Raw genomic sequence first — 57671 nt, forward strand, 5'->3', positions numbered from 1 at the left:
ACATTCGTATCGCCCTGCCACAGCGAGATATGGGCATGGCAGCCGCTGCCCGTCAGGTGCATAAAGGGCTTGGGCATGAAGGTTGCCCGCAGGCCGTGTTTTTCGGCAATGGCGCGTGCCATAAACTTGAAAAAGACATGCCGATCTGCTGTCACCAGCGCATCGGCATATTTCCAGTTCATTTCAAACTGCCCGTTCGCGTCCTCATGGTCGTTCTGATACGGCTCCCAGCCCAGAGACTGCATGGCATCGCACAGTTCGGCAATCACGTCATAACGGCGCATCAGGGCTGATGCATCGTAGCAGGGTTTGACGCTGGAATCATGCTCGTCGCCAACCTGAGCCCCGTCAGGTGTCACCAGAAAAAACTCGGCCTCAACACCCGTCTTGACCGTAATACCCTGATCGGCCGCACGCTTGATCAAACGCTTGAGGGTATTGCGCGGGCCTTGTGTCACGTATTCGCCGTGCATCTTCAGGTCTGCGGGCAACCAGCCGACTTCTGGCTTCCATGGAAGCTGCACAAGCCCTGTGGGATCGGGAATAGCCAGCAGGTCGGGGTCTGCGGGGGACATGTCGAACGCAGCGGCAAAACCGGCAAAACCGGCACCATTTTTCTGCATATCGGTAATGGCAGAGGCTGGCACGAGCTTGGCGCGCTGTGCGCCGGAAAGATCAATAAACGAGATCAGGAAATAGCGAATGCCCTTTTCACGGGCTACAGTTTCCAAATCGTAACATTTTTGCTGGACGTTATCCATTGATGCGCTTCCATTCCTTAACACTGCTTCCCCCGGCTGCTGGCACGGGGGAAGTCCTGTCTTGATCAAACGCCTTTCAGAAACCGGCCTTGCCCGGGTACCAGTCGGTTCCCGCCAGTGGCAGCCGCGTCATGGCGGCGGCCTCTATGGTCAGGGCCACCAGATCCTCGGGTTCGAGATTATGCAGATGGCTCTTGCCACAAGCCCGTGCGATGGTCTGGGCTTCCATGGTCAGCACCGACAGGTAGTTGGCCAGACGGCGCCCCCCCAGAATGGGATCAAGCCGTGCGGACAGCGTGGGGTCCTGCGTGGTAATGCCCGCAGGATCGCGTCCGTCCTGCCAATCATCATACGCGCCGGGTACGGTGCCGAGCTTTGCATATTCCTCCGCCAGATCAGGGCTCTGGTCCCCCAGCGCCACCAGAGCCGCCGTGCCAATGGCCACAGCATCGGCCCCAAGCGCCAGCGCCTTGGCCACATCAGCCCCCGTGCGGATACCGCCTGAGACAATCAACTGCACCTTGCGATGCAGGCCAAGATCCTGCAATGCCTGCACCGCCGGGCGAATGGCTGCCAGAATGGGCAGGCCAACATGCTCGATAAACACTTCCTGCGTGGCCGCCGTGCCGCCCTGCATGCCATCCAGTACCACAACATCGGCACCCGACTTTACCGCAAGCGAGACATCGTAATACGGCCGACTGGCGCCAACCTTTACATAGATCGGCTTTTCCCAGTTGGTGATTTCGCGCAGTTCCTCGATTTTGATTTCAAGGTCATCCGGCCCCGTCCAGTCAGGGTGACGGCAGGCTGAACGCTGGTCGATCCCTTCTGGCAGGTCACGCATCTGCGCGACGCGCGGAGAGATTTTCTGCCCCAGCAGCATACCGCCACCACCGGGCTTGGCCCCCTGCCCAACCACGATTTCAATCGCATCGGCCTTGCGCAAGTCATCAGGATTCATCCCATAACGGGACGGCAGGTACTGATAAATCAGCGTTGAGGAATGGCCGCGCTCCTCCGGCGTCATACCACCATCGCCCGTGGTGGTGGACGTGCCCACGGCACTCGCACCACGGCCCAGCGCTTCCTTGGCCTGCGCAGACAGCGCACCAAAGGACATACCCGCAATCGTAACCGGGGTTTTCAGATGGATAGGCTTTTTGGCAAAACGTGTTCCCAGAACAACATCTGTTCCACACCGCTCACGATAGCCTTCCAAGGGATAGCGGGACATGGAGGCGCCAAGGAACAGAAGATCATCAAAATGCGGCAGCTTACGCTTGGTGCCACCGCCACGAATATCGTAAATGCCGGTCGCGGCCGCACGCTGGATCTGCGAAACGGTAAACGGATCAAACGTGGCGGAAAACCGGGGCGTTGTCTTGGTGTAATCGTGATGTTTTTCAGTCATGACAGCCTCAGTATGCCGATGCGTTATCGACGTTGAAGTGATAGAGCGTGCGGGCTGAACCATAGAGCCGGAAATCTTCAGCCTTGCAGTCCGTTACACCGGCTTTTTCAAGCAGGGAGGTGACAATGGCACGGTCTTCGGGCGTCATGTCTTTTTCTTCGCAATCCGCCCCAAGGCCACGCACCTTTCCACGAACGAAAATACGTGTTTCGTAAAGGGAGTCTCCCAAGGCTTCACCCGCATCGCCACACACAACCAGATTGCCGCTCTGCGCCATGAAGGCACTCATGTGACCAATGGAGCCACGCACGACAATATCCACACCTTTCATGGAAATACCGCAGCGCGCACCTGCATCGCCCTCAATCACCAGCAGGCCACCATGCGCCGTGGCCCCTGCACTGGAGCTGGCATTGCCTTTGACATGCACACGACCGCTCATCATGTTTTCAGCAACACCTTGCCCGGCATTACCGTTAATAACGACACTGGCCTGCTGGTTCATGCCTGCCGCGTAATACCCAGCATGGCCTTCAATCGTGACCTCAATCGGCTGTGTCAGCCCCACAGCCAGTGCATGCCGGCCATTGGGGTTGGCAACCTGCCAGCTTGCACCAGCATTTTCCGTCTGCAGGCGGCTATTCAGCTCACGCAGCGTGGTCGTATTTAAATCTATCGTCTGCATTGCTTCATCCCGCCTTAGGCTGCGTGTTCCCAGTGATAGACCCGCTGCGGCTCCGGCTCGAACACCTCGGCACTGGCAATACCGGGCAGGCCCGCAAAGGAGCGATATTCCGAGGCAAAGGCCACGTAATCATCCGTTTCAGCCATAACGGCGGGTTTGCAGGCGACAGGATCGCGCAGAACAGCAAAACCATCGCGCGTTCCAACAACAAAAGTATAGAAACCATCAAGATCGTTCAAAGATGCCTTGAGGGCCTGATCCAGTTTTTCGCCCTTGGACAGACGCCATGACAGATAACCCGCCGCCACTTCGGAATCGTTTTCCGTCTCGAAACGCAGGCCTTCGCGCACAAGCTGGCGGCGCAGAGAATTATGGTTGGACAGCGAACCGTTATGCACAAGGCACTGATCCGGCCCGGTGGAGAAGGGATGCGCACCAGCGACTGTCACCGCAGATTCCGTCGCCATTCTTGTGTGGCCAATCGCGTGTGTACCGCTCATTTTTTCCAAAGCAAAATGCGCAGCCACCTGCTCGGGCAGACCCACCCCTTTGTAAAGTTCTATGCTTTCGCCGCTGGAGGCAAACGCTACGCCATCATCAAACATATCGACATAGGCACGCACGGCAGGTTCATGCTCTGCAGCGTAAATCAGGATGACATGGTCATGTCGTTTATGAACTTCGCCACTCCCGCCAATGATTTCCAGAAAACCCGCTTCAAAGGAGCCGATATTGCCATCGGACAGGCCACGCACGGTCATCTTGCGCTGACCCTTGCCCGCGCCGTTATAGACGGCAAAACCCGCACTATCGGGGCCGCGCTCGGTCATGGTTTTCAGCATCTGGGACGTAAGACGCCCCAGTTCAGGCTCAAGCGCCCGGTTTTTGAGAAACAATCCTACGATGCCGCACATCGCAAACCCCCGAAGAGCATGGAACAACTGTCACCATACAATCAGAAGCCGAAACGATATGTCAACGGTAAAGAATAAAACTTTCCCTACAGGAAATATCTGATTTTATTCGCTTTGCCGGGGATACACGATGATTGAAAGATAACTGATTGGTTTTTCAATAAATTTTTCAGGGCCATGCGGAGCCTGACTATCGAACATCAGCGTATCACCCGGCCCCATTTCGTACACTTCCTCGCCATGCCGGTAGGCCACGCGCCCCTTGAGCATGTAAAGCATTTCGATTCCGTGATGTCTGAAACTGACATAAGGCTGGGCATCATCATGCAGGGTGATCAGATACGGTTCCAGCACAAGCGGCCCGTTAAGCAGGTGCCCCAGCAGCCTGTAATGGTGCCCCGCCTTGGTGCCACGCCGCTCAATCGCAACCCCCTGCCCGGCACGCACGAAAGAACAGTCGCGCTGTTCCTCCGCCGTTGCAAAAAGCTGGCTGAGAGGGATGTTCAGGGCGCGGCACACAGCCTGCAACGTGGAAAGTGACGGAGAAATCTGGCCATTTTCGATTTTTGACAGCATACCGAGCGAAATGCCCGCAGCAGTCGCCAGATCGCTGCCGGTCAGTTCCGCCCGGCGTCGGAGCTGGCGTATCTGTGCACCAAGCGATTCTTCCAAGGTCAGTTCCCGCGCGGGGCTGGCCAGAGAGCCGGTTGCCAGCACCACACCGTGTGCTTCATCCGTGTTTTTGGGTGCTGCCGCCTTGCGGCCCGCCGTCTGGCGGCGTGTCACGGGTGCCGCCACGCCTTACCCTACCCGGAACCGCATGGAAGGCGACTGGTGCAGGGTAAATCCAAGCTGTTCATAAAAAGGCACAGCAGTATCACGGGAATCCAGGAACACATCGCCCATGCCACGCGCCACGGCCTCTTCATGGGCATGGGCCATCAGGGCGCGTCCTATGCCGCGGCCACGGCAGGCGGCATCCACCACCAGATCATCCACATGCAAAAAAGCACCACGCGCGAGCGTATGCACAGGCCGCAGGCCCATAACACCCACCAGCTTACCGGCTTCAAAAGCACCGATCAGTTCATAACCGGCAGACATCTGCCGTAGAACGGCCTGTTCGAAAGCTGCCATATCAAGCGTGCGCAGTTGCGCGATAATGGGATAGGCCGCTGTTATTTCCTGTGTGCCAAGGCGGCGCACCACAAGAGACTCTGTCATCGCCTGCTCCCCGGTTCGAAACCTGCCCGCCCGACCTGACAGGGGCTATGCTCCCCCTTCAAGCCGGATCAGGCAGGCAATGGACAATTACTGTGCCGCAACAGGTGCCGGCGCTGTAGTGGCCGCAGGTGCCGCTACCGGAGCCGGTGCAGCAACCGCCGCAGGCTGGGTTTCATTGGTGATCACGTAGGAAATGGATTCCATACGCGTCATGTCCACCACATCTCCCACCTTCAGCGTAGCCAGAAAATCCTGCATGGCCTTGGTGTGCAGAACCGCCACATGCAGCGCCCCGTCATCGGTTACGAAAGAGACGGAATGCGTCTTGAGGTCGATGGCCTGAATGGTGGCGCGCTCACGGTTGAAGGCGGCAATCACGCCACGGGGGTGCCCATGGGCAAAGCCGCGCGCCGTTGTAAGGGTGGATTCAGGCAGCGGGCTACCGGGAGGCGCCATTTCAGCCCCCAACGTTTCCACAAAGGAAATCCGCAGGTGATCACCTTCATGCAGGTGCGGCAGATCGTTCACGCCCGCGCCATATTCAATGGTGATCAGGTGGCCATTATCTTCGCGCAGGAGCACTTCACGCGCTTCACGGTCCACTGTTTCCACAATGGCGCTGGTCTGCTGGTGCTTGAGCAGAACGGAGGCCTGAGCATGAGCGGCTGAGGGCAGAACAGCCGCGCCAAAAGCGCACAGGCCAGTTGCAAACAGTGCCAGAGCCTTGAAAGAAAAACGCGGAGCATGAATGTGCATGGTCTTCAATCCTTTCCATCATCAGCCACAAACGGCGCGCCCCTGTCATGGGGCCAAAGCCCCGTTGCACATAATGGGCCGCCAGGCCGAATACGATCCGTTATTGTGACCATAACACACGCCGCGACAAAGCGTTATCCGTTAGCACCGGTCGTTTATGCCTTTGGCGCACGGATACAAAAAAGCCCGTCCGGCGAACCGAACGGGCCTGAGCCACTCCACATTCAGCACGGGAACGGCCCGGCAGCACTCAGCCGCAGCACTTCTTCTTACGGAAGAAATAGAAAGCGCTCGCGATCAGGCCAACCAGAAGCAGCCCGCGCACGCAGGGGGATTTGGGGCATTTCACCGGACATTTTGCCATGGGGAGGTATCCTTACAAACTCATGTTCAACCTGTTGGGGAACAGGGTAAAGCGAGTTTAGCCGATACTCCCCTTCCCGTCATGCCACTTGTCCGCACCAGAGCGCTTGGCAGGGCTGGCATGTCCACCAGAGGCAGAGACTGCCGCGCCCTCATGGAGTGTAGAAAAATTACCCGCCTTGCCCGAATCGCCCGATTTCACAAACAGCGGATGCTCTTTTTTCAACTGGCTTTACCATGCCGGGAAAATAGTGCTGCCCAGCCGCTCCAGTAGCGGCTTTTGACCGCCCGATCCGCATCATCATCGCCCAGAAGCTGGATAAGGTGACGCAGATCCGTCAGCAGGATACCAACCACAAAGCGGATAATCGGGTCGCTCGTACCCGTAGCTGATGGCAGGGCGGCGATCACTTCTGCGGCAATCCGGTTATCTTCCCCCGTGCGGGCCACGGCTTCGCTCTCGCAACGCTGGATGATCCACTGAAACCCCCGCAACATCCCTGCCCGTAGCGATGCCGCCGACTGCGCAGGCAGAGCCACACCGCTATCAGGCAGGCTGAGCATGGCGCGCGCCACCACCAGAGCATCCATCTGCAACTGCCGTAAACCCTGAGGCAGACGGGCCAGCATGGGGTCACGCTCTTCAAGCGGCACCCAGTGTTCGCGCCGGGCTTCTTCCAGCGCTCCATGCACCAGGCGCAGCGAGGCCGCACATTCGTCATTCATGTCCTGAATGACCGACCATTCCACATTTCCCGCGCGGGCCTTTTGCAGCATGGCCAGAATCTGGCGCACCGTCATAGCCGCATTCCGAAAAGCATCGCGCCGGGCCTGCTCATGCAGCACCACATAGGTCACGAGTGTTGAAGCACTTACCCCGATGATAATGGCGATGACCCGCTCCACCGGGCGCATATAGGGGCTGTCATCCGTAGGAAACAGGATGGCAATCATGAGCGTGACAATACCCATGCGGGCTTCAGGCTTGAACGACACCAGCACGACCAGCGGCACAAAAGCGAGCGCAAACGCCCCCCAGAGCGGCCAGTGCAGGAACATCATAAGCGTAATGGGAACAACACTGACCGTAGCGCCAATCAGCGTACCCACAAGCTGGTCACGCCCTTTGGAAATGGTATCGGTAATGCTGTTCTGGGTAACGATCACCGAGGTAATCAGCGCCCAGCCGGGTTCTTGCAGGTTGATCAGCCATGCCGCCACACCCGAAACGCCAACCGCGCTGAGCAGGCGGATAGACTGGCAAAAAGCCGACTGCACCCGCCAGCGCCCCAGAGCAGCAAGCCCCGGAATGGCCATGGGCCAGTTCCGCAGCGTCCGCCACCAGTTTGCAATGGTAACGTTCAGGGTGTGGCCTCCGCTCCCAGAGGGAGGGGAATCCACCGCACACCGTCTGCATCATGCACCAGCAGCAGCGCCGTGCGCCGGTGCTCCTTGCGGGCGGCATCCAGTCGCTGCTTGAGGGCTGCGGGGGTTGTTACTTCCGCCTGCTGCACCTCGGTAATGACATCGCCTTCCTTCAGGCCACGTTCGGCAGCCACACCATCGTCATGCACGCTGCTGACCAGAACACCTTTCTGGCTGGCGGACAGGTTATATTTCTGCCGGGCCGCCGCATCGAGTGCCGCTACCGAAAAACCGAAATCCGCAAAGCTGAGCGTTGTCGGCCCCTTGGTTTCCTGCGCGGGCTTGGCTGGCGGCTCCTCCGGTGTTTCGGGCAGGGTGCCTACAACCACCGTGGCATCATGGGTTTTGCCATGCTGCCACACACCCAGCCGGGCCTGTGTTCCAACCGGCAGTTGGGCAGACAGCCGTGGCAGGGCGCGGCCATCCACCGGCTTGCCATCGAGTGTCAGAATAACATCGCCCGTCTTCAGCCCCGCTTTAGCGGCCGGGCCGTTCTTTTCCACTCCCGCTACCAGCGCACCCCCGGCGGATGGCAGACCCAGCCCCTCCGCTATGTCCTGCGTGACAGTCTGTATCCGAACGCCCAGCCAGCCGCGCGAGACCTTGCCGTTTTTACGAAGCTGCTCCAGCACGCCACGCGCCTCGTTGGCGGGAATGGAAAAACCGATCCCGACCGACCCGCCCGAGGGAGAGTAGATGGCCGTGTTCACGCCAATGACGTTGCCTTCCATATCAAACAGCGGGCCGCCGGAATTGCCCTTGTTAATGGGCGCATCGGTCTGGATGAAATCATCATACGGCCCCTGCTCGATATTGCGCCCGCGCGAGGAGATGATGCCCGCCGTCACGGTGCCGGACAGGCCGAACGGATTGCCAATGGCCAGCACCCAGTCGCCCACGCGGCGGCGGTCGCTATCACCAAAGGACACGAACGGCAGCGGCGTATGGCTGTCCACCTTGAGCAGCGCCAGATCCGTCCGGTCATCATGGCCGATAATGCGGGCGGTCAGCACCGTATTATCCTGAAGGGTCACGGTAATGCGATCAGCCTTACGGATCACATGATTGTTAGTGACGATATACCCCTGCGGATCAATGATGAACCCCGAGCCCAGAGCCTGCATGCGCCGGGGCGGGGCGTTGGGGTCGGTCTGACGGTTCATGAAGTCATGAAAGAACTTCTCGAACGGCGACCCACGGGGGAAATCCGGCATCTGCGAGGGCTGGTCGTCGTCGTCCTCATCCTCGCCATCGCCTGCGCCGCGCACCGTCTGGGTGGTGGAAACATTGACCACAGCAGGCAGAAGACGGGCCGCCAGATCAGCAAAGCTTTCCGGCACGAGGCGCGCGGCCCCCGATACGGCAACGGGGGCCGGGGCGGGTGTAGGCGCACCCTCCGCCCGAGCACCTGCCTGCACCCAGTTGACGCCCCCCAACAGCACACCGGACAGCAGAATAGCGCGAAACGAGGGGGAAGACAGAAACATGGGCAGACACACTTTCACGTCATGGACAGACTTGGAGGCATGGTAGGCCAATCAAACGCACGCCAGCAAGACCGGCTCAGGCCGGGCGGGCGACCGGTTTACCGACCCCGCGCCGCATATCGAGCCAGAAGGCGAGGCTCAGCAGCACACCCAGCCCCACCACATTTACGCCCACCTGCAAAGACCACACATCTCCAAAGGTGCTGAACACCAGGCGGGCCAGCAGGTCGAGCACGGTACCGACCACGAATATTTCGAGCGAATGGCGGCCCACACAGGCCAGCACCTGCCCCACCACCGTCTCGCCCGACCAACGCCGCGCAACGGTGGAAGACTGCACGAGATAAAAAATGGCCAGCACATCAAGCAGACGCAAAGGCGAAAGCCACGCTTTGGCCGGGGCCACGGCATCGCCAAAAGGCCGCAGATCAGGCAGGTTCCACAGCCCCCACGGAAAAGCCTGCAACGCTGAAAAAGCCAGATAGGCCCAGCACAAACCCACCAGCCACCGCAGGCGCAGAAAGTCCTTCCCGCGCCGCTGCGTACGCTCGGAAGCCGTCAGCCCCAGTGCGAACAGGAACTGCCATGCAAAGGGGTTGAAGTACCAGCCATCGGGGTCGAGCCAGTTAGGGAAATTCACCGCCGGATCAAGGTTGACCAACGCCCATATGGCCCCCGCCAGCACGAGTGCCAGTGAATGCTGTACGCGCATCAGCAGGTAAAATAGCGGAAAACCCGCCAGCAATACGATATAAAGCGGCAGAATGTTGAGGTTACTGGGCAGGGCGTCAAAGCTCATGACCCGCCAGACCCAGCTCATGCCATGCGCCAGCTCAGGTTCCAGATAGTCAACCGAAACCGGCGTGAAATGCCGCCACAGGCGAATAATGAACACATAGGCCACAACCATGATGGTCTGCCCTATGTAAAGCTGCACGCAGCGCCGCAGCAGGCGGCCCAGCGTTACCCGCATGCCGTATTTGCCAAAGGCCCGGCCATAGGCCAGCCATGACGCATAGCCCGCCAGCAGCACGAACACCTCGGCCGCATCGGCAAAGCCGACATTACGCATGGTAAAACGATTGAGCAGGTTCTGGGGAATATGATCGACAAACATCATCAGCAGGGCCGCACCGCGCATTGCATCTATGCGGTGGTCTCGCCCCCTATGAGACAGCGCCTGCGCCGTTGTGGCCAGACTGTCACGTAAGCCGCCCCCCAGGCGCCGCCATATACCACCCTGCATGCCACCCTGCATGACAGGAGAACTCTGCGGGTTTTCCGCCTGCTGCATACCCGCTGTGCCTCTCTATCCCGTTCCCGGCGCGTTCTACACCCCAACCAACGCCGGTTCCTGTTCCTTATAACCCGAGGCTGGCGCCCATCTACCCATCCAGCCCAATCTGTGCCAGAAAAAATATGGCTTCTTTCCGCCCGCAGACGGAAAAAAACCAGACGCGCGGCCTTTCCCCTCCCCTCCCTTCAGGGCCGCGCCTTCTGCCTTGCTCCGCAAGGCGTGACCCACCAGCATCAGGATCAGACCCGTGGCGCAGAACGCTCCCTTCTCCCCCGACGATATTCTCAGCCTCCTGCGTCAGGCTCAGGACCCCGGCACGGGTCTGTCTTTGGCGGATGCCGGGCGGGTTCAGTCCTGTAGCTATGAACAGGGGCGGCTGGCCCTGACACTTGAAGTCCCGCGCAATCAGGCCGATGCGCTGGCCTCGCTCTGCCCGGCCGCCGTTGCCCGTCTTGAAACGCTCCCCGGCGTACAGTCAGCCACCATTGTCCTGACCGCCCACCGCCCCACGGGAGAAGCCCCCCCCAGCCCCACGGCACCACGCGCCGCCGCAGGCCACAGGCCGTTGGGTGGGCCGGCCCCCGCCGCCAATGCGCCGGTGCTGCCCGGTGTGCGCACCGTTATTGCCGTGGCATCGGGCAAAGGGGGCGTGGGCAAATCCACCACCGCCGTCAATCTGGCTGCCGGGCTGGCGCTGGAAGGGCTGAAAGTCGGCCTGATGGATGCCGATATTCATGGCCCCTCGCTGCATCGCATGCTGGGTACACAGGGCCGCCCCGCCGTGGTGGAAGGCCGTATTCAGCCTGTTGAGGCATGGGGAATACGCGCCATGTCTTTAGGTATGCTGGTAGATGAAAATGCCGCCATGATCTGGCGCGGCCCCATGGTTATGGGGGCGATCAATCAGCTTCTGGTGGATGTGGACTGGGGCACACTCGATGTCATGGTGGTGGATCTGCCCCCCGGCACGGGCGACGCCCAGCTCTCCCTGACCCAGAAAGTGCCGCTGGCCGGGGCGGTCATTGTCTCCACCCCACAGGATATTGCCCTGATCGACGCCCGCCGTGCCGTGACCCTGTTTGAAAAGGTCAACGTGCCGCTGCTGGGCCTGATCGAGAACATGTCGTATTTCTGCTGCCCCAATTGCGGGCACAATACCGAGCTGTTCGGCCACGGCGGGGCACACAAGGAAGCCGAAGCGCTGGGCGTGCCTTTTCTGGGCGAGGTACCGCTGCTGGCGGATATCCGCGCCAGTGGCGATAGCGGCGTGCCGGTTGTGGTGGGCGCACCCGAAAGCGAGGGAGGTAAGGCATGGCGCAAGATTGCGCACACCGTGGCGCAGGCTCTTGCAGCAAACCCGAAAGCCTGACGCCAGACAGGCCAAAAACCGGGCGCAGACACGCCCGGTATGGGCCACAACCCGCCGGGTTGGCGGGCACCACCTGCCGGATACAGACCCGGCAGGCTGAACGCTCAGCCCTTCAGGCTGGCCTGCATTTCATCCCATTCGCGGCGGCTCAGGCCCGATCCGGCCTGCTCTACCGCTTCGCCTGCCAGCATACGGCGCAGGACGGACATCATGGTGGTGGAAAATGTCACCGCGCCCCGGCGATATTCCTCAAACGCCGCGGCAGCCTGCGGCACCCATGCGTGCAGCACCTTGAGCATTTCTTCGGCATAGACACGGATTTCATACTGCGCGTGCGGGTCTATGCGCAGGGCCAGAAAGTGCATGAGGTTATGCAGGTCGGTTTTCCAATACCACTGGGTATAGGTGTTCAGCGTCAGGTTAATGCGCGCCAGTTCGCGTGCCAGCCCGTAGCCTTCCTTTTCATCCAGCATACGTTCGTAATCGCCAAACGCCCGCAGGGCATCGCCGCGCAGGATGTCCAGCACCTCGGCCGCGGCCTGCGGGCCAAGCGTCTCGCCCCGCCCCTGCCGGTTAACCGCACTCTGCGCCGCCATGTTTTCAGGCGCGGGCAGATAGAACTCGTTGTCCAGAATGGAGTAGCGGGCGGAATATTCGTTCACGCTCGCCATGCGGTGGCGAATCCACTGACGGGCCACGAAAATCGGTAGTTTGACGTGGAACTTGATCTCGCACATCTCGAACGGTGAGGAATGGCGATGCCGCATGAGATAGCGGATCAGAGCCGCATCTTCCGTAACCTTGCGCGTACCACGCCCGTAGGAAACACGGGCGGCCTGCACGATGGCGCCATCATCGCCCATATAGTCGATCACGCGCAGGAAGCCATGATCCAGCACTTCCAGCGGCTTGTACAGCATGGCCTCGAGCGCAGGCACGCTCGGCCGCAGCGTGGAGGAGACTTCCTGCCCGTGGGCTGCGATCTCGGCGCGTTGTTCTTCGGTCAGGGGCATGCGCGGGGGCCTTTTACCATTGCCATGTAGGATATGCGGGGCGGTTGTACAGGTTAGGCCCCGCAGATGCAAAGACCTTAAGCACAACCCTTGCGCCTGCGCCGCGTGCCGCCTATGTTGGGGGTGCCGGGAGTTTTCTCGCGGCTATGGCAATAAACGGGGTGTGGCATAGGCGTAGTGGACCCGGGGGCGGTACCCGGCGTCTCCACCAAAAATCCGGGCTGGGTCACCAGCCGGGATCACTGGGGACGAAACAGGCTCGACACGCGCAGTAAAGACATCTTTTTTGCCCGGTATTGTACCACCGTTATCGGGCTAATTTTACAAGTGCCAATGATAACACTGAGGTGCTCGCTGTCGCTGCATAAGCGATAAGCGCGGTTCGGGAGGGCACCGGGCAACAGAAGCCCTCCCACCTCACACACGACTCTACCAAAAACCACCATGCTGACCGCCCGGATGCGCCACCATGACACACACAGTTGGGTGTGACAGGTTGCACTGGCGCGGCTTTTCGCGCATGGCTGGCACAACACCATCACCCGGCGGCAAGGAGAGCAGGCATGGCCGATGATCACGACAACTCCGGCGAGAATGCCGCCTTCCCCCCCTCAAACCTGCTGCCTTACGAACGCTGGCTGAACCTCGCTTACAGAAGCGTGCTGGTGAATGCGCTCGAACATGTGAGCCGCGAAGGGCTTGCGGGCGAGCACCATTTCTATCTGACTTTCCGTACGGACTTTCCGGGCGTGGAAATTCCCGCCCGCCTGCGCGCCCAGTATCCGCACGAAATGACCATCGTACTGCAACACCAGTTCTGGGACCTCAAGGTCGATCACGAAACCAACATCGTATCGGTCGGGCTGTCTTTTGGGGGTGTCGGCACGACACTGGTCATTCCCGTGTGGGCCTTTACCGGCTTCGCGGACCCGTCCATCCGCTTCAGCCTGCAGTTCGCGGCTGAAGATCTGGAGGACGAGGCCCCCACCGAAGCTCTGGAAGAGGACACGCCCGAAGAGTCCGGGACGGAAACACAGGGTGATGCAACCTCGCAGGTTGTCAGCCTTGACGCATTCCGCAGGAAAGGCCCATCACCGGCCTGACCCTGGTGCCTGACAGTCAGGGGCCAGGGCTGGGCCAACGGAGAACAAGAAAACAATCATGACCACTCAGCCCCCCCGCCCCCCCCTGCCAGACTTCGCGTACACCCCCATTTTCCCGCTTGGGAAAGACACAACCCAGTACCGCAAGCTTGATATTGCCGGGGTCAGCACCTCGCAATGCGGTGGTAAAACGGTTGTGCATGTCACCCCCGAAGCCCTGAGCGAACTGACAGCGCAGGCCTTCCACGAGGTGGCGCATTTCCTGCGCGCCTCGCATCTTGAAAAACTGGCCGCCATCCTCAAAGACCCCGAAGCCTCGGATAATGACCGCTTCGTCGCACTGGATCTGCTGCAAAACGCCTGTATCGCGGCGGGGGGTATCCTGCCCATGTGTCAGGATACCGGCACGGCCATAGTCTTTGGCAAAAAAGGCCAGCGACTATGGGTTGAAGGCAACGAGGAAATCGCGTTCTCGCGCGGGGTGTATGAAACCTACACCCGCACCAGCCTGCGCTATTCGCAGATGGCGCCGCTGAGCATGTTCGAAGAAAAAAACACCGGCACCAACCTGCCCGTGCAGTGCGATATCTTCGCCTCTCCCGCCGGTGAGCATGACGAGAGCTTCGAGCTGATGTTCGTGGCCAAAGGCGGCGGCTCGGCCAACAAAACCTTCCTGTTCCAAGAAACCCGCGCCCTGCTGGGGTCAGAAGCGCAGTTGCTCTCATGGCTGGATACCAAAATCCGCACGCTGGGTACCTCTGCCTGCCCGCCCTACCATCTGGCCATTGTCATTGGCGGCATGTCTGCCGAGCAGACGCTCAAGACCGTCAAGCTCGCCTCAACCCACTGGTATGACAGCCTGCCCACTTCCGGCAGCCCCACCGGCCATGCTTTCCGTGATGTGGACATGGAACGTAAGGTGCTGGAACTGACCCGCAAGCTGGGCATTGGCGCACAGTTTGGCGGCAAATATTTCTGTCACGACGTACGCATCGTACGCCTGCCACGCCACGGCGCCTCGCTGCCGGTCGGCATGGGTGTATCGTGCTCGGCTGACCGTCAGGTGAAAGCCCGCATTACGGCGGAAGGCTTTTTTCTTGAGCAGCTTGAACATGACCCCGCGCGCTTCCTGCCTGAAACCACGGACGAACATCTGGAAGGCGAGGCTATCAGGATCGACCTCAACCGCCCGATGGATGAAATCCGCCGTGAGCTGTCACAATACCCGGTCAAAACCCGGCTGGCGCTGAGCGGCACCGTGGTGGTGGCACGTGACATCGCCCACGCCAAATTCCGTGAACGGCTGCAAAAGGGCGAGGGTCTGCCCCAGTACCTCAAAGACCACCCGGTTTACTACGCAGGCCCGGCCAAAACGCCCGAAGGCATGCCCACCGGCTCCTTTGGCCCCACCACGGCAGGCCGTATGGATTCCTACGTGGATGAACTTCAGGCCAATGGTGGCTCTTATGTCATGCTGGCCAAGGGCAACCGCTCCAAGGCCGTGCGTGATGCCTGCCAGAAATATGGCGGCTTCTACCTTGGCTCCGTGGGCGGCCCGGCGGCCCGTCTGGCCAAGGACTGCATCCGCAAGGTGGAAGTGCTGGAATACCCCGAACTGGGTATGGAAGCCGTGTGGAAAATCGAAGTGGAAGATTTCCCGGCCTTTATTGTTATTGATGACAAAGGCAACGACTTCTACGCTGAGTTGTAACCCCTGCCCTGCCCCCCGCACCCCCTGCGGGCGGGCAGCCCCAGCAAAAGGAGTGGTGCGGCCACATGCGTTTCACTGTTGATCGTCTTGACCATGTTGTCCTGACAGTCCGCGACCTTGAAATCTCCGCCTCATGGTACCAGCGCGTGCTGGGCATGGACCGGGAAGAATATGGACGCAATAACCGCACGGCCCTGCGTTTCGGGGGGCAGAAACTCAACCTGCGCCCCTATGACGCGCAGGGCTGGGATACGGCAACCCACGCCCTGCCCGGTGGCAACGACCTGTGTTTCATTACCGCCATCACCAGTGCGGATGTAATCGAACACCTCAAAATCTGTGGGGTTACGGTGGTGGAAGGCCCGGTGGCACGACTTGGCGCCATTGGCCCGATTACCTCGGTTTACTGCCACGACCCGGATGAAAACCTGATCGAGATTGCCTCGTATCAGGGCTGACCACAGGCCCGATTAATTGGCATAACCCGGCCCGGATACGCCAGAGCGGCGGCATCCGGGCCGGGTTTGTTTATCAGGCGTGGTTACCTGCTGTGGGGGCAGACAGGCGGGCATGCTGGCCTGTCACGGGGGTTTTTCCGCCATCATGCGCGGCATTACCCAGCCACCCTCCGGTAAATCCGGCACGCAGCAGCCCCTGACGGATCACGGGGTTGCGTTTCATGGTGTTCCACACCAGCCCGCTCCGCCAGTTTTCGATCATCAGCAGGATCGGGCCCTGATCAATGCCCAGATAGGTATTGTCAGCCCAGAAGTTTTTCTGCCCGTCATCGTGGTAACTGGGGTTGAACGCATCCACAAAGCCATACTGGCCGTAGATTCGCATCCCGTATTTGTCTTTCATGGCCCGCAGCGCCCGGATAGCAATTTCAGGGGCGAACGCCACCGAACCACCCGCTGCCGTAGGGGCCAGCGTGCCATCGTCCAGCGTATAATCACGCCCCACACCACGGGCGGAATAGGCCATGAAGTGCCGTTCCTGTCCGCCTTCATGGCGCACGGTATCCGCCGGACCATCGCTGGCTGTCAGACCCCAGATGTCGCTACCGTAATCCTGCCAGCGACCGGGATTATGCTGCGCGTAGGAGCGCTGGGCATAGACCGCACGCCGACTATTTTCGAAATAATCCAGCCCCTTTTCACGGTTCCACTCATCCCGGATACCCCGGAAATCAATCCACGCATGTGTGTACTGGTGGCCGAAAAGAGGGGCGAAGTTCAGGAAGGTCTGCCCATAGGATTCGCCCCAGCGCTTATCGTTGGTGGCGAGCCATGCCTGCCATGAAACCGGCTCCAGTGCCGAGTGGCTGGCACCCAGCCCCAGCACATACAGCATCATGCCTTCGCTATAGCCTTCCCAGTAATTGGACAAAAAGCCATGCTCGGGCGACCAGCCCATGCTGAGCCGGTTATCCGGCCGGAGCATCCAGCGCCAGTCCACACGGTTGAACAGGGTATCCGCCAGATCACGGATTTCGCGCTCGGATACCGTGTCCTGCGTATAGAAACTACGCGCAAACAGCACGCCCTGCATCAGCAGCGCCGTATCGATACTGGATAGTTCGGTATCAGTATTGAAACGCAGGCCCGTGCGATGATCGAGAAAGTGATAGAAAAAACCATGATACCCACCCGCCTGCATGGGGGTGGCATTCTGCGGCAGACGCAGCATGGTGCGCAGCACACGCAGGGTGCGCTCCACCGCCTGCGGCCGCGTAACGTAGCCGCGCGTTACCCCGATACCATAGGCAGTCAGCCCGAATCCGACCGAAGCAACACTGGATTGCGTCTGATCGGACGGATAGCGGTCGGGTACAAGCCCGGTCACCGGGTCAGCCGCATCCCAGAACCAGCGGAAGGTGCGGTATTCCAGATCCTTCATCAGGGTGACATCAGTGGCACTGATACCCCGATGGCTCTCACGGTCATGCCCCATGCCTCCGGGGGGCAGCGGGTGGGGTTCGGCCGCCTGTGTGGCGGTATGTGCCACGCTCTGCTCGGCAGGCTGACCCACAGCGGAAGCCGCCGGAACAGTCGTGGCCGCAGAGACGGCAGGCAGTGCGGCTACAGCCGGAACCACGGGGGATGCCGCCGGTGTATCCTGCGCTGTGGCCGCCCAGACAGGCGAGGCATTGCCAGCGCCAAAGGCCGCAGCCCCCAGCCCTGATACCGTCAGAACCATGTTCAGGAACGTTCGCGCCCCACTCCGGCCCCGCCCACGCGGGAAACACCTGTCCAGTTTCATACCCTGCCCGTATCTCTGTTATGATGCGGTGCCGCGCGCGCAGCGTCACCGCAAGTACGCCCGAAGGCGGCACTCACTTACACTATTACCATCCGCATTATTTTTTTCTTTTTGTTATATCCGCACATCAAACCCCACATCCATTAATATCTCTTTCAAGAAACATTATGGTGCGAGGCTTTCATTCGTGCAGACCGGGGGCTTCGCGGCCAGTGCGGGCCACATATTCGGTATAACCACCGTCATAACGATGCAGGCCTTCCGGTGTTAATTCCAGCACGCGATTGGACAGAGCCGCCAGAAAATGCCGGTCATGGGACACAAACAGCATCGTGCCATCATAGTCAGCCAGAGCGGCAATCAACATTTCCTTGGTGGCGATGTCCAGATGGTTGGTCGGTTCGTCCAGCACCAGAAAGTTCGGTGGATCATACAGCATGACCGCCAGCACCAGCCGGGCCTTTTCGCCCCCTGACAGCACGCGGCACAGCTTGTCCACATCATCGCCCGAAAAGCCAAAGCTGCCAGCCAGTGTCCGCAAGGCCCCCTGTGCCGCCAGCGGGAAAGCATCGTTCAGGGTTTCCAGCACGGTGCGCTCACCATCGAGCAGATCCATGGCGTGCTGGGCGAAATACCCCATCTTGACGCTGCCACCCAGCGTGACCGTGCCTGCATCCGGCTCTGTGGTGCCTGTCACGAGCTTGAGCAGGGTCGATTTACCCGCCCCGTTCACACCCAGTACGCAGCAACGCTCCTGGCGGCGGATCAGCAGATCCAGCCCCTGATAAATCACCCGGCTACCATACGCCTTGTCCACGCCACGCAGGTTGGCCACCGCATCGCCCGAACGCGGTGCGGGCGGGAAGCTGAAGCTTAAGGCCTGCCGGCGCTTGGGCGGCTCCACCCGGTCAATCTTGTCCAGTTTCTTGACGCGGCTCTGCACCTGTGCGGCATGAGACGCCCGTGCCTTGAAACGCTCGATAAAGGCCACTTCCTTGGCCAGCATGGCCTGTTGGCGGTCAAACTGGGCCTGCTGCTGCTTTTCGTTCAGGGCGCGCTGCTGTTCATAAAACTCGTAATCGCCTGAATAGCTTGACAGCACACCCCCATCAATTTCGATCACCTTGTTGATGATCCGGTTCATAAAGGCGCGGTCATGCGATGTCATGAGCAAGGCGCCATCGTACCCGGCCAGAAACTGCTCAAGCCAGATCAGGCTTTCCAGATCAAGATGGTTGCTCGGTTCGTCCAGCAGCATCACATCAGGCTTCATCAGCAGGATACGGGCCAGCGCCACGCGCATTTTCCACCCACCGGACAGGCGCCCCACATCGCCGTCCATCATTTCCTGACTGAACCCCAGCCCGTGCAGAACTTCGCGCGCGCGCCCATCCAGCGCGTAGCCACCCAGTTCTTCAAAACGGGCCTGCACTTCGCCAAAACGTTCCAGAATGGCGTCAAGCTCGTCAAAACGCTCCGGGTCAGCCATGGCGGCTTCCAGCTCCGCCAGTTCAGCCCCGACTTCAGCCACCGGGCCTGCGCCGTCCATGACCTCGGCCACAGCACTGCGGCCCGCCATTTCACCCACATCCTGATTAAAGAAACCGACCGTAACCCCACGATCCGTCAGGACATGGCCTTCATCCGGTTCTTCCTGACCAGTAATCAGCCGAAACAGCGTGGTCTTACCTGCGCCGTTCGGCCCCACCAGACCGATTTTCTCGCCTTTCTGAAGCGCCGCCGAGGCCTCGATAAAAATAACACGATGGCCATTATGCTTGCTGATGGAATCAAGACGGATCATGGAGCCTCAGGAACTGGAGGGTAAGGGGCGAAAGCCGGAGCCGCCCTTATCGCGTAACCCCCGCGCTGCGTAAACAGCGCAGGGGATTTGCATACTCCTGTAAGGCCCGCCCTGCCTTCAGGCGGAATAACGCGCGATGGCCAGATCATCCGCCGCGATATCGGGGGTCCGGCCCGAAAGCACATCCGCCAGCACCCGCCCCGAGCCACAGGCCATAGTCCAGCCCAGCGTGCCATGCCCGGTGTTAAGATACAGGTTATCCAGCGCCGTACGGCCAATCACCGGCGTGCCATCGGGTGTCATGGGGCGCAGCCCCGTCCAGAACTGCGCCTCAGAGGGGTTGCAGCTCCCCGCGAACAGGTCGGACACCGAATGTTCCAATGTCGCACGCCGTGGCGCGCGCAGGCGCAGGTTAAAGCCCGCAAGCTCCGCCGTACCCCCCACCCGCACCCGGTCACCCAGACGGGTGATCCCGATCTTGAAGGTTTCATCCATGACGGTAGAAACCGGCGCACGGCTTTCATCCGTAATGGGCGCGGTGAGCGAATACCCCTTGACCGGATAAACCGGCAGCGTAATGCCCAGCGGCCGCAGCAGAGCAGGAGAATAACTCCCCAGCGCCAGCACATAGGTATCGGCTGTCAGCACGCCCTGCGCTGTTTCCACCCCGGTAATACGCCCCCCCTCGGAGCGCAGCCGCCTGATGTCCGTATTGTAGCGGAATGTCACGCCTTTAGCCTGCGCCATTTCCTCCAGACGCTGGCTGAACTTGAAGGCATCGCCCGTCTCGTCACCCGGCAGGCGCAGACCGCCCACAATCTTGTGGCTGGACTGGGCCAGACCCGGCTCGGCCCGCACGCACCCTGCGGTATCCAGCACCTCGTACGGCACGTTATACTGGTTGAGCACCGCCAGATCGCCCGCGATACCGTCAAGCTGTTTTTGGGTGCGGAATACCTGTAGCGTGCCCTGCTGGCGGTCATCATAGGTAATGCCTGTCTGCGCACGCAAGTCGAGCATGACATCGCGGCTGTATTCCGCCAGCCGCACCATGCGGCCCTTGTTGCGGTCATAGGCGGCAGACGTGCAGTTTTCCAGCGTTGCGGCCAACCAGCGCCACAGATACGGGTCGGGCAAAGGCCAGAATACGAAGGGGCGATACTTCATAAGCAGCCAGCGCACGCATTTGAGCGGCACACCCGGCCCGGCCCATGGCGCGGAATAACCGGGCGAGACCTGCCCCGCATTGGCAAAGCTGGTTTCAAGCCCTGCCCCCGGCTGGCGGTCCACCACCGTCACCTCATGCCCGGCCTGCGCCAGATACCAGGCGGAGGTAACCCCCACCACACCACTGCCCAGAACAAGAACCTTCATGCGCGCGCTCCTTCTCCTGCCTGCGAACACGCCGTGGCCTGCCCGCCACCGGTATAAACCCGGTGATAACGGCGCCCGAGCGATGTCAGGATTTCATAACCAATGGTTTCCTGCGCCTCTGCCAGCGCATCCACTCCGTAAGTCGGGTTCAGCAGATCCACCATGCTGTCCGCCTCAAGCTGGCCTTCGGGCACATCCGTAATGTCCACGGTCATGGAATCCATGGAAATCCGGCCCAGAACGGGCAGACATATGCCTTTGAACCACGCACATTGCCGCCCGGCCCCGTGGCGGGCCTGCCCATCCGCATAGCCTGCGGCAATCGTAGCCACGCGCCGGGGCGCACTGGCCTGCCATGTCAGGCCGTAGCCTACGCGGTCTCCGGGGCTGAGTGTGCGCATTTGCAAAATATGAGCGCGCAAGCCCACCACAGCCTGTAACGGGTTGGGGCTTTCACGGTTGGGGGCCACGCCATACAGCGCCGCCCCCGGCCGCACGAGGTCAAAATGGTATTCCGGCCCCAAAAAAACACCCGATGAAGCCGCAAGGCTCAGCGGTGCGGGCGGCAGCAGGGCCGCCAGCCGACGCAGGCACGCGGCCTGCATGGCATTGGCCGGATCTGCCGGGGTATCCGCACAGGCCAGATGGCTCATGATCAGCTCGACATGCAGCCCCTCCAGCAGAGCTGGTGTGCTGGCCAGTTCAATCACATCGGCCTCGGACAGACCAAAACGCGACATGCCGGTATCCAGCTGGAGCACTACCCCCACGCCTCGCCCGGCGGCACGGGCCGCCTGCCGCACCCAGCCTATCTGCTCAAGGCTGTTCAGTACGGGCCTCAGCCCCGCCGCCAGACAGGCCGTAACCGCATCAGGCCGGGGGCCATGCAGCACCGTAATGCCCGCACCGGCGCTGACATGCGCGCGCAGGGCCAGCCCTTCATCCACATGGGCGACAAAAAACTGCCGTGCCCCGGCCTGCTCCAGCACCGGCGCCACCTGCGCCACCCCAAGCCCGTAAGCATCCGCCTTGACCACGGCAGCACATACGGCCCCGCCAGCCAGTGCGGCTACACGCCGGTAATTGGCGGCAAGGGCCGCAAGATCAATACTCAGCACGGCCCCCGCGCGTGATGCGGGCCAGCCAGCACAGGAAGGGGGGAAGGCGGTTGTCACGAGTTCCATCCGTCTTTTATTGCCATACCGGAAAGTGTAATCCACTGCACATGGTATATCTCGTCAAATTGTTGCATAATGTGCCGTAATTGCTTTATTTTAGAATTATCATGCACAAATTTGGCAAAAAAGACAGATCATGCCAGACCCTATTACCGATGCCATTCTGCGCCATCTCCGCCATGACGGCCGCCTGAGCAACGCCGAACTGGCCGAGCGTATCGGGCTTTCTCCCTCCTCCTGCCTACGGCGTGTCCGCAGACTGGAAGAAGAAGGAATTATCCGGGGTTATCAGGCCATTATCGCGCGCCGCAACGCGCCGCCTCTGGCCACGGTCATTGTGCACATCACCCTCGAACGCCAGACAGAAGAATGCCTGCGCCGGTTTGAAAGCCGTATCCGCGAATGCCCGGATGTGCGCGAATGCTACCTGATGACAGGCGATGCCGATTACCTGTTGCGCGTGGAAGCGCGCGACATGCAGGACTATGAGCGCATTCACAAGGAAGAACTCTCCCGCATGCCCGGCGTTGTGCGCATACAGAGCAACTTTGCCATACGGCCCGTGGTACAGCAGGACAGGCGCCTGCCCGAGCACTGAAGTGCTCATCAAATCAACGGGTGTCCGTTCCAGACAATGAATATGTCCCATTCCAGATGGCAAGCCGCGTGCAAAACCTGATACGCGTCTTGAATAAGATATTCCGAAGTAGAAACATTTTGCGTGCCTGCATGGCCCCTGCCCCTTGATCCCGCGCCGCTCCGGGTCGTCAGACAGGCCCATGCGTGCAGGTTCGCCATATTCGGGCACGCATCCATCTGGATGAGGTAAGACCTTGCGGCCACTCGGCATCAAAGCCTCGCTGGGGCTGGTTCAGCTCCTTGTCGCCAGTGCGTGTATCGTAGCCGGCCTGTATTCGGTTCACGGGCTAACGCTCGTCAACAACCGCATGGAAGAAATCAACAGCAAATCCCTGACCAGCATCAAAGCCATTGGCCCGATTGATGAGCTGCTGCGCACCTTCTACACCGCAGAAACCGAACAGCTTGCCGCCACCACCCCCGATGCGTTGCAAACGCAGTCCGCTCTTTCAGATGCGGTGGCGCAGGAAGTCACGGACACAATCGACGCCTATGCCCCCCTCGCACATTCCACGCGTGAACAAGCCCTGTACAGCGCACTCAAAGAGAAATGGGGCGCATACAAAACCGACCATGACGAAACATTCAAAAACTGGGCCGCCACCACCGAACGCACCAACGCCATAGCCGCAGGCACGCGCCTGCGCGATCTGGAGGAGAGCGTGTCCGCCGCACTGGCTGCCCTATCCACCTTCAATACCGAACAGGCTGTTGCCTACGCTCAGGATTCCAGAACCACCTACCAGACCACGCTCTGGCGCGTTTATTATGCCTACGCGGCCCTGTTTGCCATTATGGTGCTGTCGGGCGTGGTGGTCATCTACAATATCCTGCGCCCGCTACGGGCTATCAATATCCTGATAACCCGGCTGGCCGGTGGCGATACCCAGACCACTTCACGCTTTACCAACCGCCGGGACGAGATAGGCGCCATTGCCCGCTCACTGAACATATTCCGCGCAGGAATCATTGAGCAGCACCGGCTGGAACAGGAGGCCGAAGCCCAGCGCACACGCGCCGAAGCTGACCGGCTGGCCATCCAGACCAAAGCGGAAGACGCCGCAACCCAGCGCCTGCACCTTGCCACAAGCGGTCTGGCTACCGGGCTACGCCGTATGGCAGGAGGCGATCTGTCCTTTCAGATAGACAGGCATTTTTCAACCGAGTTCGAACCCCTGCGCCATGATTTCAACCAGTCACTTGAACAGCTTGCCGCCACGTTTTCCCAGATGTCTGATGCCGTACACACCATCAGCAACGGCACGCAGGAACTCGCCACCGGAGCAGACCACCTCGCCCGCCGCACGGAAACACAGGCCACCTCACTGGAACAGACTGCAACGGCCATTACCCAGATTACCAACAGCGTAGCGCAGGCCGCCCAACGCTCGGAAGAAGCCCGACAGATCGGCACACAGGCCCGCGAGGCCGCGGCTACATCCGCCAGAATTGTCCATGATACCGAAACCTCCATGCACCACATGGAAAGCGGCTCGGCCGAAATTGCTTCCATTGTGGACGTGATCGACAGCATTGCCTTTCAGACCAACGTGCTAGCCCTCAACGCCAGCGTGGAAGCCGCGCGGGCCGGAGAAGTCGGACGCGGCTTTGCCGTGGTAGCCAGCGAGGTGCGAGCACTGGCCCAGCGCAGCAGCGAGGCCGCGCGCGACATTCGGGGCCTGATCCAGAAAACTGTTTCCGATGTCAAAGAAGGTTCGGAACGTGTGCGCGAAAGCAGCCAGACCCTACGCACGATCACGGATTTTATCAGCCAGATCGCCGGACATCTGGACGCCATAGCCCACTCCGCTGCCGAGCAATCCTCCAGTCTTGCCTCCATCAACACGACCGTTACGCAGCTTGACCGCACAACCCAGCAAAACGCCGCGATGGGAGAAGAGTTTAACGCGACATCGCGCAGCCTTGCCGTAGAAAGTCAGAAACTCAACGAACTGGTACGCCAGTTTCTGCTGCCGCAGCATGCAGGTGCCGAAGAGACGCAAGCCCTCCTTTACCGCCAGCACGGCTAACACCCGCACCGCCCACAAAAAATGCCGAAGCCCCATACAGGACTCCGGCATTTTTCAGCATAGCCGACTGAAGAAGAGGCTAAAGCCTCAGCCTTCGGCGCCAGCAGGACGCATGCGTGCGATACGGTCAGGGTCATTCACCATGCCCGAACCACCAGCGCCACGCTTGATCTTGTCCACGTTTTCCATGCCTTCGATCACTTCACCCACAATGGTGTACTGGCCATCAAGGTGGGGGGAAGGCTCGAACATGATAAAAAACTGGCTGTTGGCGCTGTTCGGATCAGCCGTACGGGCCATACCGATGGTGCCACGCTCAAACTTGGCCTTGGTGGTGAATTCTGCGGGCAGATCGGGCAGGTCGCTGCCGTGCATGCCAGTACCCGTGGGGTCGCCACCCTGCGCCATAAATCCGGAAATTACCCGATGGAACGGCACGTTATCGTAAAAGCCCTGCTCGGCCAGAGTACGAATACGTTCCGCCGCCTTGGGCGCAATATCCGGCCGCAGGCGAATGACAACACGCCCTGCGGGCACATCCATGTAGATCAGGTCTTCAGTGGTATTTTCAGACATCAGGTTTCTCCTGTTGCGGATAACAGCAACACCCATGACACGTTATCGGTTTTCAACCCGCACGCATGGCCAGCCGCGCCAGAAGACGCGCCTGCGTGGCCGGTGTTACAAATTCAGAAATATCACCTTTGTAACTGGCGATTTCCTTGACCAGACGGGACGATATGAACTGGGTTCTTTCCGAAGCCATCAGAAAAACCGTTTCAATCCCGCCATCCAGCCTGCGATTGACGCCGCTCATCTGAATTTCATAGTCGAAATCAGACAAAACCCGCAGCCCCCGGAAAATCAGTGTCGCGCCATTGGCCCGCACGGCTTCCACCAGCAGGGAATGAAACGCCACCACCACAATTTCCGAGCCGGTGCGCTGGCGTATGGAAGGCAGAGCCTCCTCAACACAGAGCATGCGCTCATCCACAGGCATAAGCGGGTTTTTACCGGGATTATGAGCAACCCCGATCACCAGACGGTCAACCAGCCGTGCCGCGCGTTCGATCACATCCAGATGCCCGGTGGTAACCGGATCAAACGTCCCGGCGTAAAAACCGACCCGGCGCGCCACGGCAGGTCTGGCTATCATACGCCGGAATCCGCTCCATTTTCCTGAGCGCTATCCTCACCCTCATCATCCCCGTCATCCATAACGGGGAAAACGCTGGTCACGCGCTCGCTGTCATTCAGGCGCAGAACGGTCACGCCGCTGGCCTGACGGGACATGACCCGCACCTGATCAACCGGCACACGGATCAGGCGTCCGCCATCCGTCACCAGCATGACATCCGTACCCGCCAGCACCGGCAGGGTGGCAGCAACCTCGGTGCCCCGCTTGGAGGCCGAGAAAGTCATATTGGTAATACCCTGACCACCACGCCCGCTGACACGGTAATCATAGGCGGAAGAACGACGACCAAATCCGCCATCGCTCACCACCAGCAGGATTTCCTCCGCAGCTTCAAGCTGCGCAAAGCGCTCGGCAGACAAAGTAGTGGCCTCGGAGGCGGCTTCGTCCTCGCCCTCTTCCACCACGACAGCCAGATCCGCCTCATCACCGGCATCCTCTCCGGCTTCAGCGGCATTTTCTGCACGGCGGCGGGCATTGGCCATGCGCAGATAAGCACTGCGCTCCTCCACCGTGGCCTCGACATGGTTGAGCACGGCCAGACTGATCACCCGGTCACCCGAAGCAAGGCGGATACCCCGCACGCCCGAAGACCCACGCCCGGCAAAAACACGCAGCGTATCGTCGGTAATCTGGAAGCGGATGCAGCGTGCGCCCTTGGTAGCAAGGAAGACATCCTGCCCTTCACGGCAGGTCGCAACCCCGATCAGGCTATCGCCTTCATCGAGCTTCATCGCGATCATACCCGAGGAACGGATATTGCGGAAATCGCTCAGCCTGTTGCGGCGCACATGCCCGCTGGCCGTAGCAAAGACCAGGTGCAGGCTTTCCCACAGCCCTTCATCCTGCGGCAGGGGCAGCACGGCGGTAATATTGTCCCCGCCCAGATCAGGCAGCAGGTTTACCAGCGCACGCCCTTTGGCGGCTGGCCCGGCTTCGGGCAGACGCCAGACTTTCTCGCGATAGACCTTGCCGCCAGAAGAGAAGAACATCACCCATTGATGGGTGTGGGCATTGAAGGAACGTACCACAATATCATCGCCGCGCGTACCGGCCCCGGTACGGCCTCGGCCACCCCGGTTCTGGGCACGGAACACATCCAGCGGGGTGCGCTTGATAAAGCCATCGCGCGTGATGGTCACGACCATCTGCCCCGGCTCGATCAGGCTTTCATCGTCCTGATCGCCATCATATTCGGCAATATCGGTCATACGCGGCGTGGCCAGTTCGGCCCGGGCGCGCTGGAGTTCCTCGCACAGCACTTCCATGCGGCGGGGGCGGCTACCAATAATCAGCAGAAGTTCGTTGATACGGGTCGCAACATCCGACAGTTCCTGCTGGATCTTGTCGCGCTCAAGCCCGGTCAGGCGTTGCAGGCGCAGTTCCAGAATACCACGTGCCTGCGCTTCGGTCAGACGCACACGACCATCCACCACGACGTTGCCATCATCATGGATCAGCGCCAGCAGCGGCTCAATCTCGCCCGCATCCCACGTGGCGGACATCAGGGCTTCACGCGCACTGGCGGCATCGGGGGCGGCACGGATCAGAGCGATCACCGCATCAATATTGGCCACCGCAATGACCAGCCCCACCAGAATGTGCCCACGGTCACGCGCCTTGCCCAGTTCAAAGCGCGAACGGCGCAGAATGACTTCTTCACGGAAGGCGATAAACGCCTCCAGCACGTCTTTCAGGCCCATCAGGCGCGGCTGGCCACCATCGAGGGCCAGCATGTTCACGCCAAACGAGGTCTGAAGCTGGGTAAAGCGATAAAGCTGGTTCAGCACCACCTCGGGCGTTGCATCGCGCTTGATTTCGATCACCACGCGCATGCCCGAACGGTCGGACTCGTCGCGGATATCGGCAATGCCTTCGATCTGCTTGCCGCGCACCAGTTCGGCAATGCGCTCCTGCAAGGTGGCCTTGTTCACCTGATACGGAATTTCGCTGACCACAATGGCCTTGCGATCCTTACGGATTTCCTCAATCTCGGCCTTGGCGCGAATGATAATGGAGCCACGCCCAGTGGTATAAGCGCTACGGATACCCGAACGCCCCAGAATAGTACCCCCGGTGGGGAAATCCGGGCCGGGCACATGTTCCATCAGCTCTTCAAGCGACAGAGCCGGATTAGCCACCAGCGCCAGCGTGGCGTCTATCACCTCGGCCGGGTTATGCGTGGGAATATTGGTGGCCATACCCACGGCAATGCCGGTGGCACCATTGATCAGAAGATTAGGGAAAGCGGCTGGCAGAACCGTAGGCTCGTGCTCGCTTTCATCGTAGTTGGGCTGGAAATCAACCGTGTCGCGATCAATATCATCCAGCAAAAAGGTCGAAGACTTGGCCAGACGCGCTTCGGTGTAACGCATGGCGGCCGGGCTATCGCCATCGACCGAGCCAAAGTTACCCTGCCCGTCAATCAGGCGCACACGCATGGACCAAGACTGCGCCATACGCACCATGGCCTCGTAAATCGAGGAATCGCCATGCGGATGGTATTTACCCATCACATCACCCACCGCACGGGCAGACTTGCGATAAGGCTTGTCATGAGTAAACCCACTCTCGTGCATGGCGTACAGAATACGCCTGTGCACAGGTTTCAGACCGTCGCGCACATCGGGCAACGCGCGGCTGACAATGACCGACATCGCATAAGCGAGGTAGGAGGAACGCATTTCCTCCTCAATGGTCACGGGCAGCAGGTCTGAGGGTTCCGGTGATCCGGTTTGGTCAGAAATCTCGGTCAAGGTTCATCCGTTCCGTCAAACGGCGCGAGCATCACGCCTGGTCTGTCCGCAGGCCGGTTGCCACGGCTTGCATGACCTTGTTCTAGCACACAAAGGCCCACGCACCTAGCCTTTGCCAGAGCGTGAATTCCCTACGGCCTTGGCCGGGCAAGGCCCAGTGGGCCTTATGATATGGAAAAAACCTGAACAGGCCCGACCGGGCCAGGATGGGGGAGAGCACTCCCCCTTGAGCCACGCGCAGGTTCAGCGCGCGGCGTCATCCTTATCATCTTCAGCATTGTCGACTTCGTCAGAGCCGAGGTCACGCACCACTTCTGGCAGACGCAGAAGCGTATCAACGTGCATGGCGGTATCCAGAGCCGTATCAGCCTGAAAATGCAGTTCCGGCACCGTACGCAGGCGCAGGGTATGGGCAAGCTGCGTGCGCAGCCAAGGGGCTACCCGCTTGAGAGCAGGCAGCAGAACCTCAACATCGCTACGACCCAGACGGGTCACAAAAACCGTAGCATGCCGGAAATCGGGCGAAAGCCTGACTTCCGTCACAGTAATGGAAACACCGGACAGTTCGGGATCACGAAAAGCCGAACGCGCGAACACTTCGGCCAGCACACGGCGCACTTCCTCGCCTACGCGTAGCTGACGCTGTGAGGGGCCTGATGTTGAAAGACCGGCGAGATACCCCGCCGGTCCTCCAGTCTTGCCGCCAGTTCCGTTCCGTCGGCTCATGCCGGAACCAGTTCGCTTTCAAAGCACTCAACGACATCGCCTTCGCGCAGGTCATTATACCCGGCAAAAGACAGGCCGCATTCGTACGAGCGCGCCACTTCCTTGACATCGTCCTTGAAGCGCTTGAGCTGGCTCAGATCGCCTTCATGGATCACGACACCATCACGCAGCAGACGCACGCCACAGCCGCGCTTGACCACGCCTTCGGTAACGTAACAACCCGCGACCTTGCCGACCTTGCTGATTTCGAAAACCTTGCGGATTTCGGCATAGCCAAGGAACTTTTCGCGATGCTTGGGAGCCTGCTTGCCACGTACCAGCGCCTCTACATCATCCGCCACCTGATAGATGATGGAGTAGTAGCGGATATCCACGCCTTCACGCTGGGCAAGCTGGCGAGCCTGCACCGTGGCGCGCACATTGAACGCCACGATAACGGCGTCAGACGCCTTGGCAAGCTGCACGTCGCTTTCCGTAATCTGGCCGACCGAGGCGTTAAGAACGCGCACGCCCACTTCCTCATTGGCCAGTTTCAGCACCGTAACCTGAATGGCTTCTGCCGAACCCTGCACATCGGCCTTGATCAGAACGGAAACTTCCTTCTGATCGCCAGCCTGAATACGGGCCAGCATCTGGTCGAGCGTGCCACGGGCGGCAACCTGCCCGGCTACCTGATGTTCCTTGAGCTTACGTTGACGGAACTCGGAAATTTCGCGTGCGCGGTTTTCGTTTTCGACCACCACGAACGGCGCCCCGGCTGCCGGCACACCGGACAGACCAAGAATTTCCACCGGCATGGACGGGCCAGCCGCATCCACCTGTGCACCATGATCGTTGACCAGCGCACGGACACGGCCCCATTCGGAACCGGCCACAACAATGTCACCCTTGCGCAGGGTGCCCTTCTGCACCAGCACCGAAGCCACGGAACCGCGACCACGATCCAGACGGCTTTCGATCACGGAGCCTTCACCCGGACGATCGGGGTTGGCGCGCAGTTCGAGAATTTCCGCCTGCAGCAGAATGGCTTCTTCGAGCTTATCCAGACCCGTCCGCTTGAGAGCGGAAACCTGAATGTCCTGCACATCGCCACCAAGAGATTCCACCACGATTTCGTGCTGGAGCAGTTCCTGGCAGACCCGCTCAGGCTTGGCGCCGGGCTTGTCGATCTTGTTGATGGCAACAATCATCGGCACGTTCGCAGCCTTGGCGTGCTTGATGGCTTCGATCGTCTGCGGCATCACGCCGTCATCCGCCGCCACCACCAGCACCACCACGTCCGTCATGGATGCACCACGGGCACGCATGGCGGTAAACGCTTCATGTCCGGGCGTATCGAGGAAGGTGATCTTCGAACCCGAAGCCAGCGTGACCTGATAGGCACCGATATGCTGGGTAATGCCACCCGCTTCGCCAGCCGCCACATCCGTGGTGCGCAGCGCATCGAGCAGAGAGGTCTTGCCGTGATCGACATGACCCATGACCGTAACCACAGGCGCACGCAGAATCATCTCGTCGGGGGTATCTTCCACACCCTCGATACCCAGTTCCACGTCTGCTTCAGACACGCGGCGCACACGGTGGCCGAATTCTTCCACCACGAGTTCCGCCGTATCGGCATCGATCGACTGGGTGACGGTTGCCATGACACCCATTTTCATGAGCGCCTTGATCACCTCGCCCTGACGGGCGGCCATACGGTTGGCCAGTTCCTGCACGGTAATCGTTTCGGGCAGGATAACGTCACGCACCACCTTGACCTGATCGGAGCGCAAGCGTTCCAGTTCGGCCTGACGGCGTTCACGTTCACGCTGACGGCGCACGGAGGCGAGCGAACGGGTCTTGTCGTCATCCCCCTCGATCGCGGCCTGCACGTCAATACGACCGGCACGACGCCCACCACCAGTATCACCCTTGCGGCCACCGCTGTTGTTCTTGCGGTTGCTGGGCATGACCTTGCGTGCAGGGCTACGGCGTGGCTCGTCCTCGGTTTCCATGCCACGACCACTACGCAGGCGCAGGGTCTGGGCGGCACCGTCCTTGTCAGTTGCACCGGCGGCATCGGCTGCCGGACGGGCAGCAGGTGCCGGTGTCGGACGCAGCGGCTTGGCAGGCATGATAGCGCGCTCGGCCAGCGGGCGCAGGCGACCAACTGGCGGTGCCAGCGTGACTTCACCCGGGATAGGCACGGCCGAGACAACGGGCGCCTTCATTTCAAGCGGCCGAATCGCATCAATCCGGGCCTTGCGCTCCGCATCTTCTGCGGCCTCACGTTCGGCCTGCGCATCCTCGGCGGCGCGCTTGTCTTCCTCTTCCTTGCGGCGGGCTTCTTCCGCTGCGGACAGGATACGGATCTTTTCGGCTTCGCGCTGGGCAGCCTCGCGCTGGGCAGCCAGTTCCGCTTCTTTCTTCTGTTCGTCCAGCACGCGCTGACGCATGGCCAGTTCGGCCGCTGTCAGCGTCCGTCCTGCACCTGCACGCGCACCGCCCGAACGACCGCCCGCGCTGGCAGGGTTAGGGCCACGCTTTTTGCGTACCTCAACCTGCACAACCTTGGAGCGGCCATGACTGAAACTCTGTCGCACGGACCCGGCATCGACCGTACGCCCGACCTCCGAACGTCCTGCCGGCCGAAGGGACAGACGTCCCTTGCCCTGATCCTGATCCTTGCCTTCGCTCATTGATCCGCCTGTTCAAACCCGTCCGCCGGAAAGGTCCGGTGAACCCAGGGAGCGCGCTTGCGCCACTCCCGTAAAACGCTTGTTTTCACAACACAACCGCGTAGCCAGCCCGCCGGCAGCCAGCGCCACATTCACGACCCGCTCACGCCCGAAAACCTTCGCAAGATCTTCGGAAGTCAACGTATCGACTACAGGAGTATCCCGCCGCCCTGAAAGCAGGCGTTCCAGCTCCTCATGGCTTCCATCCTGTGCGTGAACCACAACACCAGCTTTACGCTGGGTTACCCATTCACGCGCCTTGACGAAGCCACTGACCGCCTGACCGGCTCTTCGCGCCAGCCCGACAACCTCGATCATTCTCCGGGCCAGACCCACCTCTACTTGAGAGAGCAGATCCTCCGGCACAACCACCTGTGCACGCGCCGCTCGGGAGAAGACTCCCTTGGCGCGGGCTTGTTCTATCACATCCCGCCGGGCGCTCAACCAGATTCCCCGGCCCGGCAGACGTGCATCCAGATCAGGCACCACAACTCCGGCGGGTGAGAGCGCAAACCGAACCATCAGTTCGGGCAACCCCTGCTCACGCGTCAGAGCACAACGCCTATGACTGGCTTTCCTTTCATCCGCAAGGGTCAGGGCCTCAGGCCCATCCCCCTCGGGGTGGCTGTCCACACTCACTCCGGCTTCAGCCTTCAGGCTTCGCCGTCCTGATTCTCAGGGGACTTTTCTGCGTCACCATCAAACCAGTGCGCTCGTGCTGCCATGACAATTTCGTTGGCGGCTTCTTCATCAACGGCATCAGCCCCGAGAAGCTCAACCAGTTCATCACCTGCCAGATCGGCCAAGTCGTCGAGGCTTTTTACACCCTTTTCGCCCAAAGTCACAAGCATCTGATTCGTAAAGACGCCGAGACCGGCAATCTCATCGACCACACCGAGCTCACGACGGCGCTCATCCAGCTTTTCTTCCTGCCTGACCAGATAGGCCTCGGCACGCTGCATCAGCTCCTGCACAACCGATTCGTCAAAACCTTCGATTCCCCCCAGTTCATCGGGGTCGGCATATGCCAGTTCCTCGACGCTGTGGTAGCCTTCGGTCACGAGCAGGCCCGCGATCACGTCATCCACATCCAGCGCTTCAACAAACTGCGCGGTGCGGCGGCGGAACTCTTCCTGACGGCGCTCGGATTCCTCGGCTTCGGTCAGAATGTCGATATCCCAGCGGGTAAGCTGGCTGGCCAGACGCACGTTCTGACCACGACGGCCGATAGCAAGGGAGAGCTGGTCATCGGGCACGACAACCTCGACACGCCCGGCTTCCTCATCCATCACCACCTTGCTGACTTCAGCCGGAGCCAGCGCGTTCACCACGAAGGTAGCGGCCTGCGGGCTCCACGGAATGATGTCGATTTTTTCGCCCTGCAGCTCGGCCACAACCGCCTGCACGCGTGAACCGCGCATACCCACGCAGGCACCGACCGGGTCGATCGACGCATCCCGCGAGATCACGGCCATTTTCGCACGCGAACCGGGGTCACGCGCCACAGCCTTGATTTCGATGATGCCGTCATAGATTTCCGGCACTTCCTGCGCGAACAGCTTGGCCAGGAAGGCAGGATGCGTGCGGGACAGGAAAACCTGCGGGCCACGCGGCTCGTCACGCACATCGTAGATATAGGCACGCACGCGGTCAGAGTTGCGGAACGTCTCGCGGGGGATCAGCTCATCGCGGCGCAGCAGGGCTTCGGCGGAACCGATCTCAACCAGCAGGTTGCCATATTCGGTACGCTTGACCGTGCCGTTGACGATTTCGCCCACGCGGTCCTTGAATTCGTTGTACTGGCGCTTGCGCTCGTATTCACGCACGCGCTGGACAATCACCTGCTTGGCGGTCTGGGCCGCGATACGCCCGAAATCAATCGGGGGCAGCGGGTCGATCAGATATTCGCCAGCCTGAATTTCAGGGCGAAAACGCTGCGCGATCGACAGGGCGATCTGCGTATCTTCATTTTCGACCAGATCCACCACTTCCGTCCAGCGGGACAGGCGGACTTCGCCGGAGCGACGGTCGATCGTGGCGCGAATATCCTTTTCGTGCCCGTATTTGGCGCGTCCGGCCTTCTGGATGGCCTGCTCCATGGCCTCCAGAACCTCTTCACGCTCAATGCCCTTCTCGCGGGAGACGGCATCCGCCACCAGCAGCAGTTCAGGACGGGAAACAGAGGTATCCATGCTCTCAGCTCTCCAAAACAGGCAGCGCCATCAATGCACCTTGCGACCAGACGGGCCAGAGGCCTGCGGCCCCGCCCCATCCATGTCTGTATCATCCTGCCCGTCAGCCCCGGGGGTATTTTCCCCTGAGGCAGGGCGGGCCATATGCGCGCTGGCCTCGATCAGCGCATCGGTCAGAACCAGACGTGCGCGGCGAATTTCGCCCAGCGGCAGCGCCACTTCCGAACCATCATCCAACCGCAGCCGTGCGGCCGTACCGTCGGACCCCAGCACCACACCGGCAAAACGCCTGCGACCATCAAGCGGCACAAGCATTTCGGCACGGGCCTGATGGCCAGCAAACCGCTCCCAATCCTTGGCGCGAGTCAGCGGGCGGTCAATCCCTGCGGACGACACTTCGAGCGTCCATGCACCGGGAATCGGGTCTTCCACGTCGAGAACCGCACCGACTGCATGGCTGATGCGCTCGCAGTCCTCAACACTGATAAGCGAACCATCGGCCCGGTCAGCCATGATCTGCACGGTCGGGCGCTCACGCCCGAGCACCGCCACGCGCACGATCTCATACCCCATTGCCTCAACAGCAGGGGAAATCATGGCGGCAAGGCGGCCTTCAAGGCCACCATGAGCGGAAAGATCTGTGTCCAATGCAAAATCAGGCGGCCCGTCAAGGCCACCCCCCGAAGCTTTAACTAAATTGAAGAAGGATGACGCTCTCTCTAGAACACATGCCATCAAACCGCAAGGGAAAGAAAAAACTGCCTTGGGGTGCTACAATATCGCCATGATTTTGGCATGATGATGCTGCATATCTGCAACGGCCCAGCGTAGAGGCAGAGAACACGCATGAACAGACTGGCCGACCCTACGCCAACACCCCAGCCAGCCGCTCAGCATGGTAACAGACGTACAGTCCTGCTTGGTGTGGCATTCTGCCTTATGGCCGCAGGCTGGGCTGGCTTTCACGCCATGGCCCCCGGCCCACAGGCCGATACCGCACAGAATGAAGCACCGCAGAGCTACTCCAGCATACCACTCCCCCTGATCGCGCCCGAACAGGCCGCAAAAGCCCTCGCGGATTCAGGTTACTCAGCGCAGGAGCAGGCGGATATTCTGGCAGCCGTCAAACGCCGCGACCTGCGCCTGCTGGCCATGCCACTTTACGATGCCGCCGGTACAGGGGGCACGGTAAACGTGATCTGCGGCCCCTGGCAGCGCACCGTACCGCTGACCACCACCCCTACAACGGTCATCCTGCCCATTGCCAAGGTGGGTAGCGTGGATATTGTAGGGCTTTCATCCCATGGAGTAACGGGTATCAACGGCGGGGTTATCACCTCTTTTGGCCCGCAGGTTCTGCCGCCTCTCTCCAACGGGCAACATCTGCATGCCTTGGTTAGCGCACAATGAAAGACCTTATGCCCACGCTGAACCGGTTCATGCCGCTGATGATGGTCATCTTTCTGGTGCTGGCCAGCATCCAGATCGCCATTTCGCTGCATCTGTCGTTGCATGGCCTTATACACGTTCTGCAATGGGGAGCTGCCCTGTGGCCTGTGCTAGCTGCGATCGGGCTGGCGCTGAGCATTGCCGGTCTTCTGTTTGAAACGCGTGCTGAACAAATTGCCCGCAAGGGCCTTCTTCGCAGACGGGGCTTTATCATGGATGTTCTTGCCAGACTGACCAACCGCGCCGCCCTCGAAGAAATGCTGGCGCGCGAGCAGCGTGAAACCACAATCGATGCCGAGGTTCTGGCGGCAAACCTGCGCGCACGCGTGATCGGGCAGGATCAGGTATGCGAAGATATGGCAACCCAGCTGCGCCGCCGTCTGGCGTTGCAGGTGCGCGGCAAGCCCGTGGGTATTTTTCTGCTGGCTGGCCCGCCCGGCACCGGCAAAACCTATCTGGCCAAGCAGTTGGCCCGCCAGCTTGAGCGCCCGCTGCTGCATTTCGACATGACCCAGATGAGCAGCCCCCATGCGGCAACCCAGCTTTTTGGCTCACCCAAGGGCTATGTCGGCTCCGATACCTACGGCAAGCTGACCGGCGGCCTGCAGGAAAAACCCGATGCCGTGGTGCTGCTCGATGAAATCGAAAAAGCCCACCCGGATGTGTTCAAGAAATTCCTGACCGCATGGAACGACGGCCACGTAACCGAAGCCTCTACCGGGCAGCAGGTCTCCACTGTGCGGGCCATTTTCATCCTGACCTCCAATATCGCTACGGAAGCGCTGGCCGATATTGCCCGCCGCCTGCAAGAAGACCCCGACCGTATGCGGGCCGAATCGGTGGAAGCGCTGCGTCAGGCGGGTTTTGCCCCCGAAGTGCTGAACCGGCTTGATCGTATTTTTGTTTTCCGCCCGCTACAGGGACTCGACATTGCCCGTGTCGCGGCACTGGAAATCGAAAACATGATCGAAAGCTACGGCCTGAAGGTCGAGGCAGGCGGGATCGACGCCGCCCTGCTGATGGACATCATGCGCCGCATGAGCCGGATGGGCGATGGCGCCTCTGCCCGCGATCTGGCGCGTGGCGTGGAAGACATGATCAGCGAATCGCTGATCATCGCCCGCCAGCAGGGAGCAAGCATGGTACGTCTGGTGAAGGAAGAAGACGGCACAGTGGTAGCCAAGACCGCAGGGGGCAGTCGGTCAGACGCCCTGACACCGCGCCTGACACCCTGATGCCCTCCCCCACCCCGCTGTTTGTTTTGCCCGCGCGCCCGCGCGCCCGTTCCTAGGTTTACCGGATGTCCGCTTTCACCCGCTTGTGGCGTCGTGCGCCGCTATGGCGCGCTACCGTACTGGCTACCGGCGCAACCACCGTACTCAGCTTTTTACTCCCCGCCCCCGCATGGCTTACCCATAGCGTGCCTGCCTATACCGGCCTGACAGCGCGTATCCAGAACGCGCTGGGCATGGGCGAACAGAACGATACCGATGATGACGCACTGCACGTGCGCGATGATCACCGCACGATGTCCGTACCGCCTGTGGATGCGCAGATGGAGGGACGGGTTTCGTTTATCGGCAAGGAAATTCCGCTGCCTGCGGGCAAGTGGCACCCGCTGCTGAGCTATCAGGATGATCTTGCCCACGGCGAGATGATGACCTCGCTCTATGTGCGCACAAATGATGGTATCGTTACCGGACTGCTGATCATGCAGGGCACGTCCCAGTCCCTGCCTATGGTGGACACCATGGGCATTCAGCAGCAATGCACCAGCTCTTTTGCGTTCATGACCCACTCACAACCGATCAATAGCAATTACTCAGAATGCTGGCTGACATCGCCCATACGCATCGTGAACGGATTTTTCCTGACATCTGATCCGGCCCTGCAGAGGCTGCTCAGTTCGCCCTTCTTTATCCCTGCTGCTGTCGAACGGCTGAATATTCTCGGTTATACGCTGCCTAACGTGCTGGTAGATGCCGCATGGAACCGGATTGAAAAGCAGGAGCCTGATTCCCGCGCCGATTTTCTGAGCGTACACCTGCTCACCAGCCCCGCCCAGCCCGGCGATGCCCGTGCCCCCGGCGCACTGGAAGACTGGTCACGCAGCGGCATGCGGGATTCCGCCGCTGTTTCTGATTTTGTGCAGCGCACCAATGACTGGATTGAGGGGTGGGCCCCCTATCTGCTTCAGGCTTTTGAAGACAAGCCCGTGACACCGCCCCATTCAGCCGCGGAAGATCCGGGCTTCAGGGGCTGATGCCGTTGCAGCCTCAGGCTGCTGCAGAGGGTTGCCCTGTTGCGGGATCATCGCGCAGCACATCGGCTGATACATCAATCAGGAAGTCCAGCACGGTGCGGGTACGCAACGGCAGCGTGCGCGGGCCGGTATGCACAGCATAGAACGGCAAAGACGGGATGTTCCAATCTGGAAAAAGCCGGACTAGACGGCCTTCCCTAAGGGCATCACGCACCTGAAAATGTGGCAGAAGCCCGATCCCGAGCCCTGATTCTACTGCGTACAGCACAGCCTCGCTGGTATTGGCGCGAAACACGGCGCTTGGGGCGATCACGCTTTCCTCGCCATCACGCTCGAAGTTCCAGTCCAGCCAGCTACTGCCATAATTATAGACAACACCGGGGTAATTGGTCAGTTCGCGCGGGTGTTCGGGCATATGATAGCGCGCCATGCACTCGGGCGATGCCACCAGACATTTGCGCACCATACCCAGCTTGCGGGCGATGAGTGAGCCCACGGCGATTTCGCCTACGCGCACCGCCAGATCAAGCCCTTCCTCCACCAGATCGCCAAAGGCATCGCGCATCACGATCTCGACCGACAGATCAGGATGACGGTCAAACAGTTCGCCCAGCCTGCGACTCAGGCACAGGCCGAACGCCGTTGTAACCCCCAGCCGCACCAGACCGGAAACCGAGGCGCGCCTGCGGCCCAGAACGGTTTCCGCCGTTTCAAGAATTTCCAGCACTTCATAGGCATGGGGCAGAAGGCTTCGGCCATCTTCCGTCATGGTCAGGCTGCGGGTGGTACGGGCGAACAGCGTCGTGCCGTAATGGCTCTCAAGCAGGGCGATATGCCGCGAAATCGTCGGCTGGCTGACGCCCGTCTCGCGTGAGACAGCGGAAAAAGAGCCTGTTGCGGCAACGCGCACAAAGCTGTGGAGCGCAGAAAGTAGGTCCATGGATACCCGGTCTATTCCCCAGAACGCGGCCAGACCAGCACAATGCCGCCCAATCCGCCGGACCCTGCCGCGCCTGCCCTACTTTATTCCATGGTGCAGCAACGGATCCGCCCCCCTGCCCGCCCCAAAAAAAAACCAGAGGCCGCAAGTCCGGTACGCTCCTGTTTTGCAGCAAGCGGGAATGCGAGACAATACGCTCGCACCCCGCCTTGCCCCATATGGCCCATGCGCCAGACGCATAAGCCAGACCGTTTAACCTAGCGCCGCCGCGTATGGGGCGAGGCCAGCTTGCGTTCCGCCATACGGGCCAAGCGCACAAAAGGCAGTCCCAGCAGAAGATAGGCCAGCCCGACCATAATCCCGGTTCCAAAATAATCGAAATAGGTGGAAGACAGGCGGATATAGGTCTGTGTCAGTTCGGTCAGCGTAATAACACTGACCAGCGACGAGTCCTTAAGCAGGGAAATGAAGTCATTGGTCATGATCGGCATAACCAGCCTGAAGGCCTGCGGCACCACCACATAACGCAGGGCCTGAGCATGCGTCATGTTCAGGGCCATTGCGGCTTCCGTCTGCCCGAACGCTACAGACTGCAGCCCAGCCCGATAATTCTCGGCCTCATAAGCCGCATAGTTCATGCCCAGACTGATCACCCCGGCCACGAAGGGCGTGAGATTCACCCCACATTGCGGCAGACCGTAAAAAATCAGCAGCACCTGAATAAGCAGGGGCGTGCCACGCACGATCTCCACATAACAGGCGGCCAGCCAGGCCAGCGGGGCCGGGCCATACAACCGCACCAGCGCCAGAAGCAGCCCCAGAGCTACCGCCAGCACCATGGCGCTGAGCGAGACCAGCAGGGTCAGCCAGGCAGCACGGAGCAACTGCGGGATAAAGCCCACATAGCGCTCAAGCCGCACGCGCCAGCCGGTTTTGCCCTGAATTTCGGCCACGTAAGCAGAAAACGCGGTGGGCGGTATATCCAGAACACTGTCATCACCAGTCAGCTTGGCCATTTCGGGGGTCCACAGGTCCCACCGCGCCAGCACGCGATGGAGCGTGCCATCCGCCCGCATGGCGGCCAGCGCCGCATTAACCCGCCCGCGCAGGGCCTCGTTCTGCCCCTTGGGGAACGCGATACCGTATTCCACCCGCCCGATGGGTTCGCCCACAACATGCAGGTCAGGATTGGTATCGCCATAATATTTGGCGATGGGGCCATCAAGCAGAACCGCGTCCGTGCGACCGTTCACAAGGTCCATGAACGCATCGCTTTCCTCTTCATAGGTGCGCAGTTCCACATTGGGATTGCGCCCCAGAATCTGCGAAGCCTGCGTGTCCTTGAGCGTCCCCACGACATGGCCTGAAAGCGAGGCCAGCGTGGTAAGCTGAGGCCCTTTGCGGCGGACGGTCAGCCGTTCAGACGTAACATAATAGGGGTCGCTGAAGTCGATCGAATCGGCATGTTCGGCGGTCATCTCGATGCCGCAGATGACCATGTCATACAGGCCACGCTGCAGGCCGGGGATCAGACCATCCCAGTCATTCTGTATGAACTGGAACGGCACGCCCATATGCCGCTGCATTTCCTGCATCAGGTCATATTCGAAGCCGGTCAGCCGTTCAGGGTTGGCGGGATCGTGAAACGTATAGGGCACATCGGCTGAGGAATCGGCGGCCCAGCGCACGGTCTGCTGGGCTGCGGGCTTGTCTTCCGCCGCCGTAGCCCGGCCACCGGGCAGAACCCCTACAGCAACAAGGCAGACCATAAGCACCAGTGCGACTGCCCGCAGGGCTGCGCCCCATACTGGAGCAGGCAGGGCATCGTGGCCCGCAGGCATGCCGGAGATAGGCCCACAAACACCATCATGCGCACAAACAGGCATAAGGGAGCGCCTCATAATACGGTTCTCAGAAAACGTCGGGTGCGTTCATCCTGCGGATTAACGAACAGTTCCTCTGGGGGTGCTGCCTCCACCACATGCCCGGCATCCATGTAAATGACCGTATCCGAGGCAAGGCGGGCAAACCGCATATCATGAGTCACGACAATCTGGGTCATGCCTTCATCATCCAGCGTGCGCATGACCCCCAGCACTTCCTCAGCCACGATAGGATCGAGGGCGGAAGTCGGTTCGTCATACAACATGATTTCGGGGCGCATGGCCAAGGCACGCGCAATGGCGGCACGCTGCTGCTGCCCGCCGGACAGCGAGACCGGGTATCGCCCGGCCACCTGACCCAGCCCGACTTTTTCTAGCAGGGCCATAGCCTCATCCCGCATGGTGGCGGTGCGCTCACCCTTGACCACGCGCGGCGCCAGCAGAACGTTGTCCAGAACTGTCAGGTGTGGAAACAGGTTAAAGCTCTGGAACACCATGCCCACATGGGTTCTAAGCTTATGGGCCGCGTGCTCATCCGCCCGCCGCCAAGGCCCACCATCGCGCGTAATGCTGACACCCAGCACACTCACACGCCCACGGTCGGGTCTTTCAAGAAAATTCAGACAGCGTAGGAATGTGGATTTACCACATCCAGAAGGGCCGATGATGGACACCAACTCCCCTTCTCGCACTTCGATCGAAACCCCGGCGAGAATAATATCTTCGCCAAAGCTTTTATGGATCTGCTCTGCGTGCAGAACAACGGGGTCTTCAACGCAAACCACCGGCCCGGTGTTAACCGGGCCGGTGGTCTGAATGTCACCCTTGGCAGAAAATCTGTCAGGCAGCTTTCGTCATCCCGCGCAAGACGTACTGGAGGATGCCACCATGCCTATAATATTCGACCTCGTCCAGAGTATCGACACGGCACAGAAGCGGTACTTCCTGCGTGGAACCATCCGTACGGGTAATGACCATGGTCACATCCATACGGGGTGAGAGCTTGTCAACGCCCTTGATGCTGATGGTTTCATCACCCTTCAGCCCCAGAGACTTGCGATCCGTGCCGGGCTTGAAGACCAGCGGCAGAACGCCCATGCCCACCAGATTGGAGCGGTGGATACGCTCGAAGCTTTCGGCCACAACCGCCTTAACGCCCAGCAGCAGCGTGCCTTTGGCCGCCCAGTCGCGCGAGGAGCCCATGCCGTATTCCTTGCCGCCAATCACGACCAGGGGCACGCCCTCGTTCTTGTATTCCATCGCCACATCATAGATGGCGCCTTCCTTCCCATCGGGGAAGTGCTTGGAATACCCACCTTCGGTGCCCGGCAGCATCTCGTTCTTGATACGGATGTTGGCGAACGTGCCACGCACCATCACGCGGTCATTGCCACGACGCGAGCCGTAGGAGTTGAAGTCCTTCGGATCGACCCCGTGCTCGATCAGATAACGGCCAGCCGGGGAGTCCTTCTTGATGGAACCGGCAGGGGAAATGTGATCGGTGGTGATATTGTCACCCAGCAGGGCAAGAATACGCGCCCCTTCGATATTGCCCGGAGCAACAGGCTCCACCGCCATGTTCTTGAAGTACGGCGGGTCCTGCACATAGGTGGACTTGGTGTCCCAGCTATAGGTTTCGGAACCCGTCGCAACCTTCAGGCCCTGCCATTCCTTCGTGCCCTTGGACACGTTGGCATAACGCTTGATGAACTCTTCACGCGTGATAGCGGACGCGATCAGATCAGCGATTTCCTTGTTGGAAGGCCAGATATCCTTCAGATAAACCGGCTTGCCGTCCTTGGACGTGCCGAGCTGCTCCGTGGTGATATCCTTACGCATGGTGCCAAGCAGCGAATACGCCACCACCAGCGGGGGGCTGGCCAGATAGTTGGCACGGACGTTGGGGGAAATACGCCCTTCAAAGTTACGGTTGCCCGACAGCACCGACACGGCCACGAGGTTGTTGTTCTCGATGGCATCGACAATATGGCCGGGCAGCGGGCCGGAGTTACCGATACAGGTGGTGCAGCCATAACCAACGGTGTTGAAGCCCATGGCGTCCAGATCTGCCGTAAGGCCCGAACGGTTCAGGTAGTCCGTAACCACCAGCGAGCCGGGCGCGAGCGAGGTCTTGACCCAGGGCTTGGGCGTCAGGCCCAGTGCCCGTGCCTTGCGCGCCACCAGACCGGCGGCAATCAGCACCGCCGGGTTGGAGGTGTTGGTGCACGAGGTAATGGCGGCGATCACAATATCGCCCTGACCCAGATCGTAGTTGGTGCCTGCAACCGGTACCTTCTTGTCGGCTTCGCCAGCGGGGACGCCGAGCGAGGAGGTCAGTTCTTTTTCGAACTCGGTCTTGGCGCTGCGCAGTTCAACGCGGTCCTGCGGGCGCTTGGGGCCTGCGAGAGACGGCACGACGCTGCCCAGATCCAGTTCCAGAATATCGGTAAAGACCGGCTCGGGGGTTTCGCTCGTGCGGAACATGTCCTGCGCACGCAGGTATTCTTCCACCAGCTTGATGCGGTGTTCGTCGCGGCCGGTCTGGCGCAGGAAGTCGAGCGTCAGCGTATCAACCGGGAAGAAGCCACAGGTCGCACCGTATTCCGGGGCCATGTTGGCGATGGTCGCACGGTCGGCCACGGGCAGGTGGTCGAGGGCGGGGCCGAAGAATTCGACGAACTTGCCCACCACACCCTTCTTGCGCAGCATCTGGGTGACGGTCAGCACCAGATCGGTAGCCGTCGCGCCTTCGGGCAGCTTGCCGGTCAGGCGGAAACCGATCACGTCAGGGATCAGCATCGCAATCGGCTGGCCGAGCATGGCGGCTTCCGCTTCGATACCACCCACGCCCCAACCCAGAACGCCCGCACCGTTGATCATGGTGGTGTGGCTGTCCGTGCCGTACAGGGAGTCGGGATAGACATAGTCCTTACCGCCGACATTGGCGGTCCAGGCAACCTGCGCGATGTATTCGAGGTTCACCTGATGGCAGATACCCGTATCAGGCGGCACGACCGAGAAGTTCTCAAACGCTTCCTGACCCCAGCGCAGGAAGGCATAACGCTCGGCGTTGCGTTCGAATTCAAGGGTGATGTTTTCCTGCAGGGCGTCTTTCGTACCCGCGAAATCCACCATCACCGAATGGTCGATAACCAGATCGACCGGAACCAGCGGGTTCACCTTCTGCGGGTCGCCCTTGAGGTTCACAATCCCGTCACGCATGGCCGCGAGATCGACAACACCCGGAACACCCGTGAAGTCCTGCATGAGAATACGGGAGGGCTTGAAAGGCACTTCCTTGGTGCTGCTCCCCTTGGGCAGCCAGCCGGCAATGGCCTTGGCATCGTCCACGCTGTAGGAACGGCCATCCTCGAAACGCAGGATGTTCTCCAGCAGAACCTTGAGCGACACCGGCAGACGGCTTACGTCGCCAATGGTCTTTGCCGCTTCAGGAATGGAGAAGTAGTGATAGGTCTTGCCGTCCACCGTAAGGGTGCGGCCAGTTTTGAGTGTATCGTGCCCAACCGATTTCATAGTCGTTTCTCTCCCCGATCACAGCCGATGGCTGGTGATGCGTTCAGGACACCGCCGCATGGTGCATCATGCGTTGTCCGGTCCGGTCAAACCCGGCACCACCGGACAATCGGCTTGCTATCCCGTTGGGGCTAGAACATACCGGCACTTGTAAAAGGCACAAGCGGGTAAGCAACCACGAGAGCGAGAGCTTTCATGCTTTCCCGGTCTTGCATGGTAACAATAAGGAGAAGTCCGATCTCCGCCGCTCCGTCTCTCCCCCCGTCCGGCCCGACAGTCCCGGCAGGTTGCCCCACCGGGGGCATTGCCCCCACCAGTCCACCAGCCGCCACGGCCTATAGCCCGACCCTTGTGGCGCAGGATCTTGTGGTGTTCCGGGGCGACAGGCTGGTGCTTGATACACTCAGCCTGAGCCTGAGCGCAGGCGAGGCCCTGCTGCTGACAGGGCCGAACGGGGCTGGCAAATCCACCTTGCTGCGGGTTCTGGCCGGGCTGCGCCAGCCGGATTCGGGCGCATTGCTGTGGCAGGGGCAACCCACCCGGCAAGACCGCGCCGCGCATGCCGGGCGCGTGGCCTATCTCGGCCATCAGGAGGCGCTCAAGCCCGGCCTGAGCGTGCGTGAGAACCTCAGCCTGTTCGCCGCCGCTGGCCAGCTTGCCGCACAGCTCCGCACGCAGGAAGGAGGCTCCGATTCCTATCACAGCCCCTACGGCCTGCCCGAAGCACTGGCCGCAATGGATCTTGTGCATCTTGCCGACCTGCCCGCACGCCTGCTCTCCGCCGGACAGAAACGCCGTACCGCGCTGGCGCGTGTTCTGCTGGCGCAGGCACCGCTGTGGCTGCTGGATGAACCCAGCCTGGGGCTGGACACCGCCGCCATTGCCCTTCTGGGAACCGCCATGGCCGCACATCGGGCGCGGGGGGGCCTGATTATCGCCACCACGCATGTGCCGTTACCACTGGAGTCTCCCGCAACGCTGGCCTTGCCCGGCGCCACGGATCACATCACGGACAGCCTCCTGTCCGACCCGCACGGGCCGTATCCGCGCGAAGACGAGGACCATCACCCATGACATCGCTGTTCTGGCACATTGTCTTGCGCGACCTGCGGCTGGCCCTGCGACATGGTGCAGATACGCTGGGGGCGGTGCTGTTCTTTATTGTAACGGCTACGCTCTTCCCGCTTTCGCTCGGGCCTTCCCCCGAACTGCTGCGCCGCATGGCGCCGGGCATTATCTGGGTCTGCGCCCTACTGGCCTCCCTGCTACCGCTTGACCGGCTGTTTGGTGCGGAGCTGGAAGACGGCTCGCTCGACCAGCTCATGCTGCTAGGCCTGCCCCCTTCGCTGGTGGCGCTAGCCAAAATGACCGCACACTGGCTGACAACCGGCCTGCCACTCCTGCTGGCGGCCGGGCCACTGGCCACCATGCTGGGCCTGCCCGGCACCGCCCTGCCGGTACTGCTGGGTGGGCTGCTGCTCGGCTCGCTCGTTCTTTCCCTGATCGGGGGCATGGGCGCCTCTATTGTACTGGGCGCACGCCGGGGCGGGGTTCTGCTGCCCCTGCTCACCCTGCCGCTCATTACCCCGGCCCTGATTTTCGGGGCCGCGGCCATTGATGCGGCAGCGACCGGCCTGCCGTGGAAACCCGATCTGGAACTGCTGGGGGCCTTTGTCGCGGCAGCCCTCCCGCTCTGCCCTTTAGCCGCCGGGGCCGGACTGCGCGCCGCCACCGAATAAGCGGCAGCATAATAAAAAAAGCGCGCCGTTCGTTAAAACGGCGCGCTTCAGTCAGCTTGCGTTGCCCCTACGGGCAAATGCTATCGGCTCAGATATAGTGCTCGGCCAGCGGCGCAAAGCCGTTAAACCGGGTGGAGCAGTAGGTGGAAACATACGCCCCGGTACCCAGCAGATCGATCATCTCGCCCGATTCGAGATCAAGCGGCAGGTCGTAGCGGGTTTTTTCGTACAGGATATCGGCACCATCGCAGGTCGGCCCGGCCAGCGCCACGGGGCCAGACGGCGCACCATCACGCCCGGTGCGGATGGCATAGCGGATGGATTCGTTCTCCGTTTCCGCCAGACCACCAAACCGGCCAATATCCAGATACACCCAACGCAGCCCGTCCTTGCGACCACGCGCACTGACCAGAACCACCTCGGTATGTACGACCCCGGCCTCACCCACGATAAAGCGGCCCGGCTCCACCAGCATTTCAGGCATGGCGTTGCCGAAATGCTCGGTCATGGCGCGGAAAATCGCATCCGCGAAATGATCGATCTCGGGCACATCCTCACGGTAGCGGATAGGAAAACCGCCGCCCAGATTGATCATGCGCAGATCCAGACCGGCCGCACTCAGGTCGGTGAACAGGCTTGCCACGCGGGCAATCGCCACCTCATACGCCTCGGCTGAAAGCTGCTGGCTACCCACATGAAAGGACAGGCCATACGGGTCCAGCCCCATGTCACGGGCGGCCAGCATCAGATCACGGGCGGATTCGACCGTTGTGCCAAACTTGCGCGACAGCGGCCATTCGGCTGCGTAATTGTCCACCAGCAGGCGGCAATAAACGCGGCTACCGGGCGCATGACGGGCCAGCTTTTCCAGCTCCTCACGGCAATCGAAAACGAACATACGCACGCCTGCTTCATAAGCAGCGCGGATGGCCGAAACCTTTTTGACCGTATTGCCAAAGGAAATGGCCGCAGGATCAGCCCCGGCCTGAAGGCACAGGGACACTTCCTCCCACGAGGCGGCATCGAAGCAGGAACCAAGCCCGACCAGACGATCGAGAATGGGTGCGGCGGGATTGGCCTTGACGGCATAATAAATGCGCGCCTGCGGCAGAACGCGCCCGAGAGCGCGGTAACGGGCTTCAACCTCGTCAACGTCAACGACAAGGCAGGGTGTTGCCGGGTTGTTCTCGGCAATGAAACGGGTAATTTTGGGATTCATGGCTCCCACTCCCCCATGTCATACTTCTCCGGCATGCACAGCGGAGAAGGAGTTGCGAAACGGTCTAACGGACCAGCGACCAAAGGCAGACCGCCCAGAAAAGTAAGGACGATCCCGATTGCCAGAACGCTTGACGTCGTTGCGTAACCTCAGAGGGCCAGTGGCACGTGCGTTGCTGCGTAGGGGAGCGCATATGCGACCAAACCGCCACAAGCGCAAGTAAAAAAAACAGTTTGCCCGAAAAAACATGACAACACGCGACCGTGACCGTTAAAAGACAGGGCAGTAATGCTGGTTCCGCGCCATAATTCATGGCTCTAGCGGCCCAAAGCCCGCCCCGGTGCCCACAGGCCGACAAGGCGCAGAATGAAAGACACCACCCCCACAATGCAGGCGTTCACGCGGCCCGATTCTTCCCAGCTTTCTTCCGATTCCTCTGCCCCGGCCGCAGAAACGACTCATGGCCACCCGGCACCCGATACGCCCCCCGCCCCTCCCCGGCCCGATACGCCGCTTACCCTGCGCTGGGCCGACTGGCGGCATATTATCGTGCAGACCATCCGCAGTCTGGTGGCTGGCCCGTCCACACTGGTGGCGGCGGGGTGCGCGTTCTACAGCACGCTGTCGCTGTTTCCTGCCATCAGTGCGCTGATTTCAATCTATGGTCTGGCGTTTGACGTGCAGACCGTCACCCCGCAGATGGACGCGCTACGCCCGCTCCTGCCCCCCAGCGTGTTCATGCTGATCCAGAACCGGGTACAGGTGCTGGTGGCCGAACCCCATACCTCCCTGACCCTGAACCTGATCATTTCGCTCACGGTGGCGCTGTGGTCCGCTTCAGCGGCGACACGCTCCATCATCTCGGCGCTGAACATGGCGTATAATGCGCGTGAGCATCGGAATTTCTTTGTTTTTCAGGCAACCGCCTTCGCCCTGACCCTGTTTTCAGTGCTGGGAGCCGTGCTGACCATCGCCCTGATGGTGGCCATTCCGCTGCTGCTGAACCTGTCCGTTCGGCTGCATATTCCGACACCGCCGGGTTCAACCGACTTCCTGAGCACCCTGAGCGGGCCGCTGATCCTGTTCACGTTCGAAATTCTGGCCCTGTCCACGCTTTACCGCTACGGCCCTGACCGGCAGCACCGCACAGGCTGGCGCTGGGTCATGCCCGGCGCGGTGCTGGCCAGCTTTGTGCTTATCCCGGCTTCGCAGCTCTTTTCGTATTATGTGGCGCATCTGGCCAGCTACAACACCACTTACGGGCCGCTTGGGGCGTTCATTGTCATCATGATGTGGTTTTTCGTCACGGCATGGGTGGTGCTCATGGGGGCCGAACTCAATGCGGAAATGGAAAGCTATGCCCGTGGCCACCCAAGGCTGATTGTCTGGCACAGCATGACACCCGAAGGGCAGGACTGTGACAATGACGATGAGCCGCCCGCACAATCCTGAGCCGGGCTGCACCGCACTCTGTCAGATAACCCTGATCAGGGGGCAATAACCCCGCAACGGCTCAGCGCCGCGCCACAATCCTGCGCCCCGCATGGGTATGGGCTGAAACGCCATGCCTGATTTTGGTGCGCGAACCTGCGGCAATATGGCTCGGGGGAAGGATCAGCTCATCCGCACCCAGCCCCAGATCCTCTGGCGCTTCGGCCACTTCATGGGCCGTAGCGGTTTCAACCCGCACATGCGCCACACCCGAACCTAGCATACCGATCTGTGCGGCGGCCGCGTGCGAAAGGTCTATGATCCGGCCTTTCTTGTAAGGGCCACGGTCATTGACCGTCACCACTACAGAGCGTCCTGTTTCCTCCGATGTCACGCGCAGCTTGCTGCCCAGAGGCGCAGTCGGATGTGCGGCAGTCAGGCTGGCCCGGTCAAAAGGAGACCCAGAAGACGTGCGCCGGTGGTGAAAACGCCCACCATACCAGCTTGCCATCCCTGTCTGTATAGGGCGGCCATGCTGGCCTGCTCCGGCCTGCGTTCCACCAAAATCGCGCAGGGCGGTGTCTTCCTGACTACGGGCCTGCAGCGCGCGGCTTACGGAGTCGGCCCAGGGCGTACCCCCTGCCTGTATGGCGCCAGACTGTGCCGTCCCAGAGCGTTCGGGCAGGTCGCCAGCGCGGGCTGCCACGCTTCCCCCCCCTGCAATCAGGGCGGCAAGCACGGTCAACCATCTCGCTCGTCTCCGGTTTTGGACTGGCATCCGCCTGCTCCATTTCCGTAAATCTGGGCTTAACGCCCCTGCACATGACCGCCTTGGGCCACAGGAATCAACCTTTTTCTGCCTCTGCCCCCTCATGGACAGAACCCGGCACAGGACTGTCTGCCCCCTGTGCGTGGCGAAAATAAGGCTTCATCACCCCCCTCATTCTTTGGTGCATACCCAGCGCATGCTCGCCTTTGCGGCCCGGCTGCACCACGCCCATGCTGTCTTCTCTTGGAGAGAGCACGGCATCGTGCTAGGCCCCTGCTCTATTATGGAAAGACCTCTCATTGCTGTTCTGAACGGCCCGAACCTGAACATGCTCGGTCAGCGTGAACCCGAAATTTACGGTCGGGCCACGCTGGACGATGTTGAGCAGCTTTGCCTCCGTACAGCCGAAAAGCTGGGGCTGGCGGTGGATTTCCGCCAGACCAACACCGAAGGTGAGCTGATTTCCTGGGTGCAGGAATGCCGCAAGCGGGCGCGGGGTATCGTGATCAACCCGGCAGGGTACAGTCATACCTCCATCGCCCTGCTTGACGCACTTCTGGCTTCGGATCTGCCGGTAATCGAGGTTCATATCTCCAATATCCACCGCCGCGAGCCATTCCGCCACCACTCTTATGTCTCCCGCGCCGCCACCGGCGTTATCTGCGGACTAGGCGTAGGGGGGTATTCTCTGGCATTGCAGGCAATGACCGATCTTATTGCAAATGAGGACAACCGATGAGCGGACTGCTCGTGGACGCGGATGCCATCCGGGCTCTGGCTGAAATTCTGGCTGAAACAGGCCTGACCGAAATCGAGATAGCGGAAAAGGAAAGCCGCATCCGTGTGGCGCGCATGCCCGCACCCGTGCAGGCCGTGGCTGCTGCCGCTCCTGCCGTGGCGCAGGCACCCGCACCGGCGGCAGCCCCTGCGGCAGCGCCCGCACCGGCCGATCTCTCGCGCCACCCTGGTGCGGTGTCCAGCCCCATGGTGGGCGTGGCCTATCTGACGCCCGACCCGTCCTCGCCCCCGTTTGTAACGGAAGGCCAGAGTGTTAGCGCAGGCCAGACCCTGCTGCTGATCGAAGCCATGAAAACCTTCAACCAGATCAAAGCTCCCAAAAGCGGCACGCTCAAGACCCTTCTTGTCGCTTCGGGTGATCCGGTGGAATTCGGCCAGCCGCTTGCCATTATCGAGTGATGTTTTCCAAGATCCTCATCGCCAATCGTGGCGAAATCGCCCTTCGCATCCTGCGCGCCTGCCGGGAGCTTGGCATTAAGACCGTGGCTGTCCACTCCACTGCCGATGCCGATGCCATGCACGTGCGTCTGGCGGATGAGGCTGTGTGTATCGGCCCGGCTGCATCGCGCGAGTCGTATCTGAATGTGGCGGCCATTCTTTCGGCCGCGACCATTACCGGGGCGGAAGCCATCCACCCCGGATACGGCTTCCTGTCCGAAAATGCGGATTTTGCCGAAACCGTGGAAGCCCACGGGCTGGCCTTCATTGGCCCCACGGCAGAGCATATCCGCATGATGGGCGACAAGATCACGGCCAAAACCACCATGCTCGCACTGGGCGTGCCGCTGGTGCCCGGCTCGGACGGCGAACTGGCCGATCTGGACGAGGCCCGGCGCGTGGCTGATCAGGTCGGTTATCCCGTACTGATCAAGGCAGCGGCTGGTGGCGGCGGTCGCGGCATGAAAGTCGCGCATTCGGCTGACGAACTGGCCGATGCGTGGAACATGGCCCGGACAGAGGCACGCGCCGCCTTTGGCAATGACGCGGTTTACATGGAAAAATACATGGACCGCCCGCGCCATATCGAGCTGCAGATTCTGGGCGACAACTACGGCAACGTGGTGCATTTCGGTGAACGCGACTGCTCCTTGCAGCGCCGCCACCAGAAACTGCTCGAAGAGGCAGGCTCTCCCGCACTCAGTGCCGAGGAACGCGATAGCATTGGCCGCACGGCCACCGAAGCGCTCTCGCGCATGGGCTACCGCAATGCGGGCACACTCGAATTCCTGTATCAGGATGGGCAGTTCTGCTTCATTGAAATGAACACCCGCCTTCAGGTCGAGCATCCGGTCACGGAAATGGTGTGCGATGTGGATCTGGTGCGTGAGCAGATCCGTCTGGCAGCCGGTGAGAAGCTTGGCTACACGCAGGAGGATGTCACTTTCTCCGGCCATGCAATCGAATGCCGTATCAATGCTGAAGACCCGGCCACCTTCATCCCCTGCCCCGGCACAGTTGCGGTCTATCATCCGCCGGGCGGCTTGGGCGTACGCGTGGATAGCGCGTTGTACACCGGCTACCGGGTGCCGCCGTTCTATGACAGCATGATCGCCAAGCTGATCGTACACGCCCCCACCCGTGAACAGGCTATCGCCCGCATGCAGCGCGCACTGGACGAGTTTGTGGTGGAAGGCATCAAGACCGTTATTCCGCTGCACAGGCGTATTCTTGAAGATGCCGAGTTCCAGAAGGGTGAATACACCATTCACTGGCTGGAACAGTTTACCGCCCGCGCGCAGTAACACGCGCCCCCTTTTGAGGGGGATAACCGGCAGACAGACGCAACAGGGGCGGCTCTTGTTACAAGAGCCGCCCCTGTTGTTTTATCAGTACACCAGACCTGTCAGGACAGGGCGTGAGATGGCTCTGCCGCAGGAGAGGCCGTAGCCCCTTCGTCTTCGTCCTGATCTTCACTCACCGCGATCCGCCGCCCATTGGCTGCCGTGGGGCGGAACGCACCAGTCCGCAGTGCGTTCTCGATATCCTCAAGAGACGCCCCCGCCGTTTCCGGCACGCAGAACCAGACAAACACCACCGATGCCAGATTAACCCCGGCATACAGCCACATGGCGCCCCCCAGTGAAATCTGCTGCACCAGAGACAGGGCTGTGGCCGTCACCAGCAGGTCGGCTCCCCACAACACGGACGCATGCACGCTCGATGCCGCCGCACGCATGGGCAGGGGAAACATTTCAGCTCCCAGAAGCCAGCCCACAACCTGAATGCCGCCGGAGTTGAACACCATGAACAGCAGCAGGAAAACGATAACCAGCCAGCTCCCGACACTCCCCTGCGCAGGGTGCAGGGCAAACACTATGCCAAGACCAAGCAGGCTCAGCACCGACCCCGGCCCCATAATCAGCATCAGCCTGCGCCGGCCGATCTTATCCACAAACAGGCAACCCAGCAGGGTCATGATCAGATAAACCGCCGCCACGCCAAGGCTAGTCAGCAGGGCGCTCGACCCGCCAAACCCGGCACCAGACAGGAAGGTGGGGGTATAATAAATCATCATTTCCAGCCCACCAGCCTGCGTAAAGAACGCCGTGCCAAGGGCCGCAATCAGGGCTGGCCGCACCCACGGAAGCATGAGGCCGCGCCAACCACGTTCCTCGTCCTCCATACCCGAAACGCTCTCATGAATTTCGGTAATTTCACGCCGGATCAGCTTGCGTGACGAGCGCACCCGCCCAAGCTGTTCGAGCGCAGGCACCAACCCCTCGTTTTCCGCCACCCAGCGCGGGCTGCGCGGCATGAAGAACATGCACACAAAAACAAAGGCCGCCGGGCCAGCCGCCACGGCAATCATCGGCCGCCAGCCCCAGCTATCACGCATGGCAAAACCAATAAGGTTGGCCATAAAGATGCCCACACCAATGGCAACATTAAAAACCGTCACCAGATTACCGCGCTGGCTGGCTGGCGCGAGTTCGGAAATATACGTGGGCACCACCTGTGTGGAGCCCCCCACCGCCAGCCCCAGATAAACACGCGCTATAATCAGCGTTGTCACATCCGGCGCCTGTGAGCAGGCCAGTGCTCCGGAGGTAAACACCGCGGTCACAATCATGACAGCACTCCGCCGCCCGAACCGCTCCGACAGCCACGACACGCCCACAGCCCCCAACACCGCACCCACCAGAATGGCTGAGGTAATGAGTTCTTCCTGAACAGAAGAAAGATGGAAATCTTTTTCCATAATAAGTAACGAACCGGAAATTATGCCGGTATCATAGCCGTAAAGCCCACCACATATGGCAGACACAAAGACAGCAAGCCACAATACACGTCCTGCATTGGGCGATATTTCAAGGCTCTTCAGGGCGTTGAGAGCTGATTTTCTTTCGTTTACCATGGCAAAAACATGACATAAACAAAAATCATTTCACATCTATGAATTTTTTCTCTATTGTCATTTTTGTATCCGTGCGTACTCAGCCCGTTTCAGGCTCCTGTACAGCCCGTCCGGATTTTCCATTCTCTCCGAATTTTTCTTGACAGTTCTCAGACCTTGGTTATCTGCTTGCCCCTACCAAGGGGGGTTCCGGCAAGGAACTGAGAGGCCACTACCGTCATCCGCAAGGAGGCACCGTGGCGACCCTGCCATCCGGGCATGAGGCCCGGATGGGGAACCTGATCCGGCTCATACCGGCGGAGGGACTGGTGCCTGACAAGAACAGCCTGCATGGCCACATGCGCGCATAGGCCCGATTGGGTCTGTCTGGTCCGGCCTGTCCTCCTCGGCGGAGGAGAAATGCAATGTCTTCTACCCTGTCAGCCCCCGATACAACGCATGAAAACGCCTCTGGCACTCATGCGGGCGGCAACCCCAAACCAGCCAACACCGCGGCCCCGGCCCCCGGCCAGGTAACCACCGGCCCCATTCGTGGTTCGGCCAAGGTGTATAGCAGCCCGGCGGGTCGCCCGGATATTCAGGTGCCTTTCCGCGACATCATGCTCAGCCCGGATGCGAACGAACCGCCCCTGCGGGTTTACGATACCTCCGGCCCCTATACCGACCCGACCGCCACCATCGATGTAAACCGTGGCCTGCCCCGCGTCCGCTCGGCATGGCTGGCGCTGCGTGGCTATGAGCAGACCACCCCGCGCAGCGTCCGCCCCGAGGATAATGGCAATGCCGAGGGCGCACATCTTGTTGCCCCCTGCCCCGCCCCCCACACGGTGCTGAAGGGCAAGCCCGGCCAGATGGTCACGCAGTATGAGTTCGCCAAGGCCGGGATCATTACCGAGGAAATGATCTACGTCGCGCACCGCGAGAACCTGAGCCGCGAACAGGCTGCCCCAGATGCCGCAGCCCGTCGGGCCGATGGCGAATCCTTCGGCGCGGCCCTGCCCGATTTTGTCACCCCTGAATTCGTGCGGGATGAAATTGCGCGCGGACGGGCCATTATTCCGGCCAACATCAACCACCCCGAGCTTGAACCCGTCATTATCGGGCGGAACTTTCTGGTCAAGGTCAACGCCAATATCGGCAACTCGGCTGTAACCTCCTCCGCCGCCGAGGAAGTGGAAAAGCTGGTGTGGTCGATCCGCTGGGGTGCGGATACGGTCATGGATCTGTCCACCGGGCGGAACATCCACAACATCCGCGACTGGATCCTGCGCAACGCCCCCACGCCCATCGGCACCGTGCCGCTGTATCAGGCGCTGGAAAAAGTCGGTGGCGATGTACAGAAGCTCGACTGGCCAGTTTTCCGTGACACCCTGATCGAACAGGCTGAACAGGGCGTGGACTACTTTACCATCCACGCTGGCGTGCGCCTGCACCATGTGCCACTGACCGCCGAACGGGTGACGGGCATTGTCTCGCGCGGTGGCTCCATCATGGCAAGCTGGTGCCTCAACGGCCACCGCGAGAGCTTCCTGTACGAGCATTTTGAAGAAATCTGCGACATCATGCGCGCGTATGATGTTTCCTTCTCTCTGGGCGATGGCCTGCGCCCCGGCTGTGCTGCGGATGCCAATGATGCAGCGCAGTTTGCTGAACTGGAAACACTGGGCGAACTGGCCAAGATCGCGTGGGCCAAGGGCTGTCAGGTCATGATCGAAGGGCCGGGCCATGTGCCCATGCACAAGATCAAAGAGAACATGGACAAGCAACTGCGCGAATGTGATGAAGCGCCGTTTTACACGCTTGGGCCATTAACGACCGATATTGCACCGGGCTATGACCATATCACCTCGGCTATTGGCGCAGCCATGATCGGGTGGTTCGGCACCTCGATGCTCTGTTATGTGACACCCAAGGAACATCTGGGCCTGCCTGACCGCAACGATGTAAAAACTGGCGTGATAACCTACAAGATTGCAGCCCATGCGGCTGATCTGGCAAAGGGCCACCCTGCCGCCCGCAGGCGCGACGATGCCCTGAGCCGCGCACGCTTCACCTTCCGGTGGGAAGACCAGTTCAACCTCTCGCTCGACCCGGATACGGCCTGCGCCTATCACGATGAAACCATGCCGCGCACGGCCCACAAGACCGCGCATTTCTGCTCCATGTGCGGGCCAAAATTCTGCTCCATGCGGATCAGTCAGGACCTGCGTGAAGATGCTATCCGCCTTGCGGGCATGGAACAAAAAAACGAGGAATTCCGTCAGGCAGGTGGGCGCGTTTACGTGCCTGCGGCAGAATAACGCCACCTAACGACAGGCCCACCCACACCTGCTGGGTGGGCCTTTCCTTTATGGCCTAGAACAACACCAGCAATTAAAAAAGAAAGAGGCATCGGCTGGATCACTCGCCGTCATGCCCCCGGCCCCATCACCGGATCAGAACAAAAGAATGACCAGAACACACTGTTTGGAATTATTTATCCAAAAAGCCAAAGCGGACGAATACCGCCCAAGCGTTGAACAAATGGAAAAAGATTGCCCCTGATATTCAGATAATATATTTTCAGAGCGTCCATTTTCTTACAGACACCCCACCTGAAAAATTCAAATCGCAATATGTGTGCGCACCTCATCTGCCACAAGGGTGCGGGCCTCGCCCGACAGCACCACCTTGCCCCGATCCATAACCGTAACCTGATCGGCCAGGGCAAAAGCAAAATCGAAATACTGCTCGACCAGCACAATGGCCATATCGCCCCGGTCACGCAGCATGCCGATAATGGTGCCGATATCCTTGATAATACTGGGCTGGATCCCTTCTGTCGGTTCATCAAGCACCAGAAGACGTGGGCGAATAACCAGCGCACGCGCAATGGCAAGCTGCTGCTGCTGCCCGCCAGAAAGATCGCCCCCCTTGCGGTCAAGCATTTTGGCCAGAACGGGAAAAAGGTCAAAAATCTCATCCGGCACACGCCGTTGCCCGCGTGGCAAAAGGCCAAAACCTGTTGCAAGGTTTTCACGCACACTCAGCAACGGAAAAATGTCACGACCCTGCGGTACGGTAGCAATGCCGCGTCTGGCACGCTCATAAGCCGGCAGGCGGGTTATATCTTCGCCTTCCCATTCAATCCGCCCGGCGCTGAGCGCGTGCATGCCGGTAATCCCTCGCAAGAGGCTGGTTTTACCCACACCATTCCGCCCCAGCACGCAGGTAACCTGCCCTACCTGCGCACTCAGGGAAACGCCGCGCAAGGCTATGGCCGCCCCGTAGTGCAGGTGTACGTCTTCAACCCTGAGCATACGGGTTGTCTCCTTTGCTTGCGCCCAGCATGCCCAAATGGCTGGCGGCGCATTTTCTAGCGGCCAAGATAGACCTCGATCACACGCGGGTCCGCGCTGACAGTATCCAGCGCTCCCTCCGCCAGTACCGAGCCTTCATGCAGCACGGTTACGCCCACACCCAATGCGCGCACGAAGTCCATATCGTGCTCCACCACTACAACGCTGCGAGTGCGGTTGATTTCACGCAACAGATCGGCTGTGGCCATGGTTTCGGCATCGGTCATGCCCGCTACGGGTTCATCGACTAAAAGCAGTTCGGGCTCCTGCCCCAAAAGCATACCGATTTCGAGCCACTGTTTCTGCCCGTGGCTCATCCCGCCTGCCTGATGTTCGGCAAAATCACCCAGTCGGGTCATATCCAGCAGATGATCCACCCGCGCACGTTCCTGCCCGGACAGGCGTGCCATCAGCACCGCAAACGGTGCGCGCAAACCACTTAATGACAAAAGCAGGTTTTCACGCACGCTTAGAGCTTCAAAAACCGTGGGTTTCTGGAACTTGCGGCCAATACCCATCCGGGCGATGGCGGGTTCATCCAGACGGGTCAGGTCG

The 57671-nt window shown here is 60.5% G+C and carries 48 protein-coding genes and 1 other RNA gene (2 of these 49 cut by a window edge); 17 read left to right on the forward strand and 32 right to left on the reverse strand.

Features of this window, described 5'->3' with window-relative positions; all coding sequences use genetic code 11:
• The 10 genes from glnT to J2D75_RS08915 all read right to left on the reverse strand — a co-directional run.
• Positions 1-761, reverse strand: partial view of a type III glutamate--ammonia ligase gene (gene glnT / locus J2D75_RS08870; protein WP_207854423.1) — the 5' portion only. 559 nt of this gene lie to the left of the window's left edge; only the first 761 of its 1320 coding nucleotides appear in the window; it begins with the start codon at positions 759-761; its stop codon lies off the left edge, out of view.
• Positions 762-837: 76 nt separating this feature from the next.
• Positions 838-2175: an FMN-binding glutamate synthase family protein gene (locus J2D75_RS08875; RefSeq protein ID WP_207854424.1), complete on the reverse strand. Its 1338-nt coding sequence runs from the start codon at positions 2173-2175 to the stop codon at positions 838-840.
• 7 nt (positions 2176-2182) lie between these two features.
• Positions 2183-2860, reverse strand: coding sequence for a GltB/FmdC/FwdC-like GXGXG domain-containing protein (locus J2D75_RS08880; RefSeq protein WP_207854425.1), 678 nt, complete (start codon positions 2858-2860; stop codon positions 2183-2185).
• A 14-nt stretch (positions 2861-2874) separates the two neighbouring features.
• Entirely contained in the window at positions 2875-3774 is a 900-nt protein-coding gene (locus J2D75_RS08885; RefSeq protein WP_207854426.1) for a class II glutamine amidotransferase domain-containing protein, read from the reverse strand.
• 105 nt (positions 3775-3879) lie between these two features.
• Positions 3880-4560: a helix-turn-helix domain-containing protein gene (locus J2D75_RS08890; RefSeq protein WP_265782988.1), complete on the reverse strand. Its 681-nt coding sequence runs from the start codon at positions 4558-4560 to the stop codon at positions 3880-3882.
• 15 nt (positions 4561-4575) lie between these two features.
• On the reverse strand, positions 4576-4998 hold the full coding sequence (locus J2D75_RS08895) for a GNAT family N-acetyltransferase (protein ID WP_207854431.1): 423 nt from the start codon (positions 4996-4998) through the stop codon (positions 4576-4578).
• Between the two features lie 87 nt (positions 4999-5085).
• Positions 5086-5754 (reverse strand): hypothetical protein, encoded by a 669-nt coding sequence (locus tag J2D75_RS08900; RefSeq protein ID WP_243428633.1) that lies wholly within the window; start codon positions 5752-5754, stop codon positions 5086-5088.
• 585 nt (positions 5755-6339) lie between these two features.
• Positions 6340-7518, reverse strand: a complete 1179-nt coding sequence (locus J2D75_RS08905; RefSeq protein ID WP_341534971.1) for an FUSC family protein — start codon at positions 7516-7518, stop codon at positions 6340-6342.
• Positions 7479-9029: a DegQ family serine endoprotease gene (locus tag J2D75_RS08910; RefSeq protein ID WP_207854439.1), complete on the reverse strand. Its 1551-nt coding sequence runs from the start codon at positions 9027-9029 to the stop codon at positions 7479-7481. Before J2D75_RS08910 ends, J2D75_RS08905 begins: the two co-directional genes overlap by 40 nt.
• Before the next feature lie 76 nt (positions 9030-9105).
• Positions 9106-10323 carry an OpgC family protein gene (locus tag J2D75_RS08915; RefSeq protein ID WP_265782986.1) on the reverse strand — a complete coding sequence of 406 codons (1218 nt, stop codon included), beginning with the start codon at positions 10321-10323 and terminating at the stop codon, positions 9106-9108.
• 250 nt (positions 10324-10573) lie between these two features.
• On the opposite strand from J2D75_RS08915, the gene J2D75_RS08920 reads away from it, so the two are divergent.
• Complete coding sequence (locus J2D75_RS08920; protein ID WP_207854441.1) at positions 10574-11695, forward strand: P-loop NTPase; 1122 nt, start codon at positions 10574-10576, stop codon at positions 11693-11695.
• Positions 11696-11799: 104 nt separating this feature from the next.
• On the opposite strand, the gene thyX is transcribed toward J2D75_RS08920, so the two are convergent.
• Positions 11800-12708 carry an FAD-dependent thymidylate synthase gene (thyX, locus tag J2D75_RS08925; RefSeq protein ID WP_207854442.1) on the reverse strand — a complete coding sequence of 303 codons (909 nt, stop codon included), beginning with the start codon at positions 12706-12708 and terminating at the stop codon, positions 11800-11802.
• 86 nt (positions 12709-12794) lie between these two features.
• On the opposite strand from thyX, the gene ssrA reads away from it, so the two are divergent.
• The 4 genes from ssrA to J2D75_RS08945 all read left to right on the forward strand — a co-directional run bounded on the left by ssrA (position 12795) and on the right by J2D75_RS08945 (position 15980).
• Positions 12795-13123, forward strand: a transfer-messenger RNA (tmRNA) gene (gene ssrA, locus J2D75_RS08930).
• A 148-nt stretch (positions 13124-13271) separates the two neighbouring features.
• Positions 13272-13811, forward strand: a complete 540-nt coding sequence (locus J2D75_RS08935) for an SspB family protein (protein ID WP_207854443.1) — start codon at positions 13272-13274, stop codon at positions 13809-13811.
• Between the two features lie 58 nt (positions 13812-13869).
• On the forward strand, positions 13870-15522 hold the full coding sequence (locus tag J2D75_RS08940; protein WP_207854444.1) for a fumarate hydratase: 1653 nt from the start codon (positions 13870-13872) through the stop codon (positions 15520-15522).
• Positions 15523-15587: 65 nt separating this feature from the next.
• Positions 15588-15980 carry a VOC family protein gene (locus tag J2D75_RS08945; RefSeq protein WP_207854445.1) on the forward strand — a complete coding sequence of 131 codons (393 nt, stop codon included), beginning with the start codon at positions 15588-15590 and terminating at the stop codon, positions 15978-15980.
• Positions 15981-16053: 73 nt separating this feature from the next.
• Here J2D75_RS08945 and J2D75_RS08950 read toward each other — a convergent pair whose 3' ends face one another.
• The 4 genes from J2D75_RS08950 to alr form a co-directional block, all read right to left on the reverse strand.
• Positions 16054-17475, reverse strand: a complete 1422-nt coding sequence (locus J2D75_RS08950) for a glucoamylase family protein (protein WP_207854540.1) — start codon at positions 17473-17475, stop codon at positions 16054-16056.
• Between the two features lie 490 nt (positions 17476-17965).
• Positions 17966-19588 (reverse strand): ABC-F family ATP-binding cassette domain-containing protein, encoded by a 1623-nt coding sequence (locus J2D75_RS08955; protein WP_207854446.1) that lies wholly within the window; start codon positions 19586-19588, stop codon positions 17966-17968.
• Positions 19589-19705: 117 nt separating this feature from the next.
• Positions 19706-20962 carry a D-amino acid dehydrogenase gene (locus J2D75_RS08960; protein ID WP_243428634.1) on the reverse strand — a complete coding sequence of 419 codons (1257 nt, stop codon included), beginning with the start codon at positions 20960-20962 and terminating at the stop codon, positions 19706-19708.
• Positions 20959-22146: an alanine racemase gene (alr, locus tag J2D75_RS08965; protein ID WP_207854447.1), complete on the reverse strand. Its 1188-nt coding sequence runs from the start codon at positions 22144-22146 to the stop codon at positions 20959-20961. Before alr ends, J2D75_RS08960 begins: the two co-directional genes overlap by 4 nt.
• Before the next feature lie 130 nt (positions 22147-22276).
• Between alr and J2D75_RS08970 the strand changes: the two genes are divergently transcribed.
• Both J2D75_RS08970 and J2D75_RS08975 read left to right on the forward strand, forming a co-directional pair.
• Positions 22277-22738: an Lrp/AsnC family transcriptional regulator gene (locus J2D75_RS08970; RefSeq protein ID WP_207854448.1), complete on the forward strand. Its 462-nt coding sequence runs from the start codon at positions 22277-22279 to the stop codon at positions 22736-22738.
• A 235-nt stretch (positions 22739-22973) separates the two neighbouring features.
• Positions 22974-24809 carry a HAMP domain-containing methyl-accepting chemotaxis protein gene (locus J2D75_RS08975; protein ID WP_207854450.1) on the forward strand — a complete coding sequence of 612 codons (1836 nt, stop codon included), beginning with the start codon at positions 22974-22976 and terminating at the stop codon, positions 24807-24809.
• 87 nt (positions 24810-24896) lie between these two features.
• Here J2D75_RS08975 and J2D75_RS08980 read toward each other — a convergent pair whose 3' ends face one another.
• From J2D75_RS08980 to rimP, 8 genes are all read right to left on the reverse strand, one after another.
• Positions 24897-25385 (reverse strand): peptidylprolyl isomerase, encoded by a 489-nt coding sequence (locus tag J2D75_RS08980; protein WP_207854452.1) that lies wholly within the window; start codon positions 25383-25385, stop codon positions 24897-24899.
• Positions 25386-25437: 52 nt separating this feature from the next.
• A complete protein-coding gene (gene coaD, locus J2D75_RS08985; protein ID WP_207854453.1) occupies positions 25438-25965 on the reverse strand; it encodes a pantetheine-phosphate adenylyltransferase in 528 nt (175 codons plus the stop codon).
• Positions 25962-28760: a DNA gyrase subunit A gene (gyrA, locus tag J2D75_RS08990; protein WP_207854454.1), complete on the reverse strand. Its 2799-nt coding sequence runs from the start codon at positions 28758-28760 to the stop codon at positions 25962-25964. Before gyrA ends, coaD begins: the two co-directional genes overlap by 4 nt.
• Before the next feature lie 243 nt (positions 28761-29003).
• Positions 29004-29486: a 30S ribosome-binding factor RbfA gene (rbfA, locus tag J2D75_RS08995; protein WP_207854456.1), complete on the reverse strand. Its 483-nt coding sequence runs from the start codon at positions 29484-29486 to the stop codon at positions 29004-29006.
• Complete coding sequence (infB, locus tag J2D75_RS09000) at positions 29483-32167, reverse strand: translation initiation factor IF-2 (RefSeq protein WP_207854458.1); 2685 nt, start codon at positions 32165-32167, stop codon at positions 29483-29485. Before infB ends, rbfA begins: the two co-directional genes overlap by 4 nt.
• A gap of 12 nt (positions 32168-32179) precedes the next feature.
• The gene (locus tag J2D75_RS09005) at positions 32180-32845 is read right to left on the reverse strand and encodes an RNA-binding protein (protein ID WP_265782984.1); all 666 of its coding nucleotides are present in this window, start codon (positions 32843-32845) and stop codon (positions 32180-32182) included.
• Positions 32846-32859: 14 nt separating this feature from the next.
• Complete coding sequence (gene nusA, locus J2D75_RS09010; protein WP_207854459.1) at positions 32860-34398, reverse strand: transcription termination factor NusA; 1539 nt, start codon at positions 34396-34398, stop codon at positions 32860-32862.
• A 30-nt stretch (positions 34399-34428) separates the two neighbouring features.
• The gene (gene rimP, locus J2D75_RS09015; protein WP_265782983.1) at positions 34429-35046 is read right to left on the reverse strand and encodes a ribosome maturation factor RimP; all 618 of its coding nucleotides are present in this window, start codon (positions 35044-35046) and stop codon (positions 34429-34431) included.
• 198 nt (positions 35047-35244) lie between these two features.
• Here rimP and J2D75_RS09020 point away from each other — a divergent pair, with 198 nt between their 5' ends.
• From J2D75_RS09020 to J2D75_RS09030, 3 genes are all read left to right on the forward strand, one after another.
• The gene (locus tag J2D75_RS09020; protein WP_207854463.1) at positions 35245-35808 is read left to right on the forward strand and encodes a hypothetical protein; all 564 of its coding nucleotides are present in this window, start codon (positions 35245-35247) and stop codon (positions 35806-35808) included.
• Entirely contained in the window at positions 35805-37082 is a 1278-nt protein-coding gene (locus J2D75_RS09025; protein WP_207854471.1) for an AAA family ATPase, read from the forward strand. Before J2D75_RS09020 ends, J2D75_RS09025 begins: the two co-directional genes overlap by 4 nt.
• A 65-nt stretch (positions 37083-37147) precedes the next feature.
• Entirely contained in the window at positions 37148-38110 is a 963-nt protein-coding gene (locus tag J2D75_RS09030) for a hypothetical protein (protein ID WP_207854473.1), read from the forward strand.
• Positions 38111-38123: 13 nt separating this feature from the next.
• Here the strand turns inward: J2D75_RS09030 and J2D75_RS09035 are convergent, their stop codons facing one another.
• From J2D75_RS09035 to acnA, 4 genes are all read right to left on the reverse strand, one after another.
• Positions 38124-39050 carry a LysR family transcriptional regulator gene (locus J2D75_RS09035; RefSeq protein ID WP_207854475.1) on the reverse strand — a complete coding sequence of 309 codons (927 nt, stop codon included), beginning with the start codon at positions 39048-39050 and terminating at the stop codon, positions 38124-38126.
• Positions 39051-39307: 257 nt separating this feature from the next.
• Positions 39308-40819 carry an ABC transporter substrate-binding protein/permease gene (locus tag J2D75_RS09040; RefSeq protein WP_243428646.1) on the reverse strand — a complete coding sequence of 504 codons (1512 nt, stop codon included), beginning with the start codon at positions 40817-40819 and terminating at the stop codon, positions 39308-39310.
• A 128-nt stretch (positions 40820-40947) separates the two neighbouring features.
• Positions 40948-41718, reverse strand: a complete 771-nt coding sequence (locus J2D75_RS09045; RefSeq protein ID WP_341534972.1) for an amino acid ABC transporter ATP-binding protein — start codon at positions 41716-41718, stop codon at positions 40948-40950.
• Between the two features lie 55 nt (positions 41719-41773).
• Entirely contained in the window at positions 41774-44467 is a 2694-nt protein-coding gene (gene acnA, locus J2D75_RS09050; RefSeq protein ID WP_207854476.1) for an aconitate hydratase AcnA, read from the reverse strand.
• Positions 44468-44680: 213 nt separating this feature from the next.
• On the opposite strand from acnA, the gene ccmA reads away from it, so the two are divergent.
• Positions 44681-45541 carry a heme ABC exporter ATP-binding protein CcmA gene (ccmA, locus tag J2D75_RS09055; protein WP_408736754.1) on the forward strand — a complete coding sequence of 287 codons (861 nt, stop codon included), beginning with the start codon at positions 44681-44683 and terminating at the stop codon, positions 45539-45541.
• On the forward strand, positions 45538-46206 hold the full coding sequence (gene ccmB, locus J2D75_RS09060; protein ID WP_207854482.1) for a heme exporter protein CcmB: 669 nt from the start codon (positions 45538-45540) through the stop codon (positions 46204-46206). The genes ccmA and ccmB overlap by 4 nt, the downstream gene beginning before the upstream one ends.
• Before the next feature lie 88 nt (positions 46207-46294).
• Here the strand turns inward: ccmB and J2D75_RS09065 are convergent, their stop codons facing one another.
• Positions 46295-47425 carry a type III PLP-dependent enzyme gene (locus J2D75_RS09065; protein ID WP_207854485.1) on the reverse strand — a complete coding sequence of 377 codons (1131 nt, stop codon included), beginning with the start codon at positions 47423-47425 and terminating at the stop codon, positions 46295-46297.
• 366 nt (positions 47426-47791) lie between these two features.
• Between J2D75_RS09065 and J2D75_RS09070 the strand changes: the two genes are divergently transcribed.
• Positions 47792-48877, forward strand: a complete 1086-nt coding sequence (locus J2D75_RS09070; protein ID WP_207854487.1) for a YihY/virulence factor BrkB family protein — start codon at positions 47792-47794, stop codon at positions 48875-48877.
• A gap of 61 nt (positions 48878-48938) precedes the next feature.
• Here the strand turns inward: J2D75_RS09070 and J2D75_RS09075 are convergent, their stop codons facing one another.
• Positions 48939-49595: a septal ring lytic transglycosylase RlpA family protein gene (locus J2D75_RS09075; protein ID WP_408736755.1), complete on the reverse strand. Its 657-nt coding sequence runs from the start codon at positions 49593-49595 to the stop codon at positions 48939-48941.
• Positions 49596-49908: 313 nt separating this feature from the next.
• On the opposite strand from J2D75_RS09075, the gene aroQ reads away from it, so the two are divergent.
• The 3 genes from aroQ to accC are packed head-to-tail and all read left to right on the forward strand — an operon-like array spanning position 49909 to position 52165.
• The gene (aroQ, locus tag J2D75_RS09080) at positions 49909-50364 is read left to right on the forward strand and encodes a type II 3-dehydroquinate dehydratase (RefSeq protein ID WP_207854491.1); all 456 of its coding nucleotides are present in this window, start codon (positions 49909-49911) and stop codon (positions 50362-50364) included.
• Positions 50361-50822, forward strand: coding sequence for an acetyl-CoA carboxylase biotin carboxyl carrier protein (gene accB / locus J2D75_RS09085; RefSeq protein ID WP_207854492.1), 462 nt, complete (start codon positions 50361-50363; stop codon positions 50820-50822). The genes aroQ and accB overlap by 4 nt, the downstream gene beginning before the upstream one ends.
• Positions 50822-52165 (forward strand): acetyl-CoA carboxylase biotin carboxylase subunit, encoded by a 1344-nt coding sequence (gene accC / locus J2D75_RS09090; RefSeq protein ID WP_207854545.1) that lies wholly within the window; start codon positions 50822-50824, stop codon positions 52163-52165. Before accB ends, accC begins: the two co-directional genes overlap by 1 nt.
• 101 nt (positions 52166-52266) lie before the next feature.
• Here accC and J2D75_RS09095 read toward each other — a convergent pair whose 3' ends face one another.
• The gene (locus tag J2D75_RS09095; protein ID WP_207854493.1) at positions 52267-53778 is read right to left on the reverse strand and encodes a sugar porter family MFS transporter; all 1512 of its coding nucleotides are present in this window, start codon (positions 53776-53778) and stop codon (positions 52267-52269) included.
• Positions 53779-54182: 404 nt separating this feature from the next.
• On the opposite strand from J2D75_RS09095, the gene thiC reads away from it, so the two are divergent.
• Complete coding sequence (gene thiC / locus J2D75_RS09100; protein WP_207854495.1) at positions 54183-56078, forward strand: phosphomethylpyrimidine synthase ThiC; 1896 nt, start codon at positions 54183-54185, stop codon at positions 56076-56078.
• Between the two features lie 303 nt (positions 56079-56381).
• Here the strand turns inward: thiC and urtE are convergent, their stop codons facing one another.
• Together urtE and urtD are read right to left on the reverse strand one after the other, a co-directional pair.
• Positions 56382-57077 (reverse strand): urea ABC transporter ATP-binding subunit UrtE, encoded by a 696-nt coding sequence (gene urtE, locus J2D75_RS09105; protein WP_207854502.1) that lies wholly within the window; start codon positions 57075-57077, stop codon positions 56382-56384.
• A 56-nt stretch (positions 57078-57133) separates the two neighbouring features.
• Positions 57134-57671: the 3' portion of an urea ABC transporter ATP-binding protein UrtD gene (gene urtD / locus J2D75_RS09110; RefSeq protein ID WP_207854508.1), read on the reverse strand. 203 nt of this gene lie beyond the right edge of the window; 538 of the gene's 741 nt are visible here — the last part of the coding sequence; its start codon lies off the right edge, out of view — the gene reads right to left on this strand; it ends in the stop codon at positions 57134-57136.

The sequence above is a fragment of the Acetobacter suratthaniensis genome (assembly GCF_017377745.1).
GTDB lineage: Bacteria > Pseudomonadota > Alphaproteobacteria > Acetobacterales > Acetobacteraceae > Acetobacter > Acetobacter suratthaniensis.

Coding starts and splice junctions, on each gene's coding strand:
- J2D75_RS08875 (WP_207854424.1), bottom strand. CDS start 2,175: ATGACTGAAAAACATCACGATTACACCAAGACAACGCCCCGGTTTTCC.
- J2D75_RS08880 (WP_207854425.1), bottom strand. CDS start 2,860: ATGCAGACGATAGATTTAAATACGACCACGCTGCGTGAGCTGAATAGC.
- J2D75_RS08885 (WP_207854426.1), bottom strand. CDS start 3,774: ATGTGCGGCATCGTAGGATTGTTTCTCAAAAACCGGGCGCTTGAGCCT.
- J2D75_RS08895 (WP_207854431.1), bottom strand. CDS start 4,998: ATGACAGAGTCTCTTGTGGTGCGCCGCCTTGGCACACAGGAAATAACA.
- J2D75_RS08900 (WP_243428633.1), bottom strand. CDS start 5,754: ATGCACATTCATGCTCCGCGTTTTTCTTTCAAGGCTCTGGCACTGTTT.
- J2D75_RS08910 (WP_207854439.1), bottom strand. CDS start 9,029: ATGTTTCTGTCTTCCCCCTCGTTTCGCGCTATTCTGCTGTCCGGTGTG.
- J2D75_RS08915 (WP_265782986.1), bottom strand. CDS start 10,323: ATGCAGCAGGCGGAAAACCCGCAGAGTTCTCCTGTCATGCAGGGTGGC.
- thyX (WP_207854442.1), bottom strand. CDS start 12,708: ATGCCCCTGACCGAAGAACAACGCGCCGAGATCGCAGCCCACGGGCAG.
- J2D75_RS08935 (WP_207854443.1), top strand. CDS start 13,272: ATGGCCGATGATCACGACAACTCCGGCGAGAATGCCGCCTTCCCCCCC.
- J2D75_RS08940 (WP_207854444.1), top strand. CDS start 13,870: ATGACCACTCAGCCCCCCCGCCCCCCCCTGCCAGACTTCGCGTACACC.
- J2D75_RS08945 (WP_207854445.1), top strand. CDS start 15,588: ATGCGTTTCACTGTTGATCGTCTTGACCATGTTGTCCTGACAGTCCGC.
- J2D75_RS08950 (WP_207854540.1), bottom strand. CDS start 17,475: ATGGGGCATGACCGTGAGAGCCATCGGGGTATCAGTGCCACTGATGTC.
- J2D75_RS08955 (WP_207854446.1), bottom strand. CDS start 19,588: ATGATCCGTCTTGATTCCATCAGCAAGCATAATGGCCATCGTGTTATT.
- J2D75_RS08960 (WP_243428634.1), bottom strand. CDS start 20,962: ATGAAGGTTCTTGTTCTGGGCAGTGGTGTGGTGGGGGTTACCTCCGCC.
- alr (WP_207854447.1), bottom strand. CDS start 22,146: ATGGAACTCGTGACAACCGCCTTCCCCCCTTCCTGTGCTGGCTGGCCC.
- J2D75_RS08970 (WP_207854448.1), top strand. CDS start 22,277: ATGCCAGACCCTATTACCGATGCCATTCTGCGCCATCTCCGCCATGAC.
- J2D75_RS08980 (WP_207854452.1), bottom strand. CDS start 25,385: ATGTCTGAAAATACCACTGAAGACCTGATCTACATGGATGTGCCCGCA.
- coaD (WP_207854453.1), bottom strand. CDS start 25,965: ATGATAGCCAGACCTGCCGTGGCGCGCCGGGTCGGTTTTTACGCCGGG.
- rbfA (WP_207854456.1), bottom strand. CDS start 29,486: ATGAGCCGACGGAACGGAACTGGCGGCAAGACTGGAGGACCGGCGGGG.
- infB (WP_207854458.1), bottom strand. CDS start 32,167: ATGAGCGAAGGCAAGGATCAGGATCAGGGCAAGGGACGTCTGTCCCTT.
- nusA (WP_207854459.1), bottom strand. CDS start 34,398: ATGGATACCTCTGTTTCCCGTCCTGAACTGCTGCTGGTGGCGGATGCC.
- J2D75_RS09020 (WP_207854463.1), top strand. CDS start 35,245: ATGAACAGACTGGCCGACCCTACGCCAACACCCCAGCCAGCCGCTCAG.
- J2D75_RS09025 (WP_207854471.1), top strand. CDS start 35,805: ATGAAAGACCTTATGCCCACGCTGAACCGGTTCATGCCGCTGATGATG.
- J2D75_RS09030 (WP_207854473.1), top strand. CDS start 37,148: ATGTCCGCTTTCACCCGCTTGTGGCGTCGTGCGCCGCTATGGCGCGCT.
- J2D75_RS09035 (WP_207854475.1), bottom strand. CDS start 39,050: ATGGACCTACTTTCTGCGCTCCACAGCTTTGTGCGCGTTGCCGCAACA.
- J2D75_RS09040 (WP_243428646.1), bottom strand. CDS start 40,819: ATGGTCTGCCTTGTTGCTGTAGGGGTTCTGCCCGGTGGCCGGGCTACG.
- acnA (WP_207854476.1), bottom strand. CDS start 44,467: ATGAAATCGGTTGGGCACGATACACTCAAAACTGGCCGCACCCTTACG.
- ccmA (WP_408736754.1), top strand. CDS start 44,681: ATGGTAACAATAAGGAGAAGTCCGATCTCCGCCGCTCCGTCTCTCCCC.
- ccmB (WP_207854482.1), top strand. CDS start 45,538: ATGACATCGCTGTTCTGGCACATTGTCTTGCGCGACCTGCGGCTGGCC.
- J2D75_RS09065 (WP_207854485.1), bottom strand. CDS start 47,425: ATGAATCCCAAAATTACCCGTTTCATTGCCGAGAACAACCCGGCAACA.
- J2D75_RS09070 (WP_207854487.1), top strand. CDS start 47,792: ATGAAAGACACCACCCCCACAATGCAGGCGTTCACGCGGCCCGATTCT.
- aroQ (WP_207854491.1), top strand. CDS start 49,909: ATGGAAAGACCTCTCATTGCTGTTCTGAACGGCCCGAACCTGAACATG.
- accB (WP_207854492.1), top strand. CDS start 50,361: ATGAGCGGACTGCTCGTGGACGCGGATGCCATCCGGGCTCTGGCTGAA.
- accC (WP_207854545.1), top strand. CDS start 50,822: ATGTTTTCCAAGATCCTCATCGCCAATCGTGGCGAAATCGCCCTTCGC.
- J2D75_RS09095 (WP_207854493.1), bottom strand. CDS start 53,778: ATGGTAAACGAAAGAAAATCAGCTCTCAACGCCCTGAAGAGCCTTGAA.
- thiC (WP_207854495.1), top strand. CDS start 54,183: ATGTCTTCTACCCTGTCAGCCCCCGATACAACGCATGAAAACGCCTCT.
- urtE (WP_207854502.1), bottom strand. CDS start 57,077: ATGCTCAGGGTTGAAGACGTACACCTGCACTACGGGGCGGCCATAGCC.